Below are 55,439 nucleotides of genomic sequence, written 5' to 3'. Positions count from 1 at the left end.
CGACTCGGAAGCAGCCGTATCTTCGGGAGCTTGGGGGGGTCGATGCGGACCTTGACCAGCGGCTCCGGGCGGCGCTTACGGGTCCCGCGCGAAAGGAAGTGCTTCGTCATGCGCCGCACCTCGCCCTCGCCACGTGCAGTTCGGGAGTGAGTACCTGCTTCGTCTTCGGCAGCACGATCCGGCCGTCGAAGTCGCAGAGGTAGAAGTTGAACCACGAGCCGTAGGACGCCGTCCCCGTCAGCTCGCCCAGCTTGTTCGGCAGCCGCTTCAGCACGCCCTCCACGGTGTTCTCGTTCTTGTTCAGCGTTCCGGTGAGATCGGTCAGCTCGGAGATGTCGTCCTTCAGGGGCGGGCGTGCGTCCTTGAGCAGCCCCGAGGTGGCGTCCGTCAGGTCGCCGATGCCCACCAGCGACTGCCCGATGGGCTTGCGGTCGGCGGACAGCCCCGAGATCACCCGACGCAGCTGCTTGAGCAGCCCGGAGAAGCGGGCGCCGCGCTTGTCCAGCGTGTCCAGCACGGTGTTGAGGTTGTCGATCACCGAGCCGATCAGCTTGTCGCGGCCGGCCAGTGTCGTGGTGAGCGAAGCCGTGTGCACGAGCAGGCTGTTGACGGTGCCGCCCTCGCCCTGGAGGGTCCGGATGATCTCGGTGGCGAGCTGGTTGACGTCCTGCGGGCTGAGCGCGGCGAACAGTGGCTTGAAGCCGTTCAGCAGCGCGTTGAGGTCCAGCGCGGGCTGCGTGCGCGACAGCGGGATCGTGGCGCCGGGCTTCAGCCGGGTGCCGTCTCCCGCACCCTCGGTCAGGGCGACGTAACGCTGTCCGACCAGGTTCCGGTAGCGGATGACCGCACCGGTGCTGTTCAGCAGCGGACGGTCCACGCCGACGGTGAAGGTGACCTCGGCCAGCGTCCGGTCCTTGATCCGGATGCCCTCGACCTCGCCGACCCGCACCCCGGCCACCCGGATGTCGTCGCCCTTCTCCAGGCCCGTCACGTCGCTGAACACCGCGCGATACGTGTGTTCGGGGGTGAGGGAGATGTTGACGATGGTGGCGGCGAGCAGGGCCGTCGCCAGGATCGTCACCAGGGCGAAGAGGCTGAACTTGATCAGCGGGGCGGCGGCCTGCCGGGCTCCTGACGTCCGAGTGGCCCTAGTGGCCCGAGTGGTCCGAGTCGTCCGCGAGGTCTCCCTCGTCTCCGTGGCCTTCGTCGCCTTCGTAGCCTTCGTGGTCCTCATGCGACACTCACCGCCGTCCCGCGCGCCATCGGCCCGAACAGCAGCGTCGCGACAGGCGGTACCTCGTCGGCGGGCACGCCCATGACGGGCGCGACGAGCGAGCCGACGGCGCGCTGCTCGGTCCGGGTGGCGGAGACACCGCCGGCGGGTCCGGAGGAACTCCCCTTCTTCGAACCGTCGTTGAGGTGAACCCCGGGCGCGGGCACCTGCGGATGGGGCAGGTCGCGGCAGTCGGGTCCCGACCGATCCCCGTAGCGCGGATACTCACCGGGTTCGTACGCCCCCTGCTGGCGGACGACTTCGAGCGTGATGTGCATCTTGCCGCCCCGGAACGCCTGCTCGGAGGCCTGCTCTTCGCGCACCAGGCCGGCGAGCAGGCACGGGTACTCGGGCGAGTAGCGGGCGAAGAGTTCGAGCGTGGGGCGGGAGACCCGGCCCAGGGTGATCAGCCGGTCGCCGTTCGCGGCGAGGAAGTCGTCCGCGGTGCCCGCGGCTGTGGCCGTCGTGGTGAGCGCGGACGCGAGCCGGTCCCGCTGCTCGACCAGGGTGCGGCTGGTGGTGACGGTGTTGCGCAGGATCGCCATCAGGTCGGGAGCCGCGTCGCCGTACACCTCGGCGACGTCGGCAAGGCGTGCGAAGTCCTCGGTGAGGGACGGCAGGTGCGGATTCAGGCGGTGCAGATAGTCCTCCACGCGCGTGAGGTTGTCGCCGATCCGGTCGCCGCGCCCCTCGAGGGCGGTGGCGAACGCGGAGAGCGTGGCGTTGAGCTTTCCGGGCTGCACGGTCCGCAGCAGCGGCAGCAGGTCGTTCATCAGCTGCTGGAGCTCGATGCCGACGCGGGTGCGGTCCTGGGTGATGACGTCCCCGGCGCGGATGGGCCGGGCCGAGGAGCGCGCCGGCGCGACCAGGTCGACGTACTTCTCGCCGAACAGGGTCTTGGGCAGCAGGCGTGCGTGTACGTCGGACGGGATGGACGCGACGTACTCCGGCTTCAGCGCGATGTCGAGCGTCGCCTTCGTCCCGTCGGCGTGCACCGCGCGCACCTCGCCGACCAGCAGCCCGCGCAGCTTGACGTCGGCCCGCGGATCGAGCTGGTTGCCGAGGCTGTCGGCCTCCAGCTCGATCCGTACGGCCGGGGTGAACACCTGCTGGTACACGGCGACGGACAGGGACAGCAGCAGCGCGAGCACGGCGAGGAACACGACGCCGTACAACCGCAGTCTCAGCACCCTCACCCGGCTCACCCCGCAATCCGCACGGTCGTGCTGGCGCCCCAGATCGCCAGCGACAGGAAGAAGTCCAGGACGTTGATCGCGATGATCGAGGTGCGCACGGCGCGGCCCACGGCGACGCCGACGCCCGCCGGGCCGCCGCTCGCGTAGTAGCCGTAGAAGCAGTGCACCAGGATGATCAGGACGGCGAAGACGAGCACCTTCCCGAAGGACCACAGCACGTCGACCGGCGGCAGGTACTGCTGGAAGTAGTGGTCGTAGGTGCCCGCCGACTGCCCGTAGTAGCCGGTGGTGATGGTCCGGGCGGCGAAGTACGAGGACAGCAGCCCGACCACGTACAGCGGGATCACCGCGACGAATCCGGCGATCATCCGGGTGGTCACCAGGAACGGCAGCGAGGGGACGCCCATGACTTCGAGGGCGTCGGTCTCCTCGCTGATCCGCATCGCGCCGAGCTGGGCGGTGAAGCCCGCGCCGACGGTCGCGGAGAGCGCGAGGCCTGCCACCAGGGGTGCGATCTCACGGGTGTTGAAGTACGCCGACAGGAACGCCACGAAGTTGGAGGTGCCGAGCTGGTTGAGCGCGGCGTAGCCCTGGAGGCCCACCTCCGTGCCGGTGAAGAACGACAGGAAGGCGATGACACCGACCGTGCCGCCCACGACGGCGAGGGCGCCGCGGCCGAAGCTCACCTCGGCGAGCAGCCGCAGGATCTCCTTCTTGTAGCGGCGCAGGGTGCGGCCCGTCCACGCCAGCGATCGGCCGTAGAAGGACAGCTGGCTGCCCAGTTCCTCCAGGCGATTCAGCAGCGCCATGACTCAGCCCCTCTGCGGAACGACTTGGAAGTACACGGCGGTCATCACGAAGTTCGTCACGAACAGCAACATGAAGGTGATCACCACCGACTGGTTCACCGCGTCGCCCACACCCTTCGGGCCGCCCTTCGCGGTCAGTCCCTTGTACGAGGCGACGATCGCGGCGATCGCGCCGAACACCAGCGCCTTGATCTCGGCCGCCCACAGGTCGGAGAGCTGGGCGAGCGTGGTGAAGGAGGCGAGGTAGGCGCCCGGAGTGCCGTTCTGCAGGACGACGTTGAAGAAGTAGCCGCCCGCGACGCCGACGACCGACACCAGGCCGTTGAGCAGCACCGCCACCACCATCGACGCCAGGACCCGCGGGACGACAAGGCGGTGGATGGGGTCGATGCCCAGCACCTGCATCGCGTCGATCTCCTCGCGGATCTTCCGCGCCCCGAGGTCCGCGCAGATCGCGGTGCCGCCGGCGCCCGCGATCAGCAGCGCGGTGACGATCGGCGAGGCCTCCCGCAGCACCGCGAGGACCGAGGCGGCCCCGGAGAAGGACTGGGCGCCGAGCTGCCGGGTCAGGCTGCCGATCTGCAGCGCGATGACCGCGCCGAAGGGAATGGAGACCAGGGCCGTCGGCAGGATTGTGACGCTCGCGACGAACCAGGCCTGCTGGATGAACTCCCGTGCCTGGAACGGCCTTCGGGGTATGGTCCGGACGACGTCCAGCGCCATCGCGAAGAGGTTCCCCGAGTGCCTGAGCGCTCCGGTCGGTGACAGCCTCATACGCCGGTCACCGCCGTCCGGTGCAGCTCGGCCTCGCGTCTCGCGATCGCCTCCCAGCGGGGCGGGCGGATGATGTCGGGGCCTGGCAGCAGGCGCGGCGTCATGTCGTTGCCGACGTGGCGGGCTTTCCGGTCCGCTTCGCCGAGTCGCGCCAGTTCCTGCTCGACCTGTGCGGCGTCCTTCTCCTCGGCCATGCCGATGGGCCCCTCCATCCGGCCGTTCAGAAACTGCCGTACGACGGGCTCGTCGCTCGTCAGCAGCTCCTCACGGGGCCCGAACATGACCAGCTCACGGCGGAACAGCAGCCCGATGTTGTCCGGCACCTGGCGGGCCGAGGCGATGTCGTGCGTGACGATCAGGAAGGTCGCGTCGATCTGCGCGTTGAGGTCGACGATGAGTTGGTTGAGATACGCCACGCGTACCGGGTCGAGGCCCGAGTCCGGCTCGTCGAAGAGGATGATCTCCGGATCGAGGACCAGCGCCCGCGCCAGCCCGGCCCGTTTGCGCATCCCGCCGGAGATCTCGCCGGGCAGCTTTCCCTCGGAGCCGATCAGCCCGACCATGTCCATCTTCTCCAGCACGATGCGCCGGATCTGGCTCTCGGACTTGCGGGTGTGCTCGCGCAGCGGGAAGGCGATGTTGTCGTACAGGCTCATCGAGCCGAACAGCGCGCCGTCCTGGAACAGCACGCCGAAGAGCTTGCGCACCTCATAGAGCTCGTGCTCGCGCAGCCTGGTGATGTCGCGTCCCGCGACCTTCACGGAACCCCGGTCCGGCTTCAGCAGTCCGACGAGCGTCTTGAGGAACACCGACTTGCCCGTGCCCGAGGGGCCGAGCATGACCGATACCTCCCCGGCGGGCAGCGTCAGCGAGACGTCCTGCCAGATGACCTGGTGACCGAAGGACTTGGTCAGCCCTTCCACACAGATCTCGACACCCATCCGGTCCACCCTTCGACCCGTGGAGCAGCTTCGACATCTGCTCTACGGGGAGGGGCGGGGCGTCCGTCGCGGCGGACCCGGATTTTTTTCGGGGGTTCTACGGCAGCGCGGTCGGGGTCGGCACGTCGACGGGAACGTCCGGTGCGGCCGGAGGCGTCGTCGGGAGCGTGGACGCGTCCGGCAGACCGGGGAGGCTGGGCACGCTCGGCAGGTCGGAGACCCCCGGGACCTCGGGAACGGCCGGCACCGGTGACAGCGAGGCCTCCGGCAGGGGCGGCACCGACAGGGGCAGCAGCGACCGGTCGTGGCCACCGGGCGGCGCCGTCGGCGTCGCTCCGTGAGAGGTGGAGGCGGCCGACAGATCACGGGCGTTCGGGCCGGCTGCCCGGCCGGAGCCGTCGGGCCGGACGGTCTGCGTGGTCTTCTGGGCCATACGGGACACGGACGGATGCGGAGTCGTGCCCTTCCCGCCCCCGTCGTGGACGTACGGCAGCACGAACCCCGCCACCACCAGGGTCGCGGCCGTCGAGGTCACCGCCACGGCCTGCGCGTGTCCGCCCGCGCGCAGCTTGCCGCGCCCCCACAGGAGCAGGGCGAGGCCCAGGGTTCCGGCCAGCGAGTCGCGCAGCGTGCGCCGGGCCCGGGCGAGCAGCGACTCGACGGTCCGGTAGCTCAGTCCCATGTGCACGGCGACCTGGCCGACGTCGAGGTCCTCGGACTTCAGGCGGAGCGCCTCGGCCTGGCGTGCGGGCAGCTCCCCGCTGCGCACGGCCAGCCACCTGGCCTCGGCCCTGTCGCACACCGCCTCATCGACGGGTATCGGACCCGGCGCGGCGAGCGTGGGGCTGCGGTGTACCTCGGCCTCACGGTTGACCTGGCGGTACCGGTCGACGCACAGCCGCATGGTCACGGTCGTCAGCCAGGCGCCGAGACGTTCGTCGTCCAGGTCGGGGCGCTCCGCGGCGCGCAGCATCGCCTCATGCACCGCGTCCTCGGCGTCCTCCGGGCTCATCGACCTGCGCCGGGCCACCTTGAGCAGTTGCTCGCGGTGGCTCCACATGCGCTGCCAACGGTCGTGGGCCGCCTGTATCTCCGCAGGCATGTCCGGCATGTCCGTCGCCATGAGGGCCCCTTTGCGCTCACCCGCCGGTCCTGTGGCGTCCGGCGGGTGGCGACATTACCGCCCGGTAGCCGCGGTTGTGGAGGGGGCGGAGGTCATCGATTCCCCGCTGTTACTGGTCAGCGGACCGCCGCTGGGCAGCAGGTCGTCGCCGGGCAGTTCGATGTCCGCGCCAGGAGAGGGGAGTTGGGGCTTCTCCGTCTCCTTGGCTCCGCCCGCCGGACGGGATGCGCCGGGGGTCGGCGAGGCAGCTGCGGACGGTGCCGGGGAGGGGGCGGCGCTCGGCCGGGCGGACGGTGTGGGCGACGGCTTCGGCGTGGACGGCGGCCGCGACGGCTCCGGGTGCGCCGAGGACTTCGCGGAGCTGTCCGGCACCACCCGGTGTCCTTCCAGGTAGTACGCGTACCAAGCCCTGACCGTGCGCAGATACGCCTCCGAGTGGTTGTAGCCGAGGACCGCCCGGTCCAGCTGGGCCGGGTCGGAGAGGTCCGTCCCCCACTCTCGGCTTCGATCGAGCGGGAGGTGCCCCCGGTCCGCGCACAGATAGCGTCCGGCCGCGAGTGCCGCGTCGAAGACGTTGCCCGGGTCGGCCCGCCCGTCGCCGTTGCCGTCCGTGCCCCAGCGGGCCCAGGTCGACGGGATGAACTGCATCGGTCCGACCGCCCGGTCGTAGGCCGTGTCCCCGTCGTACGCGCCGTCGTCGGTGTCCCGCACGACGGCGAAGGCGCCGCCGTCCAGCCGCGGCCCGAGGATCGGCGCCACGGTCGTACCGTCCGCCGTCACCCGACCGCCCTGCGCCTGCCCGGACTCCACCTGGCCGATCGCGGCCAACAACTGCCACCGCAGCCGGCAGCCGGGCGCGGTGCGCGCGAGCTCCGCCTCGGCGTGCCGGTAGGCGGCGAACACGCTCGCCGGCAGCGCGGCGTACGCCACCGATGCCCCGCGCTCGCGTTCCCGGGTCCGCAGCGGCGGGAGGTCGGTGCGGTACGGGGTGTCGCCCGACACGCTCGGGCCGTGCTCGGTGGGCGCCTCCCGCTGAGGTGCGGATGCCCGTGCCGGGACCGCCCCCGGCGCCTGTGACGCGGTCAGCGCGGCTATCGCCGCCGCCGCGACCGCCGCACCCCTGACGCCTCTGCCGCTGTTCCCTGCCACGTTGCGCTCCCCTCCCTGTGGACTGGTGTCGTCTGCTCTACGGGGCAGGGCGGCAGGTCCGTCGCGCGAAGCGGGGCGATTTCGGGGAAGGGGGCCCGCACGCGCGTCCGTCAAGGTGGACCTTGCGAAGGCCGGCCGCGCGGCCCGCGAAGGAGCCGCCCGACACACGAGCCGGGCGCGGCGGGGTACTGGGCGAGGCGTACAGCCCGACTCGTCCGCCGTCCGCCGTCCGCCGTCGGCCGTCCGCCGTCGGCCGTCCGGCGCCTGCCGTCCGGCGACTCCCGTGGAGGCTCCGACCAGGTCAATGTCCCGGTCGGGGCCTCTTCTTCTCCCTCGTCTCCCTCATCCCCCCGTCAGGTCCCCCTTAGGTCCCCCTAGTCACGCCTGCCCGTCATGGGACAGGAAGACGCGGGACAGCAGGCCCTGGAGGGCCGCCCGCTCCTCGATGCTCAGGGCGTCGAGGGCTTCGTGAGTGGCGTGCATTCCGGCGCGGATGCTGTCCACGGCAGCCGCGCCCTCTTCCGAGAGGACGACGTTCTTGACCCGGCGGTCGGTGGGGCTGGGTTCGCGGTGGACGAGGCCGCGGGCTTCCAGACGGTCGATGATGCCGGTCATGTTCGAGGCGTCGCAGCGGAGCGTGCCTGCCAGGGCTCGCATGGGCGCCGGGCCCGCGCGCAGCACGTTCAGCGCCTTGGCCTGGCTGTAGGTGAGGCCGTACACGCCGGCGGCGGTCGTGAGGTCACCGTAGAGGCTGACCATGGACGCCCACAGGGTGTCGAGGAGTGTGGCGTTGGAGACACCGAGGTGTCCGCCGTCGGACGCCTCGGCGGAGCGGCTCGATCCAGATGTCGCGGACATGGGGCCAGCGTAACGCGAAACTTGACTACCTCAATCTTCGATGCTTACCTCTAAAGAGTTACTTGAGGATCTCAACCTTCGAGGCCTACAGCTTTGTGAACCTCAAGTTTCCGTCTCCCGGCGTCACGCCACCCCTCGTGACCGCCCATCCATCCGCCCGACCTACGGAAGAAACCGTGACACCCACAGATCACGTGGCCCCAAGACGCCCCGGTGGCGACCTCTCGCTCGTCCTGGTCCTCGGCATCGCCGCCATGATCGTCTCGATGATGCAGACCCTCGTCGTGCCGATCCTGAGCATCATCCAGAGCGACCTCGGCACCTCCACCGCGAACGTCAGCTGGGTCACCACGGCGACCCTGCTGTCCGCCGCGGTCTTCACCCCGCTGCTCGGCCGCTTCGGCGACATGCACGGCAAGAAGCCCACGCTGGTCGGGGTTCTGCTGCTGATGATCGCCGGATCGGTGGTCGCGGCGACCACCACGTCCCTGCTGTGGCTGATCGTCGGCCGGGTTCTCCAGGGCGCCGCCACCGCGATCTTCCCGCTGGCCCTCTCGGTCCTGCGGGAGGAAATGCCGCCGGCCAAGCTGCACGGCGCCATGGCGATGGTGAGCGGAACGCTCGCCGTCGGCAGCGGGCTCGCCCTCGTGGCCGCGGGTCTGCTCACGCGGGGCTCGGACCCCGACTACCACCGGGTGTTCTGGCTCGCCGTGGCGCTCGCGGTCGTCGCCCTCGTCGGCGTCCTCGTACGCGTTCCCGCGACGAAGTCGAAGACCGGCGGCCGTACCGACTGGCTCGGCGCGGTGACACTCGCCGCGCTCCTCGTCCTCCTCCTGCTGCCGATCTCGCAGGGGCACGAGTGGGGCTGGTCCTCCGGACGCACCGTCGGACTGTTCGTCGCGGCCGTGGCCATGGCGGCCGTCTGGGTGCTGGTCGAGCGGAAGGTCCGCGAACCGATGGTGGACATGCGGATGTTCGCGCACCGGCCGGTGCTCTTCACGAACCTCGCCGGACTGTTCCTCGGCTTCGCGATGTTCTCGCAGTTCATCGGGGTCGCGTATCTGGTGCAGATGCCGAAGGAACTCACCGGGTACGGATTCGGGGCCTCCGTGCTGCGCGCCTCCGTCGAGTACCTGCTGCCCACCGCGGTCGTATCGCTGCTCGCCGCGCAGTTCGGCGGGATGCTGGTGGGCCGGGTCGGGGCACGGTTCACCCTCGCCACCGGCGCCGTGTTCGGCGTCCTCGGCTTCGTCTGGCTGACCGCGGCGCACGACTCCTCGGCGTCGGTCATCCTCGCGGGCCTGCTGATCGGTGTGGCCATCAGCCTCGGATACGCGGCCATGCCGGCTCTCATCGTGGCGAGCGTTCCGCACCACCAGACCGGCATCGCCAACGGCCTCAACTCCATCTCCCGCTCCGTCGGCAGCGCGATCGCCAGCGCGGTGATCACCTCGCTGCTGGCGTCCAAGACCATCGCGCACCTGCCGGCCGGCGTACCCGCGCTGCCCGCCGAGAGCCAGTTCACGCTGAGCTTCGGGATCGCCGGGGTCGCGTTCGTGCTGATCGTGGCGGTGGCGCTGGTCGGTCTGACCAAGGGGGCCGCCCAGGAGTACTCGTTCGAGAAGGCGGGGGCCGTGGAAGCGGAGGCGGCGACCCGAGTCTTTGAGGCGGAAAGCGTCGAGGCCTGACGCCGGGACTCCGCCTTGCGGATGGAAACCGATCGGTTTACTCTCATAGCAGGGATAAACCGATCGGTTTCTCGTTTCCACTTCCCAGGGAGCACCCCATGACATCCATCGAAGGTTCGGTCGCCCTCGTCACCGGCGGCAGCCGCGGTATCGGCCGGGCGCTGGTGCAGGCCCTGTACGAGCGCGGCGCGAAGAAGGTGTACGCCACCGCGCGCGACCCGAAGACGGTCACGCACCCCGACGCGGTGCCGCTGGCGCTGGAAGTGAGTGATCCCGCGTCCGTCGCCGCGGCGGCCGAGCAGGCGCAGGACGTCACCGTCCTGATCAACAACGCGGGTGCGTCCGTGAACGCGAACTTCCTGGACTCGCCCGTGGAGGACGTCCGCCGCGAGTTCGAGACCAACTTCTACGGCCCGCTCCTCGTCACGCGCGCCTTCGTCCCGATCATCGAGCGCAACGGCGGCGGCCACATCCTCAACGTCCACTCGGCGCTGTCGTGGGTCGGTCTCCTGAACTCCTACAGCGCGTCCAAGGCCGCCCTCTGGTCGCAGACCAACTCCCTGCGCCTCGACCTGAAGCCGCGCGGCATCGAGGTCACCGGTCTCCACGTCGGTTATGTCGACACGGACCTGGCCGCGCATGTCGACGCCCCGAAGTCCACTCCCGAGAGCGTGGCGGCCCAGGCGCTCGACGGCATCGAGTCCGGTGCCTTCGAGGTGCTGGCCGACGACGTCTCCCGGCAGGTCAAGGCCCAGCTGTCGCAGGACATCGGCGTGATGTACCCGCAACTGGTCGCATAACGATTCTCAGGCCGGTCAGGCCGGTCAGGCCGGTCAGACCGGCAGCAGGCGGGCGATCAGCTCGCCGAGCTGCCGGGCGTTGCGGCACTCGTGCATCTCGACGAGTTCGGCGTAGGCGGGCGCGGCCGAGTCGCCCGTACCCCACTGGGACCGCTGCTCGGGGTTCAACCAGTAGACGCGGCGGGCCCGTTCGCACAGGCGCCGGACGGCCGGCAGATTGGGGTCGCTCATGTTCGTACGGGCGTCGCCGAGGACGAACACGGTCGTGCGCGGGCCCACCGCGTCGGCGTACCGCTCGTCGAACTCGCCGAACGCGACACCGTAGTCGCTGCTGCCGTGCCAGCCCGTCAGCGTCGCCTCCGTCCGGATGCGGGCGCCCAGCCCCTCCGGGTCGGCCGCGCCGTGCACCAGCAGCCCGGTCACCTCGTCGATCCGGTTGACGAAGGCGAACACCCGCACCTTGCTGAACTGGTCGTGCAGCGCCTGCACCAGCAGCATCGTGAAGTCCGAGAATCCCGACACCGAACCCGACACATCGCACAGCAGCACCAGTTCGGGCCGCACGGGACGGCGCCTGCGCAGCACGGGGCGCATCGGCACCCCGCCCGTCGAGAGCGACCCGCGCAGGGTGCGCCGCAGGTCGATGGTGCCGCGGGCGGCCCGGCGGCGGCGTGCGGCGAGCCGGGTGGCCAGCTTGCGGGCGAGCGGCTGAACCACCCTGCGCAGCTCGGCGAGTTGAGCCCGGCCCGCGAACAGGAAGTCGACCCGGTCGGCGGTCGGGGCCACCGCCCGCCGCGCGATCTCGTCCCGCCCGCGCCGCTCGGCGACCCGCCGCCGCGCCTCGGTGGCGACCTGCGCGCGGAAGGCCTCGATACGCCGCCGAATCTCGTCCTCCAGCAGCCGGTCGGCGAACCCCGGCGCTCCGGCCCGCTGCGCGCGGACGCTGTCGCGGACCCGCGCCATCAGGGTCTGCGGGCGCAGCCGGTCGAGCGTCTGGTACGCCGACCAGCCGTCCGACCCCGGCGAGGCGCCGTACCCACCGAAGCCGTCCACCGCCTCGACCGCCAACCGGGCGATCAACGCCTGGTCGTCGGCCGCGAGGGCGGCGGCGAGCCGGCTCCGCAGCTCCTCCCGGCCGGCGGGCGCCTCACTCTCCTGCGGCGCCCCGACGCGACGCGGAAAGTACACGTCGAAGACCGGATCGAACACCCGCCGTTGCCCCGTGCCGTGGAGCAGCGTGGCGGCCAGCCCTTCGCGCAGCAGCTCCCGGTCCGCGAGGCCGAGCGCCTCCAACGCCTGTGCGGCGTCCACGGTTTCCCCGGTGCCGATCCGGACCCCGTGCGAGCGCAGCGCCGCGACGAGACCGGTCAGCCGCTCCGCCACACCGGCCGACGGCGAGCCGGCGTCCGCCGCGGGCGGCAACGCGCTCACACGGCGTCCAGGTCGAGCTTGGCGGTCGCCTTGAGGACGTCGTCCTGATGCTTGAGGAGCACGCCGAGGCTGTCGTGCACCACGCTCTCGTCGAGGCTCTCCGCCCCGAGCGCGAGCAGCGTGTGCGCCCAGTCGATGGTCTCGGCGACCGACGGGACCTTCCGCAGATCCATCTCGCGCAGCGCCCCGACCACCCGCACCACGGACTCCGTCAACGCCTCGTCGAGGCCCGGCACCTTCAGTCGTACGATACGACGCTCCAACTCCTCCTCCGGGAAGCCGATGTGGAGGAAGAGGCAGCGGCGGCGCAGTGCCTCGGACAGCTCACGGCTCGCGTTGGAGGTGAGGACCACGAACGGGCGGCGAGTCGCGGTGATCGTGCCCAGCTCCGGGACGGTGACCTGGAAGTCGCTGAGCACTTCGAGCAGCAGGCCCTCCACCTCGACGTCGGCCTTGTCGGTCTCGTCGATCAGCAGCACCTTGGGCTCGTCGCCGCGGATGGCGGTCAACAGCGGGCGCGCCAGCAGGAATTCCTCGCTGAAGATGTCGGTGCGCGCCTCGTCCCACGTCTCGTCGCGGCCCGCGCTGATGCGCAGCAGCTGCTTGGCGTGGTTCCACTCGTACAGCGCCCGGGACTCGTCGACGCCCTCGTAGCACTGCAACCGGACCAGCTGTGCCCCGGCGACCTCGGCGACGGCCTTGGCGAGTTCGGTCTTGCCGACCCCGGCGGGTCCCTCCACCAGGAGCGGCTTGCCGAGGCGGTCGGCCAGGAAGACCGTGGTGGCGACCGCGGGCGAGGCCAGATAGCCGGTCTCGGCGAGGCGGGCGGAGACATCGTCGACGGATGTGAAGAGCAACGGGGCCTCCGGCTCGGCGCGGGCGGGATCGGCTCACTATCTAAGCGCTTGTTCACCGCCCCTGTCACGTGTGACGGCGCCCACGCGCCATGAGGGGGCGGGGCGGCCCGCCGGCGGTCGAGCCAGGGTATACCGATCGGTTTCCTCGCGCCCTTTCGCGAGGTAACCTCACGGTATGGCCACTACAGACAAGGCGTCCCCGAGGGACCGGCTGCTGGACGCGGCGGCCGAGCTGACCTACCGCGACGGCGTCTCCATAGGCGTCGAGGCGCTGTGCCGGTCGGCCGGTGTCTCGAAGCGGTCGATGTACCAGCTCTTCGCCGGCAAGGACGACCTCCTCGCGGCAAGCCTGGAGCGACGGATTCCGCAGTACGAGGAGCAGCTCACCCCTGATCCGAGCGAGGCCGTCACGCCGCGCGAGCGCATCCTGGGCGTCTTCCAGCGGATGGAGAAGGCCTCGACGCTGCCCGAGTACCGCGGCTGCGCCTTCCTCTCCGCGCTGGTCGAGCTGAAGGACCCCGAGCACCCGGCGAGCGCGGTCGCCGGCGGTGCCAAGCAGCGCGTCCAAGAGATGTTCCGGGCCGAGGCCGAGCGCGGTGGCGCGTCCGACCCCGCTCTCCTCGCCCGGCAGCTGATGCTGGTCTTCGACGGTGCGAGCGCCCGCGCGGGCGCCGGCATCGAGACGCTCGACGGGCTGACCACGACGACCGCGACGGTCCTGCTGGACGCCGCGGGCGTCGAGTAGCGGAGCCGGACCGCTTCGTCAGTCGGCGGCTTCGTCAGCCGGTGGCGCCGGTGACCGTGAACCAGGTGGCCCGGGACTTCTTCCACTCGGGGTGGGTGAGGTCCTTCGCCTTCGTCCCGTCGCCGTACAGGTCGGCGGAGCCGTCGTCCGTGATCAGCTGGGCGCGGGCGCCCGGGGCCGTCAGGTCGGGGACGTCCACGACGGACTCCCAGCCGCCCGGGTCCGAGGTGGGCAGGTCGAGGCGCTTGACCGGGGCGTGGGCGGGGTTGCCGTCCCAGGAGTAGAGGGCGTACGGGTCGGTGTTGTCGTCGGCGGCCCAGGAACCGGCGACGATCAGGTACTGGTCCGCCGCGTTCTTGCGGATGTCGCGGACCGCGAGACCGCCGAGGTCGAGCTCGACCGGGGTGCCGAAGGCCGCCGGCGCGCCGTCACTCACCACCTTGTCGATGTTCGTGACCGGGACGAGGAGTGCCTTGCCGTCGGCCACCGCCGGGGCGAGGGGAGCGCGGAAGCCGATGTACGCCGTGCTCGTCGAGCCCGGGGCGAACTCGAGGCCCTCCACGTTGAAACCGTCGATCTGCTTGGGGACCTGGCCGTCGGCGGTGCCGGCCGCGAAGCCGTAGCGGTCGCCGTTCGCCTCGTCCCAGGCGACGAGGTCGTCACGGAGCTTCGTGTACGAGCTGCCGTACGAGAGGGCCGTGGCCGCGCCCGAACCCGTCACCTTGGTCGTGAAGACCGTGTTGCGGTCCGACTTGTACACGCCGTCCTTGTTGTTGCCCAGCGAGCCCGTCCAGTAGATGGTGTCACCGACACGGGCGGCGCCCTCGATGTCGATCTCCTTCGAGACACCTATTGCGGAGCTGAAGTCCCAGGTCCTGACGGGCGCGCCCGACGCAGAACGGTCGTACAGACGCAGGGTGTTGGACTCGTCGTCCGCGACGACCGCGTATCCGCCGCCCACGTCGAGGGCCGCGGACGCGTCGCTGGAGCCGGTGAAGTACCGGCTGTCCGCGCTGTGCTGGACGGCGGCGGACGCGGCGTAGTGCAGCGTCTTCGTGGCCGTCTGGCCGTCGACTCCCGTCACCTTCACGGTGAGGTCGGTGTAGCCCCGGCCGCGCGCGGCCACGGCGACCTGACGTGTGGTGCCGGTCCCGGTGACGGTGACGTCTCCGGTGGTCGCCACGGACGCCTTGCTGCTCTTGGTCACCGTGACCGCGAGGGCACCGGCGTCGGCACCGCTCTGCGCGACCGTCACCCGTACGACCGGATCCCCGCTCGCGCCCACCGCACCCGACAGGTACGCCGCCGACAGGGAGAGGCTCGGCGTGCCGTAACTCGCCGCCCGGGCCTGGCTTCCGCTGCCCAGCCCCAGGGCGGCGAGGGTGAGCACCCCGCCCACCACGGCGACTGTCCTGCGACCTGTGGGGAACACGTAGTCCTGCACTGGGACCCTTTCGTCGGCTCGATGTCGACGAGAAGGCTCAGCCGCCCGCGCCAACTCCAGGCGGCGCGCTCACAGCTACCAGGTGAACACCTTCGGGCAGACCAAGTATCAGGGCTGTTCAGGGAGTTGAGCCCTCCCCGAGAGGCCCGAGCGACCTCTCCGTGACGCCGGCCAGGTGGGAGACGAAGACTTCGCGCGCGTCCGGCGCCAGCGTGCGCAGGGCCACCAGGGCCGTGATGACGACGTCGCAGAGCTCCGACCGGACGTCCTCCCAGGTGTGACTCGTGCCCTTGCGCGGGTTCTGGCCCGTCGCGCCGATCACCGCCTGGGCGACCTCACCGACCTCCTCCGTCAGCTTCAGCATGCGCAGGAGCAGGCCCTCCTGGCCGTCGTGCGCCCGGTTGGCGTCCAGCCAGGCGTGCAGGCGGTCGATCGAGTCCCAGACGTCTTCATCAGTCATGGGACCAGTGTCCCCGGAGCCGGCCACGGGCCCGGCGGCCCCGGAGTCAGCGGCATGCGGCCGGGCTCCCAGAGACGGCTCGCCCGACGTCTACTCGTCGGTGAACGCCTGCTCGCCCGACGTCTACTCGTCGGTGAACGCCTGCTCGTCGAACAGCGACTCCTGCTCCCCCTCCGCCGCCCTGCGCACCCGCCTCTTCCGGGCCCCCACGACCACTGCCGTGACCGCCGCCGTCACGCCCAGCGCCGTCGGCACCATCCAGCCGCGGTTCACCGTGTGGCCCAGCAGATGGTCCAGGGAGATCCGGCCGGGGCCCGTCACCGCGAGGCCCGTCGCCGTCAGGGCCAGCGACGCCGCGTACTCGTAGCCGCCGCTCTGCGCAAAGAAGCCGTTCGGCGCGTGCACCGACGCCGCGCCCACCATCGCGCCGGCCGCCGCGGCACCGGCGGCGGGCGTCGCCAGACCCAGGGCCAGCAGCGTGCCGCCGCCCGCCTCGGCGAGGCCGGCCGCCGTCGCGCTCTGCTTCCCCGGCGTGTAGCCCATGGCCTCCATGGCCGCCCCGGTGCCTTCGAGACCGCCTCCGCCGAACCAGCCGAAGAGCTTCTGCGCCCCGTGTGCCGCGAGCACCCCGCCCGTCCCCAGACGGAGCAGCAGCAGTCCCAGATCGGTTCGGTCGAAACAGGTCACGGTGACTCCTCGAACAGGCAGCGGCAACGGATCCCCTCCCGGATCCCTTCCGGATCCCGTCCGGGTCACTTCGGGATCTCTCCCGGTCACTTCCGGATCTCTCACGGTCCCTTCCGGATCTCTCACGGTCCCTTCCGAATCCCTCCCGGGTTTCCACCGTCGCACCGTTCGGGCGAGCCCGACGCCCCCGGGCAGCCGTTCGGGTGGCGGCCCCCGGACACCGGTGTGAGTCTGGCTGACATGACGATTCAGGTAGCCAAGCTCAGCGACCCGGCCGTCCGGGCGTTCGTCACCGCCGTGAACGCGCACGACCGGAACGCCTTCCAGGCCGTCCTCGCGCCCGGCGCGACCATGTCCGACGACGGCTCCGACCGGGACCTCGACGACTGGACCGAGCGGGAGATCTTCTCCTCCCGCGGCCACATGGACGTCGACAACGAGTCGCAGGGCGGTCTCGCCCTCATCGCCCGCTACAGCAACGACACCTGGGGCGAGATGAAGACGAAGTGGACCTTCACCGTCGAGAACGGCAGGATCTCCCGCTTCGAGACCGGCCAGGCCTGAACATCGCCCCACCGCAAAGGGCTTGCCTTCGTGTGCGCTCCAACACCTAGCGTTCGCGGGCATGGAGAGCATCAAGAAGGAGAGCATCGAGAACAGGACGCTGGGGCGCAGCGGGCTCGACGTCAGCGCCCTCGGCTTCGGCTGCTGGGCCATCGGCGGTGAGTGGGCGACCCCGGACGGGCAGCCGCTGGGCTGGGGCAAGGTCGACGACGAGGAGTCCGTACGGGCGATTCGGCGCGCCCTCGACCTCGGCGTGACGTTCTTCGACACGGCCGACGCGTACGGCGCCGGGCACAGCGAGCGCGTCCTCGCGCGGGCCCTCGGCAAGCGGCGGGCCGACGTGGTCGTCGCCACCAAGTGGGGCAACGTGTTCGACGAGGAGCGCAGGCTGGCCGGCCACAGCGACGACTCCCCGGCGTACGCCCGCCGCGCGCTGACCGCCTCACTGCGGCGCCTCGACACCGACCACATCGACCTCTACCAGCTGCACATCTCCGACGCCGACCCGGAGCGTGCCGCACAACTCCGGGACACCTGCGAGGAGTTCGTACGAGAGGGACTGATCCGGGCGTACGCGTGGAGCACCGACGATCCCGAGCGGGCGGCCGTCTTCGCGGCGGGCGCGCACTGTGCCGCCGTACAGCATCGTCTCAATGTGCTTCAGGACGCGCCCGAACTCGTGCGGTTCTGTGAGGAGTCGGGGCTGGCGAGCATCAACCGGAGCCCGCTGGCGATGGGGCTGCTGACCGGGAAGCACACGGCGGGGCGGGCGCTCGAAACGGGGGACATCCGCAACGCACCGCCCGCCTGGCTGCCCGGCTTCACCGCGCAGGGCGGCGCCGACCCGGACTGGCTCGCCCGGGTCGACGCCCTCAAGGAGATCCTCACCAGCGGCGGCCGTACGCTCGCGCAGGGCGCCCTCGCCTGGCTGTGGGCGCGCAGCCCGAGCACCGTCCCCATCCCGGGATTCCGCTCGGTCGCCCAGGCCGAGGAGAACGCGGGCGCGATCGCCAAGGGGCCGCTCACCGCCCCGCAGTTGACCGAGGTCGACCACGTTCTGGGACGGTGAGCGGCCCCTTGGACCGCGCACCGGCAGCCGTAAGGCCACCGAGAGGTCAGTAGCCCTGACCGCCGTACGTCTGCTGCTGGGCGTACTGCTGCTGGCCGGGCTGCTGCGCGTACTGCTGCCCGTACTGCTGGGGCGCCGCGGCGGTGCGGCGCGCGCCGCTCTGCTCGGTCAGGGTGATCCGACCCGCCTTGATGGTCGCGAGGCGCGGCGCGCGACGGGCGATGGACGAGTCGTGGGTGACCATGACGAAGGTCAGCCCGTACTCGTGCCACAGCCCTTCGAGCAGGCCCATGATGTCGTCGCGGGTGCCCTCGTCGAGGTTGCCGGTCGGCTCGTCGGCGAGCAGCACCTTCGGCTTCTTGACCAGGGCTCGCGCGATGGCGACACGCTGCTGCTGGCCGCCGGACAGCTCGCTCGGCGCGTGGCCCAGACGGTCGCCGAGACCGACCGAGCTCAGGGCCTCGGCCGCCCTCTCGCGCCGTTCCGCCGGCTTCACGCCGAGCGGTACGAGGGCGGTCTCGACGTTCTCCTGCGCGGTCAGCGTCGGGATGAGGTTGAACGCCTGGAAGATGATGCCGATCTTCTCGGCACGCAGCCGGGTCAGCTTGGCCTCGCTGATGGAGGCGAGGTCCACGCCGTCCAGCTCGACGTTGCCCGAGGTCGGGCGGTCCAGTCCGCCGATCATCTGCAGCAGGGTGGACTTGCCGCCGCCGGTGGGGCCCTGGATGACGAGCTGGTCGCCGTCCTCGATGGCGAGGTCGACGCCGCGCAGCGCCTCCACCGTCTCCTTGCCCCGCGTGTAGCGCTTGGTGACGCCGGTGAGCTTGTACATGAGGTTCTCCGAAGATGAAGAAGAAGAGGGAGTAGAAGGGGGGGAGAGGAAGGGGGAAGGGGGTGGGGCGCCGCGGCCCGGGGGGAGTGGACGCGGCGCCCCAGCTCTGGGGCCGGCCCGAGGGGGCGTGTTACGAGACGCTGCGCAGCGCGTCCGCCGGACGCATCCGGGAGGCCCGCCAGCCGCCCATCGCACCGGCGATCAGACCGCCCGCGATGGCCAGACCCGCGGCGAGCGCGATGGTGGTCAGCGAGACCGGCGCGGAGAGCGCGATCTCCATGGTGTTCTTGGCCGCCGAGGCCGCCTGCCGACCGGGACCGCCGCCGCCGGGGCCGCCCATGCCGCCGCCCAGGCCACCGGTGGAGCCGAGCTCCGCCGTCAGCTTCGGGCTGATCGCCGTGACCGCGTACGCCGCGCCGAGGCCGAGGGCGATGCCGAGCGCGCCGCCCAGCAGACCGTTCACGATGGACTCGCCGACGACCTGGCGGGTGACCTTGCGGGACGGCCAGCCGAGCGCCTTGAGGGTGCCGAACTCGCGGACGCGGCGGGAGACGGCGGAGGAGGTGAGCAGCGCCGCCACCAGGAACGCGGCGACCAGCACCGCGATGGACAGCCACTTGCCGACGCTGGTCGCGAGGTTCGAGGCCGTCGACAGCGAGCCGGAGACGGTGTCCGCGAGGTCCGCGGAGGTGGTGACCGTCGTACCCGAGATGTTCTTCTGGATGGTCGCCTTGACCGTGTTGATCTGCTTGGAGTCGGTCGCCTTGACGTAGATCGTGGTGACCTTGTCCTTCGAGTCGCCGAGCGTCTGCGCCTGCTTCAGCGGCAGGTAGACGTCGGTGGTCGACTCGCTGCTGTCGGGTGTCGCGATACCGATGATCGTGTACTTGGTGCCGGAGATCTTGAAGGTCTTGCCGACCGTGTACTTGTTCTCCTTGGCGTACGACTTGCTGAGCACCGCGACCTTCGCGTTGGTCTGCGCCGTCGTGAAGGTCTTGCCCGAGGTGATCTTGGAGGTGGCGAGCGGGCCGAGGTCCTGGTTGGCGACGTCGACGCCCGCGACGGAGTACGAGTTCACGTCGAAGGAGGCGCCGCCGCCCTGCACCCGCGGCGCGGCCGTGCTGCCGCCGCCCTGTCCGCCGCCGGGGCCGCCCTGCTGCGAGCCGGACGTCGAGGACTGCGCCTTGCCCTGTGTGAAGGAGCCGTTGACCTTGGTGACGTTCAGGCTCAGCGAGCCGACCGCGCTCGCCACGCCCTTCTGCGCGGCGACCTCGGTGACCAGCGAGGACTTCAGGGACTGCCCGCCCTGCGTCATCACCCGGTCCGAGCTCTGTGTGTCGCTGCTGTCGTTGGACTTGGCGTCGAAGTTGAACTTCGGTCTGCCGGAGGAGCCGCTCGTAGGCGCTGCCTGGGCCTTGGTGACCGTCATGTCGGTGCCGAGCCCGTACAGCGACTTCAGGACCTTGTCCTGCGCCTGCGACATGCCGGCCGACACCGAGTTGACGGTGATGACCAGCGCGATACCGAGCGCCAGACCCATGGCGATCACCAGCGCCGCCTTCTTGCGCCGGCTCAGCTCACGCTTGAGATAGATGCCAAACATCCCGTTCCTCAAAGGTTCTTGGCGCCCGCTGTGGGCGCGGCCACAAGCTATGGAGAAACCTTTGAGCGGGGCTGAGTAAGGGATGTGTGAGGGCTGAGAATGTCCCGACCGAAATCAATATTCCGTAAGACAGCTGATTCCTAAGCTCTCTAGGGCGTATTGCCAGGAAACGCCTGTTGAGTGGTCCCCTGGTGAAGACAGCGGGCTCGTCCGGTACGCATCTCCCGGTGGGACGGTGGACGGTCGTACGGGGCGGGCCCGCGCCGTTTTACCGCGTCTTTGGACGTGGCTTTCCTCTCCTTTATCACCCCACTGTGCCGCGTCATCGGCGCGCTTTGTACGGTCCCGGGATGCGTCATTCTTCTCGGCTTTCCCGTCGTGCCGTTCTCGGCTTCGCCGTGGCCGCCCCGTTGGCCGTCGCTTCCCCCGCGTACGCCGCGACCACGATCGGCGGTGCGCGGCTCGGCCTCACCGGTGTTCAGGTGCGGGGCGCCGCGGGGCTGCCCAAGAGGCTCACCGCCCGGGCCTGGCTCGTCGCGGACCACGAGAGCGGCGAGGTGCTCGCCTCGTACAACGCGCACCGCCGCCTCCCGCCCGCGTCCACCCTGAAGATGCTGTTCGCGGACACCGTGCTGAAGAAGTTCGAGCGGACCGAGAAGCACAGGGTGACCGACGCCGACCTCGCCGGCATCCCCGCGGGCTCCAGCCTCGTCGGCGTCAAGCCCGGGATCACCTACACCGTCGAGCAGTTGTGGCAGGGCGTCTTCCTGCGCTCCGGCAACGACGCGGTGCACGTGCTCGCCCACATGAACGGCGGCGTCGCCGAGACCGTCGCCGAGATGCAGGCCAAGGCCGCGGACCTGCAGGCCCTGGACACGCACGTGGTCAGCCCCGACGGCTTCGACCACAAGGGCCAGCTGTCGTCCGCGTACGACCTCACGCTCTTCGCCCGGCACGGCCTCGCCGACGCCGACTTCCGCGCCTACTGCGCGACGAAGACGGCCGACTTCCCGGCCGGCGGCAAGAAGACCTTCCAGATCCAGAACACCGACCGCCTGCTCACGGGCGCCTGGGGCGTGCCGACGTACGACGGTCTGATCGGCGTGAAGAACGGCTACACCAGCAACGCCGGCAACACCTTCACCGGCGCGGCGACCCGCGACGGGCGGACCCTTCTCGTCACCGTGATGCACCCGAAGAGCGGCGGCAGCGGGGTCTACGAGGAGACGGCCCAGCTGCTCGACTGGGGCTTCGGGAGCGGGGCAGAGGCCGAGCCGGTGGGCACGCTGGTCGCTCCGCTCAGCGAGGGCGGCGCGAGCGCGCCGCCGACCCGGAAGGCGGCGAAGGGGGCCGCGGGCCCTTCGGCCGACGCGGCGGCGGGAGGCTCGTCGTGGGGGTTGCTCGGCGGGGCCGGGGGAGCGGCGGCACTGCTCGCGGGCGGGGCGCTGGCGCTGCGCAGGCGCCGGCGTGGGGCCGAGGCGGAGGGGGCTGCGGAGGATGAGGCGGGGGGCGCCCGCCACCGGCGCTGAGCGCGGGGGCAGCCGTTCCGCGGTCCGGTGCATACCTCGCGGTCCCGCGCGAGGTCCGCCCCCACCCGGTCCGCGGAACGGCTGCCACCTCCCCCCTCGGTGTGGACCTTGGTTGTACGGGCTGTACGGGTTGTGCGGGCTGTACGGGTTGTGCAGGGTGTCGTCGAACACGCACGGGTTACGCGGGTTGTGCGTGTTGCGCCGACCGCACCGGTCGTACCGAAGTCTTGTGCTCCAAGTGTGAAGCTCTGGTGGAGGAGATGTTGAGCATAAGCCCACCACCGGCTTGTATGGTCCGGAGGTTCAGCTTCCGCTTGTGCAAGTTGAGTGCTTGACGAGTCATTGGTGAGTCGTTGACCCGTCGTCGACGATGCGGCGGTGGCCGCCTCAGCCGCGTCCCACGTACGGCATCGTGGTCGCCAGCACCGTCGCGAACTGCACGTTCGCCTCCAGTGGCAGCTCCGCCATGTGCCGGACGGTGCGCGCCACATCGGCCACGTCCATCACCGGTTCGACCGCCAGTTCGCCGTTCGCCTGGAGGGTTCCGGTCTGCATCCGCTCGGTCATGTCGGTGGCCGCGTTGCCGATGTCGATCTGACCGCAGGCGATCCGGTACGGGCGCCCGTCCAGGGACAGTGACTTGGTCAGGCCGGTCAACGCGTGCTTGGTCGCGGTGTACGCGATCGACTGCGGCCGGGGGGTGTGCGCCGAGATCGAGCCGTTGTTGATGATCCGGCCGCCCTGCGGGTCCTGCTCCTTCATCTGCCGGTACGCCGCCTGCGCGCACAGGAACGCGCCGTTGAGGTTGGTGTCCACGACGTGCCGCCAGGCGTCGTACGGCAGCTCTTCGAGCGGGACACCGCCCGGCCCGAACGTGCCTGCGTTGTTGAAGAGCAGGTCGAGCCGCCCGAACCGGTCGCGTACGGCGTCGAACAGGGCGGCCACGTCGTCCGGTCGCGAGACGTCGGTGCGCACGCAGAGCGTCTCCGGGGCGTCGGCGGCCGTCTCCTCCAGGGTCTCGCTCCGGCGTCCGGCCAGCGCCACCGACCAGCCGGTGCGCAGGAGTTCGACGGCCACGGCCCGGCCGATGCCGGAACCTGCTCCGGTCACCACGGCGATCTTCGTGTGCGAGGTGTTCTTGGCGTTCATGGGGCCGCAGCGTACGGGAGGAGTCCGGGAGCGCCGGCGTGGTTCATGAGCTGCGGTTCGTTCGTGGTTGGGCGCGCCCACGCGGCGGAGCCGCACATGGCACGGACCCGCGCCCCTGACATGGCGCTGATCACCTGTGACGGGGCGCTGGTCACCCCTGGTGGGGCGCTGGTCACGCCTCGCTCGGATAGTGGACGCCGACACGGTCCCGGATCGTGTCGAGCGTGCGCATCACGGCGAGGGTGCCGTCGAGGGGGACGAGCGGCGACTCGGTCTCGGCGGCGCGCAGGGCGCGCATGACCTCGGCGGCCTCGTGCCGGAGGCTGTTGCGGGGGCCGTCCGCCGGGTCGGCCGTGAACACCTCGGGGTCGCGGCCGTCGCGGTGCAGCACGAAGCGGTCCGGATGGAAGAAACCGTCCGGGACATCGATGCGGCCTGCGGAGCCGGTGACCGAGGCGGCGACGGGAGTGCCGCCGTTGAGGGAGCAGTGCACCGAGGCGAGAGCGCCGCTCTCCCAAGTGAGCAGTGCTCCGGTCTGGAGATCGATGCCCTCGTCGGAGAGCACTGCTCTCGCGGCGATGTCCGAGGGCTCCCCGAGCAGCAGCTGCGCGAACGACACCGGATAGACGCCGAGATCGAGGAGCGCGCCGCCGCCCTGCGCCGGATCACGCAGCCGGTGCGACGGCGGGAACGGTCCCGAGATCCCGAAGTCGGCCTGCACCGTGCGGACTTCACCGATGACGCCGTCGTCGACGAGCGCCTTCAGCCGGCGGATCAGCGGATTGCAGTACATCCACATGGCCTCCATCAGGAAGCGGTCGTGGCGGCGGGCGAGCGCCACCAGTTCCTCGGCCTCGCGCGCGTTCAGCGTGAACGCCTTCTCGCACAGCACATGACGCCCGGCCTCCAGACACATCCCGGCCGCCGCCCGGTGCGCCGAGTGCGGAGTGGCGACGTACACGATGTCGACGTCCTCGTCCTCGGCCAGCGACGTCCAGTCCCCGTACGCCTTCGGTATCCCGAACCGCTCGGCGAAGGCCTTCGCCGAGGCGTCCGTCCGCGACGCCACCGCCACGACCTCGGCGTCCGGCAGGTCCACCAGATCCGCGGTGAAGGCCGCGGCGATCCCGCCGGTCGCCAGAATCCCCCACCGCACGCGTTCGCGCTCGCCCGTCATCCCCGCCGCCCCTTGCTCTGCGCTCTGTGACCCCGAACACTCCGTTCGAACTGAGAGCATAGGTGGCGGATCACTCGGAGAGGGAGGGGCACATGCCCGAGCGTGGCCGCACCGCGCGGGACCGGACAGGCACGGACGGCCCGGAGGGGCACATACCGCACGCGGCGCTCGCCGACGCCGCGCCGCCGGTGGTCGCCGTACCGCCGGTCGCCGTACCGGAGGCGACAGCCGATGCGCCGGACCCCGGCGCCCTGCGGCGCACCGGACTCCTCGTCACCCTGATCCTCGGCGGCCTCACCGCCACGCCCCCGCTGGCGATGGACATGTACCTCCCGTCGCTGCCGGAGGTCACCCAGGCGTTGCACGCCCCGGCCGCGACCGTGCAGCTCACGCTCACCGCGTGCCTCGCGGGCATGGCGCTCGGACAGCTCGTCGTCGGCCCGATGAGCGACAGATGGGGCCGCAAGCGCCCGCTCCTCACCGGTCTCGCCGTCTACGTCCTGGCCACCGTGCTGTGCGCCGTCGCCCCGAACGTCGAACTCCTCGTCGCCTTCCGGCTCGCGCAGGGTCTCGCGGGCGCCGCCGGCATCGTGATCGCCCGCGCGGTCGTCCGCGATCTGTACGACGGCGTGGCGATGGCCCGCTTCTTCTCCACCCTCATGCTGATCTCCGGAGTCGCCCCGATCGTCGCCCCGCTGATCGGCGGGCAGATCCTGCGCGTCACCGACTGGCGGGGCGTGTTCGTGGTCCTCACGGCGGTCGGCATCGCGCTGACGGCGGTCGTGTGGTTCCGGCTCCCCGAGACCCTCGCGCCCGCCGAACGGCACAGCGGGGGCGTCGGCGAGGCGCTGCGCGCCATGCGGGGACTGCTCGCCGACCGGGTCTTCGCCGGATACATGCTCGCGGGCGGCTTCGCCTTCGCCGCGCTGTTCGCGTACATCTCGGCGTCGCCGTTCGTGATCCAGGAGATCTACGGCGCCTCCCCGCAGACGTTCAGTCTGCTCTTCGGCCTCAACTCCGTCGGCCTGGTGATCCTCGGCCAGATCAACGGCAAGATCCTGGTCGGCCGGGTCAGCCTCGACAGGGTCCTGGCCCTCGGGCTCGCGCTCATCGCCCTCGCCGCGACCGCGCTGCTGCTGATGTCCTCCGGCGTCTTCGGCGAGGCCGGGCTCGTGCCGGTGGCCGCCGCCCTGTTCGTGCTGATGTCCGCGATGGGCCTCGCCATGCCCAACACCCAGGCGCTCGCCCTGATGCGCGTCCGGCACGCCGCCGGCTCCGCCTCCGCGCTGCTCGGCACCTCCTCCTTCCTCATCGGCGCGATCGCCTCACCCCTGGTCGGTATCGCCGGGGAGCACACCGCCGTCCCGATGGCCGTCGTCCAACTGGCGGCGGTACTGGTGGCCATCGCCTGCTTCGTGGGACTCTGCCGCCCCTGGCAGACGGGACGCACACCGGACGGAAAGGCGGCGGACAGCTGAGCGCACCGAGACTGCGCACCGACACACCGGAACGGGCCGGGCTCGACCCCGAGGAACTGCGTCATCTCGTACGGGACGTCCGCGCCCTCACCCGCGGGCCGGAGCCCTGGGCGGCGGGCGTGGTACTCGTCGCAGGGCGTGGCCCGGTCATCGCCGTCGAGAAGGCGGCGGGGTGGGCGGTGCGCTATGCGGCGTACGACGAGGAGTCCGGCACGCGGGTCGAACTCCCGCCTGCCGCACGGGTGCCGACGACCGTCCACACGCCCTTCGACCTGGCGTCCCTCACCAAGCTGTTCACGGCGGTCGCCGCGGTGCAGCAGCTGGAGCGCGGCACGCTGGGCATCGACGCGCGGGTGGGCGCGTATCTGCCGGAGTTCCGCGCGGCCGCCGCCCACGACATCACCGTACGACAGCTGCTCACCCACACCTCCGGGCTGCGGCCCGAACTCCCGCTGTACGACTGCCCGGACGACGCGGCGCGGCTGGCGCTGCTGCGGGCGCAGGCCCCGACGTCCGAACCCGGCGCGTACCTGTACTCCGACCTGAACCTGCTCCTCCTCCAGTACGTCCTGGAGCGCATCACCGGGCGCGCGCTCGACGTCCTCGTCCGCGACGGGATCACGCGGCCGCTCGGCATGACGGCCACCGGCTTCGGGCCCTGCCCGGGCGCCGCGGCGACCGAGGACCAGCGGCGGCCGTGGGCCAAGGCGGACCGGGGCATGCTGCGGGGCGTGGTGCACGACGAGAACGCGTGGGCGCTCGGAGGGGTGGCCGGTCATGCGGGGCTCTTCTCCACGGGGCGCGACCTCGCGGTCTTCTGCCGCACCCTGCTGGCCGGCGGCTCCTACGGCCCCGCCCGCATCCTCGGGCCCGACTTCGTCGAGCTGATGCTGACGCCGCCCGGACTGGGCTTCGCCCTCGACCAGCCGTGGTTCATGGGAGGGCTCGCGGGGCGAGGTGCGGCGGGGCATACGGGCTTCACGGGGACGTCCCTGGTGCTGGATCCGGCGACGGACACGTTCCTGGTGCTGCTGGCGAACACGGTGCATCCGCGGCGCCGCCCGGCGGACAGCGGGCCGCGGGCGGGGGCGGGCACGCGGGTGGCCCGGGCCGTACGGGGGGCTTGAGGTCCCGTACCTGGGGCTCCGCCCCAGACCCCGTTCGCCAGTTCCCCGCGCCCCTGTCAAGGGGCGCGGGGAACTGCGCAATCTTTTGGCGGGGGTCTGGGGGCGCAGCCTCCAGGGGACGATGGGGGTCGTCCCCCCTGCTCGAGCGAAGCCGAGAGCTTGGGGGAGGGCAGGGGCGGCGGGGGCGAAAACTCCGCTCGGGGCCCCGCCCCCGCCACCGTAGAATCAGCGGGTGAACGCCCCCTTGACCCCCGCCGAGACCCTGCGCGCCGCCCTCGCCGGGCTGGTCGACGGCCTGCCGCCGAAGGCCGCCGCGCAGGCGGTCGACCGGCTGATCGCCACCTACCGGGGGGCGACCCCGACGCACGTTCCCATCCTCCGCGACCGCTCGGACGTGGTCGCCTACGCCGCCTACCGCATGCCCGCGACCTTCGAGGCGGTACGCACGGCACTCGACGCGTTCGCGGACGCGGTGCCGGGGTGGGCGCCGGACGGCCACGTGGACGTCGGCGGCGGCACGGGCGCCGCCACCTGGGCGGTGAACGCGACCTGGGAGGGCACCCGCCCGGTGACGGTGCTCGACTGGGCCGAGCCGGCCCTCGCCCTCGGCCGCGAGATCGCCGCGACCAACCCGGAGTTGAAGAGCGCCGAGTGGCACCGCTCTCGTATCGGAGCAGCGCTCACCATCGAGAGCACTGATCTCGTCACCGTGTCGTACGTGCTGGGCGAGCTCACCGCCGCCGACCGGGCCTCCGTCGTCGACGCCGCCGCCACCGCGGCCCAGGCCGTCGTGATCATCGAGCCGGGCACCCCCGACGGCTACGCCCGCGTGATCGAGGCGCGCGACCGCCTGATCCGCGCCGGGTTCCAGGTCGCCGCGCCCTGCCCGCACAGCGCGGCCTGTCCGATCGTCCCCGGCGAGGACTGGTGCCACTTCTCCGCCCGGGTCGCCCGTTCCTCCCTGCACCGTCAGGTCAAGGGCGGCTCCCTGCCGTACGAGGACGAAAAGTTCAGCTACGTGGCCGCCACCCGCTTCCCGCCCACCCCCGCGCCCTCCCGTGTCGTACGCAAGCCGCAGATCCGCAAGGGACAGGTGCTGCTCGACCTCTGCGAGCCCGACGAGTCGCTGCGCCGGGAGACGGTGAGCAAGCGGCACGGACCGCTGTACAAGGCGGCCCGTGACGCGGAGTGGGGCGACGCCTGGCCGCCGGCCACGCGGGACTAGGGCTTCTCAAGGCGCCTGGCCGCTCGGTGACTTCGGCCCACGCGGTTCGATAGAGATGCTCGATCGGACGATAAGGAGGTGGGCTTGGACAGGCGTGGGGCGGCGACGTCAGGATGCTTGGCATGATCCCCGTCTTCACGGACGACGAGCCGCCGTGGGCCGGAAGCGGGGACGGTTCCAAGGAGTCCCCGTGCCGATTCCGTGCGCTCCGCCGCCCGTGTACGCCCCGTCCAGCACCCCAGCGATCACGCCTCCTCATGGCCTCTGACGCGCCCGGGATTCCCGCAGCACCACCTGGGATACCTGAAGCACCACCCGGGATTCCCGCAGCACCACCTGGGATACCTGAAGCACCACCCGGGATTCCCGCACCGCCACCCGGGATTCCCTCGGCACCACCTGGGATACCCGCAGCACGACCTGAGATACCCGCAGCCGTGGATGTCCCGGGGCGTCCCGCGAAGCGGTCTCCGATGCGCCGGTGGAGAGCCGACGAGCCGCGGCCGTCCCGGCGCACGGTGGTGTCGGCGTCCGTGACCACGTCGGTCGGATTGGCCGTGTTGGTGGCCGTGGGCGCGCTCACGCACGAGACGGTCCTCGTGCCGCCGCTCGCGGCCACGACGGCGATCGTCACCGCGACCCCCGACTCGCCTCTCGCCCAGCCCCGCCATGTCGTCGGCGGTCACATGCTGTCCTGCCTGGTCTGTTTCACGGTGCTCGGGCTCGGCTGGCACGGCCCATGGGCCGCCGCCGTGGCCTGCGGCATCGCCTGTGGACTGGTGCTCGTGCTCAAAGCGGCCCATCCGCCGGCCATGGCGACGGCCGTCATGATCATGCTCACCGACCCGCCCGCCCACCGCTTCGTGCCCCTGCTGGCCGCCGGCGCACTGCTGCTCGTCGTGGTGCAGACGCTCTCCGCCCGCCTCCAGCGAGAGGTGTATCCGACCGCGTGGTGGTGAGCGCCGGCGGTAGCCGGCGGGCGGCTGCTCCCGCTGATCAGCCGTGGTCCCGCAGCTCCTGGGTGCAGCACTTCACGCTGCCGCCGCCCTTGAGGAGTTCGCTCAGGTCGATGCCGAGGGGCTCGAAGCCGCGTTGCCGGAGGGGGTGGAAGAGGCCCGTCGCCGCTTGCGGGAGCAGCACGTGCAGGCCGTCCGAGACCGCGTTGAGGCCGAGCGCGGCGGCATCGTCGTCGGTGGCGATCAGGGCGTCGGGGAACAGGCGACGCAGCACCTCGCGGCTGCCGGGGGAGAAGGCGGACGGGTAGTACATGACCTCGTCCGCCGCGTCGTCCAGGACGGCGAGGGCCGTGTCGAGGTGGTAGTAGCGCGGCTCGACGAGGTCCAGCCCGATCACCGGGCGGCCGAAGAACTCCTGCGCCTCGCCGTGCGAGAGGGGGCTCGCGCGAAAGCCGCGCCCCGCGAGCAGATACGACGCGGTGACCGCGAAGTCGCCCTCTCCCTCGTTGATGTGGACCGGCTCGCGTACGTGCGCGAACCCGTGCGCGCGGAACCACTCCAGGTGCGCCGCCGCCTCCGGTTCGCGCTCGCGGAACGCGAACCGGGCGCCGAGCACCCTGCCGTCCACGACGGTCGCGCCGTTCGCCGCGTAGACCATGTCCGGCAGGCCGGGGCGGGGGATGAGCTCCTCGACCGTGTGGCCGAGGGCGCGGTAGCGGTCGCGGAGGTCTTCCCACTGGGCGACGGCGAGCGGTACGTCGACGGGCTTGGTGGGGTCCATCCAGGGGTTGATGGCGTAGGTGACCTCGAAGTGTGCGGGTGGGCACATGAGGTAGCGGCGGGGGGTGGCGTGGCGGGGAGTGGGCAAGGAAGGCTCCTTACGCAACCGCGGGGGTGGGTGTGGCTGTTGAGGCCCATGGTGCGGCGTGCGGTGCCCTCCGGGCGGGAGGCGAACGGGTGGTTGTGCGCGGGCTGCCGCCCCCGGCCCCTGGACACGGGCGCGGGGAACTGCGCGAACGGGGTCCGGGACGGAGCCCCAGGTACCGGACGGAGCCCAGGTACGGGACGGGTAGGGGCGGCGAGGGCGAACACACTCCCCGTCTGAGGCGAGACGCGCCGTATCGTCGCCCTGATAAGTTCAGCCCATGGCCCCACAGCCCAAGCCCACCCCCGACTCCACTCGCCGCAGTGAGAAGTCGCGTCGCGCGATCTACGCCGCCGCCCTCGCCCTCGTCGGCGAGATCGGCTACCCCAGGACGACGATCGAGGGCATCGCCGCCCGCGCGGGCGTCGGCAAGCAGACGATCTACCGCTGGTGGTCGTCGAAGGCGGACGTACTCCTCGACGCCTTCATGGACCTCGGCGAGCAGGCCGCGCAAGCGGCGGGACACGACGGACACGGCGAGCAGGACGGGCAGGGCGGCCACGACGGGCCGGCGCGGCAGGACGGGCAGATGGGGCAGGAGTCGTATGCGATTCCTGACACGGGGGATCTGGAGGCCGACCTCAAGCTGGTGCTGCGCGCCACCGTGGACCAGCTGCGGGACCCCCGGTTCGAGGCCCCCGCCCGGGCCCTGGCCGCCGAGGGCCTGGTCAACGAGCGGCTCGGCGCGGAGTTCGTGGCCAAGCTCCTCGAACCCCAACTCCAGCTGTATGTGCGGCGACTGCGTTCGGCGCAGGACAAGGGCGATGTACGCCCGGACCTCGACCTCCGTATCGCCCTGGAACTGTTCGTCTCCCCGCTCGCCCAGCGATGGCTCCAGCGCACCGCCCCGATCTCGTACGCCTACACGGACACCCTCGTCGACTACGCCCTCCACGGCCTCGCCCCGCGCTGAGCGGCGCGAGACGCGGAGGACGCGGAGGACGCGGAAGGTGCGGCAGGCGCGGCAGGCGCGGCAGGCGCGGCAGGCGCGGAAGACGCGGAAGACGCGGACGCCAGCCGTCCCGGGGCGTCCGTGACGATTCCGTCGCAGCCCAGCGCGAGCGCCCGGTCGCGTCGGCCGGGAGTGTTCACGGTGTGCGCCCACACGCGAGGGACACCGGAGCGCACCGCCCGTACGAGATCGATCTCGCGCGCCTTGTGGTCGACGTCGAGAATGTCGACGAACGACGCCCAGCGCTCCGGACGGTCGGTGCGCAGCTGGGCCGCCGAGCGCCACAACTGACTGATCAGGCCCAGGCGGTGGGCGCGCCGGGCGACCGCCGGGTCGTTGGAGTTCACGACCACCGAGCGGGTCAGACGGCGGGCGCGGATCATCGCGGCGAGCGTGTCCAGGCTCCCGGGGTCCTTGGCCTCCAGTGTCAGCACGATCCGCCCGCCGAAGCGGTCCAGTACCTCGGCGACGGTCGGTGGCCGCTCGGAACGCCAGGTCCCGGGGACCGCGTCCGAGGGGCGCAGCCGCACCCGCCGCCAGTCCCGCAGGGTCAGCGCCCGCACCGGGCCGCGCGCGTCGGTCGTACGGTTCAGGGTCGCGTCGTGCAGGACCACCACGGTCCCGTCGCGCAGTATCCGGGTGTCGAGGTCGAGCACCTGCGCCGTTCCGCGCTCGTACGCCGCCGTCAGGCCCGACATGCTGTTCTCCGGGACTTCGCGAGCCCCGCCGCGGTGGGCGACCTGGACGATCCGGGGGAGTCCGTCCACCGTCAGCGGCGCCGCCCCCCACTCCAGCGGGGAGGGTCCGCCGCCGGGCCCGGCGAGCGCGAGGGAGACGAGACCGGCGGCCAGACCCATGAACACCGTCCGTGTGACCATGGCGACCACCGTAGGGGGCCAAAGCGACGCAAAGCTGGCAATGACACCCGATCCGGGGCGGGGACGCGTCGCCCCGCCCACCCCGGATGTGGGCTCTGGCCACCCGGAGCGCAGGATGGTGGGACGATGGGCAGGCAAGACGTGGGCACTACGGCTAGGCGAGGGGATAGATGAGCGCAGAGTTCGGCAACCGCTCCGGCGCGCAGGGCAGGATCTCCCAATGGCTGCGCGGACGCCGGCCCAAGGGTCCTGTGGACAACGGGGACAGCGGGCGTGAGGCCCTGCTGCTCGCCGCCGCCGCCGCGGGGCTGCCGCTCGCGCAGGCCGCCCACCCCTCCGGCTACCGGTGTTCCTGTGACCGCGTCGGCTGTCCCACTCCCGCCCGTCACCCCGTCTCCTTCGCCTGGCAGACGCAGTCCACCACCGACCGCGCGCAGATCGAGCGATGGGCCCGGCATCAGCCGAAGGCCAACTTCATCACCGCGACCGGCATGGTGCACGACGTTCTCGATGTGCCGCTGGACGCCGGGCGCGAGGCGCTGGAGCGGCTGCTGGCCTCCGGCATCGAGGTCGGGCCCGTCGCGGAGTCGGGCGGTGACCGGATGCTCTTCTTCACGGCGACGCGGGGTACGCCCGAGGACGAGGACGAGTGGTGGCCGTGCGAGCTGGACTGCCATCCCGAGACGATGGACGAGCACCCGGGGCTGCGGTGGCACTGTCGTGGGTCGTACGTCCTTGTCCCGCCGGCGCGGCTGCCGGGCGACCTGACGGTCGAGTGGGTACGGGGACCTGAGCACGCCCTGCCGGATCCGCTCACCTTGCTCGAGATCCTGACCGACGCGTGTGCCCGCTACGCGGGGGAGAACGAGTCGGAGCAGCTGGCGGCTTGGCCCCACCGGGGCTGAACCCTGGCGGGGACTGAACCCTGATCGCAGTCGAGGGCTGAACCCTGATCGCACGGCACCCGGCGTCGCAAGCGGCCCGGGTCCGCTCGTGGCGGTGGTGGCTGTCCGGCGGCCGTGGCCGTCGCGCGGCCCCCGCTACTCGCCCTTCGCCCCCGTCAGCCCCTCGATCCTCCCCAGGATGGACACGCCCTTGCCCGGCGAGGCCTTCGCCGGGTCCAGTGCTGCCTGGTTGGAGATGAACTCCAGGGTGAGGGACTGTTTGATCTCGCCGGTGGTCAGGGCCTGGACGTCGGCGCTGGGCGCCGGGATCTCGGTGCCCGTCGCGGCGGTCTGCTTCTCGTAGCGGTGGGTGGTGAAGAAGACCAGGGCTCCGCCGTCCGAGGTGCGCAGGCCCACCGGGGCGTAGTCGCCCGAGGTGAGCGGCTCGTCGATGTACTGGCGGGCGAGGCCGGGCTTGCTGGCGAACTTCTTGCGCTGGGCCCGCCACTGCGAGGTGTGCGTGCCCGCGGCGAAGGTGCCGCCGCCGGCCTTCAGATAGGTCGAGTACGACTGGCTCAGCTTCTCCGGCTCGACCGCCAGGGCCGCGTCGTCCGCCGTGACCGGCTGGGCCCAGCCGTGCTCGTCCGTCGCGAACTTCGGTACGTCGGCGGCGGCGAGGACGGTCAGATACGAGACCTGCCACATGTCGTTCGCGCTGCCGCGGGTGAAGACGAGCAGCCAACGGCTGCTGGGCAGGCCCTTGTTGGCCGCGGTGTCGGCCACGAACCAGCGCGGCCAGGCGGCCTTCTCGGGTATCACGAACTTGGCGTCACTGAACTTCAGCGGCGAAGGTGCCGGATTGCCAGCCGGGTGGTTCTTCTGCCCGGCCTTGAGCTTGGCGCCGTCGATGTCGGCGAGCGGCCCGGTGACCCGGTCCGCGTCCAGCGAACTGTCGTACGCCTTGTCCGCCTTGTTGTACGCGGTGGTGAAGTCCGTGAGCGCGCGGGCGGCCTCGGCCCGTGTCGCCGCCGGTACGACCTCCCGCTCGCCGTGCACCACCACGCAACCGCTCGCCGTCAAGGACAGAACGGTCACCGCCCCCGTTGCCAGGGCGAATTGGTTCAGACGGTTCGGACTACGAAGCCTTCGTCGGCTGCGACCCACGCGATCCCTGCTCATCAGGTACCTTCACCTTCCCCTTCCCGGAGGCGAACCCTACCGGGGCGAGGAAGATCGTGAGCGTCGGGACCAGGTACAGCGCCCACACCGTGATCTGGAGGACGGTCGGGTCGGGCTGGAAGTTGAAGACACCCTTCAGGAGGGTGCCGTACCAACTCGTCGGCGGGATCGTGCCGCTGATGTCGAAGGCGAGGCTCGTCAGGCCCGGGACGAAGTCGGCCTCCTGGAGGTCGTGGACGCCGTACGCGAGCACACCCGCCGCGACCACGACCAGCATGCCGCCGGTCCAGGTGAAGAACTTGGCCAGGTTGATCTTCAGGGCGCCACGGTAGAAGAGCCAGCCGAGGAAGACCGCGGTGGCCAGGCCCAGGGCGACACCGATCAGCGGGCGCGGCGTGCCGTCGCTGGCCGCGTGCACCGACGCCCACACGAACAGCGCGGTCTCCAGGCCCTCCCGGCCGACCGCCAGGAACGCGGTCGCCACCAGCGCGCCCGTGCCCATCGCGAGGGCCGCGTCCAGCTTGCCGTGCAGCTCCGACTTCAGATGCCGGGCGGTGCGCCGCATCCAGAAGACCATCCACGTCACCAGGCCCACCGCGAAGATCGACAGCGAACCGCCGAGTGCCTCCTGGGCCTTGAACGTCATTTCCTGGGAACCGAATTCGAGCACGCAGCCGAAGCCCAGCGCGAGCGTGACCGCGACGCCGATGCCGATCCAGATGGGACGCAGGGCGTCCCGCCGCCCGGTCTTCACCAGATAGGCGATGAGAATGCAGACGACGAGGCTGGCTTCCAGACCCTCGCGCAGGCCGATCAGATAGTTGCCGAACACGGCTACGCCTCCTTGGAGAACAGCGCCCGGCCCCACCAGTCGTCCTTGTCCCGGACGCCGGGCGGGACGGCGAAGATCGCCGAACTCACGTGCTGGATGTACTCGTTGAGCGCGTCGGAGCGGGAGAGGTTCCGCTGCACCGGGATGAAGCCCTTGCGGACGTCACGCTGGTACGCGAGGAAGAACAGGCCCGCCTCCAGACGGCCGAGACCGTCCGTGCCGTCCGTGAAGGAGTAGCCGCGGCGCAGGATCGTCGCCCCGTCGTTGGCGTGGGGGTGCGCGAGCCGCACGTGCGCGTCCGGCTTCATCGCCTTCAGGAACGGCTCGTCGCGCTCCTTGGCCTTGCCGACCGGAGCGCCCTCGCCCTTGTCGCGGCCGAAGACGTCCTCCTGCTCCTGGAGCGAGGTGCGGTCCCAGGTCTCGATGTTCATACGGATGCGCCGGGCGACGAGGTACGAGCCGCCGGTCATCCAGCCGGGACCGTCGCCGTCGCCGACCCACACGAACTTCTTCAGCCGGTCCGTCTCGGTGCCCGCGATGTTGCGGGTGCCGTCCTTGAACCCCATCAGGTTGCGCGGGGTCTGCGCGTCCGGCGTCGTCGAGGACGTCTTGCCGAAGCCCAGCTGCGACCAGCGGATCGCGACCTTGCCGAAGCCGATGCGGGCGAGGTTGCGGATGGCGTGCACCGCGACCTGCGGGTCGTCCGCGCACGCCTGGACGCACAGGTCGCCGTCGCTGCGCGCCCTCTCCAGGTTGTCGCCCGGGAACTTCGGCAGGTCCACCAGCGCCTCGGGCCGCTGGTCCCGCAGCCCGAACTTCTCGAAGAAGGAGGGCCCGAAGCCGATCGTCAGCGTCAGCCGGGACGGCTTGAGGCCCAGCGCCTCACCGGTGTCGTCCGGCGGCGCCTCGGCCAGTCCGCCGTACGCGCCCTCGCCGACCGCGTGCCCGGCGGTCATCCGCCGTGCGGCCTCGGTCCAGTCCTTCAGCAGCTGGACGAACTCGGCGCGGTCGTCCGTCTTCACGTCGAACGCGGCGAAGTGCAGCCGGTCCTGCACCGCGGTCGCGATGCCCGCCTGGTGCGTGCCGTGGAAGGCGACCGCGGCGCCGCTCTCGGCGGCGGCCGGGTCGACGTCGTCGCCGGTGCGGGTCATCGCCACCGCGCCGCCGGCCACCGCGGCACCGAGCGCGAGGCCCGCGCCGCCCCAGCCGATCAGCGAGCGCCGGGAAGGGGCGGGGCTGCCCGCCACCTCAGGAGTGGCTTCCGTGGCTTCCGTGGTGTCCGTCATGGCGCGGCTCCTACTTCACGACGGCGGCGGCGAGCTTGGACAGGGGCTCCGCGAGCGCGTTGACCGCGTCCGAGAGCTCCTTGCGGTCGTCCTTGCCGACCTTGTCGTACGAGGTGAAGTCGTACGAGCTCTTGTCCGTGCGGTAGGTGTCCAGCAGCGTGTTCAGCGCCGCGAACTGCTTGTCCAGCTCCGTCGTCAGCGCCGCGTCGTTCTCCTTGGCGACCGGCTTGAGCAGCTCGTACGCCTTCTGTGCGCCCTCGACATTGCCCTTGAAGTCGCTCAGGTCGGTGTGCGAGTAGCGGTCCTCCTCGCCGGTGACCTTGCCGGTGGCGACCTCGTCGAGCAGCTCCTTGGCGCCGTTGGCCATGGAGGTCGGGGTGATCTCGGCCTTGCCGACCCGCTTCTGCCAGTCGGTCAGGTCGGTGACGAGCCGGCCGGCGAGCTCCTTCTCGCGGTCGCCGATCTTCTTGTCCTGCCAGAGGGACTTCTCCAGGCGGTGCCAGCCGGTCCAGTCCGTGGCCGGATCCTGACCCTCCTCCAGGCCGTCCTCGCGGACGTCGACCTTCGGGTCGATGTCACCGAAGGACTCCGCGACGGGCTCGGTGCGCTCCCAGCCGAGGCGCGAGTCGGCGAACTCCTTCTTCGCGGTCTCGATGTCCCCGGCCTTGACGGCCTTGGCGAAGGCCTCCGCCTTGGGCAGCGTCGCGTCGGCCTGCTCCTGCGCGTACGCGCGGTAGGCGGCGACGGCCTTGTCGAGGCGCGGGTCACGCCGGGCGGCGGCCTTGCCGCCGGTGACCGTGAGCTTCTGGCGTACGCCGTGGCCCTTCATGCCCGGACGGCAGGCGATCTCGTACGAGCCCGCCTTCACCTCGGCGGTCAGCGTGTACTTGGTGCCCGGCCCGATGTTCTCCTTCTCGGAGACGATCCGGTCGTCCGGGAAGACGATCTCGACCTCGGTCGCCTTGGAACCCTTGTTCTCGATCTTCAGCGTGACCTGGCCGGCCGGGACCGTCTTGGCGGAGGTGTCGCACGTGGAGTCGGCGGCGGTCACCTGGATCGCGTCGCCGCCCTTGGCGTCGCTCTTCTCGGTGCAGCCCGTGACGGCGGTCAGAGCGGCCGCGGTGGCGGCTGCGGTGACAACTGAGAGTCGGACGGCTCGCATTCAGGCTCCAAGAGAAGTTCGGACAGGCGGCACGGAGTACTCCGTGCAGGATTGGTGAGGCTGGCCTAACTTACCTGAGGCTTACCTGACTCATACCCACCCCTTCCGTGATTCAGCTCACTCCGCTCGCGAGGGCCGGGAAAGCGCCGGTTCGTACGAGCGCGGGCGCACGCGCTCCTGGCCGCTGCCGGGCGGTCCCGCGGCCTGGGACCCGCTCGCGGCGCGCGTGATGTTTGAATGCCGGAGTGACTGACTACGACGTGCTGCGGGTCTTCTGCGGACCCGGTGGCGGGTACGGCAATGAGCTCGGGGTCGTGCGTGAGGGCTCGGTGATGCCCGAACGCGAGGAACGGCAGGCGTTCGCCGCGAAGCTCGGGTTCAGCGAGACCGTGTTCGTGGACGACCCCGAGCGTGGGGTCATCGACATCTACACGCCCAGCGTGCGGCTTCCGTTCGCCGGGTACCCGTGTGTGGGCGCGGCCTGGCTCCTCGACGTGCCCGAACTCGTCACGCCCGCCGGGGTGGTGGGCACCCGGCTGGACGGTGAGTTCAGCTGGATCGAGGCTCGTCCGGAGTGGCCGCAACCGCGCACGCTGCGCCGGTACGCCACGGCCGCCGAGGTCGACGCGCTGATCGTGCCCGAGCCCGGGGAGTGGATCTACGCCTGGGCGTGGGAGGACGAGGCGGCGGGTCGGATCCGGGCCCGTGGCTTCCCCGGGCGAGGGGACGGTGTGGAGGAGGACGAGGCGACGGGTGCGGCGGCCCTGCAGCTGACCGCTCGCCTCGGGCGGGCGCTCAATATCGTCCAGGGGGCGGGGTCCCAGATTCTCACGGCGCCGCAGCCGGGGGGATGGGTGGAGTTGGGGGGACGGGTACGGCTGGAGCGGTGAGGAGGCGCGCCCCGTAAGGGTCGCGGAAAGCCCCGGGCCGGGGCGGAGCCCCGAGGCGGCCAGGCGGTCAGCGGTCGGGCGGTCTTGGGCCAGACGGTCACGCGGTCAGCGGTCAGCGGTCAGCGGTCAGCGGTCAGCGGTCAGGCGGTCAGGGGCCAGGCGGTCAGCGGTCGGGCGGTCAGGGGCCAGACGGTCACGCGGTCAGCGCTCAGGCGGTCAGGGGGAACTCTTCCCCCAGTGCGCGGAAGACCGCCGTGTTCAGGGCGAACGCCCGCTTGCACTCGGTGATGATCCGCTGCTTCTCCAGATCGTCGGCCCGCACCCTGTCCAGCAGTGCGCGGTAACCCCGCTTGAACGCGGCCGGGTTGGTGATGTCCTCGAAGACGTAGAAACGGACGCCGTCGCCCTTGCGGGCGAAGCCCCAGGTCCGCTCGGCCTTGCCGCGGATGATCTGGCCGCCGGAGAGGTCGCCCAGGTAGCGGGTGTAATGGTGCGCCACATAGCCTCCGGGCCAGTGCCGGGCGCACTCGGTCACCCGGGCGGCGTAGGCACGGGTCGCGGGCAGCGCGGTGAGCGTCGCGCGCCAGTCGGATCCCCGGAGATGGGCCAGGTCGCGCTCCAGGGCGGCGCGGCGCGGCAACTCGGGCCGCATGAAGGGCCCGGCCACCGGATCGGCCGCCAGCCGCTCGGCGTCCGCCTCCAGCGCCTCGTACACGAACCACAGTTGCTCGGTGTAACGCGCGTACGCGTCGACGCCCAGCCGGCCGCCGAGCAGGTCGCTCATGAACGTCGAGGTCTCCGCCTCCGTGTGCTGCTCGTGCGAGGCGGTGCGGATGAGTGCCGAGAAGGCGGTGCCCGCCGTGTCCGTCGCGTTCATGAGGCCTCCGGAGCCGAAGGGGGAGGGACGAGAGACCGGTCTCAGCTTCTTGACTAAGGCTTACCTAAGTCAAGCATTTCCCGACATCCTGTCGGTAAAACGGTACCCCGATTTCCGATCAAGCCCACATGAGTGAGCCCCCACGGGAAAGACGGCACAGGAAAGCCCGCCCTGCCGGGGCAGAGCGGGCCATAGGGGAGGAGGGGAGGAGCCGGTGCTACGGCAGGGTCAGGATCTCCGCCCCGCTGTCCGTCACCACCAGCGTGTGCTCGAACTGAGCCGTACGCTTCCGGTCCTTCGTCACGACGGTCCACCCGTCGTCCCACATGTCGTACTCATGCGTGCCGAGCGTGAGCATCGGTTCGATGGTGAAGGTCATCCCGGGCTGGATGACGGTGGTCGCGTGCGGACTGTCGTAGTGCGGAATGATCAGTCCGGAGTGGAAGGAGGAGTTGATCCCGTGACCGGTGAAGTCCCGCACCACCCCGTACCCGAACCGCTTCGCGTACGACTCGATCACGCGCCCGATGATGTTGATCTGGCGGCCGGGCTTGACCGCCTTGACGGCACGGGCGAGGGACTCCCGGGTCCGCTCGACCAGCAGCCTCGACTCCTCGTCGACGTCACCGACCAGGTACGTCGCGTTGTTGTCACCGTGCACCCCGCCGATGTACGCCGTCACGTCGAGGTTGATGATGTCGCCGTCCCGCAGGACGGTGGAGTCCGGGATGCCGTGGCAGATGACCTCGTTGACGGAGGTGCACAGCGACTTGGGGAAGCCGCGGTAGCCGAGGGTCGAGGGGTAGGCGCCGTGGTCGCACATGTAGGCGTGCGCCACCCGGTCCAGCTCGTCCGTCGTCACACCCGGCGCGATGAGCTTCGCGGCCTCCGCCATCGCCTGCGCGGCGATCCGCCCGGCGATCCGCATCGCCTCGATCGTCTCGGGCGTCTGCACTTCCGGTCCGGTGTACGGCGTGGGGGCGGGCTTGCCCACGTACTCGGGACGCCGGATGTTTCCCGGGACGGGACGGGTGGGAGAGAGCTCCCCTGGTACGAGCAGCGACTGGCCAGACATGCCAGCGAGTCTAACCAGCGGGCATGGGGGACCATGTCCGTGGCGAAAGGAGCCGTTCATGGCCCTCTTCAAGAAGCGCACCGTCGGCAAGCCCGGCGAGTGGTACTACTGCCTGGAGCACAAGAAGGTCGAGGAGGGCCCCGAGTGCCCGGCCAAGGACCGCTTCGGGCCGTACGGCACCCGTGAGGAGGCCGAGCACGCGATGGAGATCGCGCGGGAGCGCAACCTCGAATGGGAGACGGACCCGAAGTGGCATGACGCCCCGGGGCCGGCGACGGGAGCCGACGAGGACTGAGCCCGGGCCGGTCCGCACGCCGGGCACACCCTCACCCGCTGTCACGCGACAGCGCCGACCCGCTGTCACGCGACAGCGCCGACCCGCTGTCACGCGACAGCCTCCCGTGCCGCCCGCAACCGCGCCGCGTGCTCACTCGTCCGCACGTCGTACGTCATCAGCTTCGGCAGACAGAGGGCGAGCAGCCCCACCGCTCCGACGCAGATGACACCGCCCGACCAGATCGACGTCCGCACACTCGTCCACGCGGCCATGCCCCCGGAGCGGACCTGGCCGAGCGTGGGCCCGACGGAGTAGGACAGCAGCTCGATCCCGGCGAGCCGCCCGCGCAGCTCGTCGGGGATCGTCTGGTCCCAGATGGCCCCGCGGAAGATCCCGCTGACCATGTCGCAGCAGCCCCCGAGGGTGAGGAAGAGCAACACCAGCCACACGTTGTGCACGATGCCCGCGGCCGCCATGGCGAGCCCCCAGCAGGCCGCGGCCAGGGCGACCATCCGCCCGTGCCGGTGGATCCGCGAGGTCCACCCGCTGGTGAGGCTGACGAGCAGCGATCCGGCCGGGATCGAGGCGTACATCAGGCCCAGTGACCACTCCGCGTCGAGCTCGTCCGCGAGGAACGGCAGCAGCGCGAGCGGCATCGCGAAGAACATCGCCGCGAGGTCGATCGCGTAGGTCCCCAGCAGTTCCTTGCGGCTCCACGCGTACCGCGCGCCCTCCGCGATGGCCCGCAGCGACGGCTTCGCGGCCTCGTGCGCGGCGGGCGACGCGGCGATCCGCACGCTCAGCGCAAGCGACACGGCGAAGGTCACCAGATCCACGGCGTAGGCGTACCCGAGCCCGGCGTACGCCACGACGACACCCGCGAGCGCGGGCCCCGCGACGCCGCCCACCGTCCAGCGCAGCGAGTTGAGGGAGGCGGCGGCCGGCAGGTGCGCGTGCGCCACGATCCGCGGGGTGAGGGAGTCCAGCGCGGGCCGCTGGATGGCGCCCAGCGCGGCGGAAAGTCCCGCGACGGCGTACAGCGGCCACACCGCCGGCCGTGGCAGCAGCGCGTTGACGAGCAGCCCGGCGCACAGCACCCCCTGCCCGGCCTCCGTGTAGACGATCAGCTTCCGCTTGTCCAGAGCGTCGGCGAGCGCCCCGCCGTACAACCCGAACACCACCAGCGGCACCAGCTCCACCGCCCCGATCGCCCCCACCGCCACCGCCGACCCGGTCAACGCCTTCATCTGCACCGGCAGCGCCACGAAGGTCAGAAAACTCCCGAAGTTCGTGATCAGCCCCGCCACCCACAACCGCCGAAAGTCGGCGGAGGCCCGCCAGGGAGCGAGATCCGGGAGCACGGAACGGAGCCGGGAGGAGCGGACGGTCGCGGAGGGGAGGGCATCGTCGGTCACGACGGGTCATGCTCGGCGTGGCCCTGGAGGAGGGCAACAGGTTTTCGGGCGGACGGGCAGCCCAAGGGTGTCCGCCGCGGGCGGGAAGGAGGCCGAGACGGGCGGATGGGCGGATGGGCGGGATGCCTTTGCGAGAGTGTCCGCCGCGGGCGGGAGGGGAGGCCGAGTGGGGAGGGGAGGCCGAGTCGGGTGGGAGGCCGGGTCGGGTGGCCCGCCGGAGAGCGACCGCGAAGCGGCGAAGACGACGCCAGCAGGAGGGCAGGAGGGCAGGAGGGCAGGAGGGCAGGAGGGCAGGAGGGCAGGAGGCGAGGACGGTCCCCGCTACCACCGGGCCGACGGCGGCGCCGTCAACTGATCCGCGAGCCGCGACAACCGGTCCCGAAGGCGGCGCCGCCCCCGCGGCGCGGGCAACGCGTTCTCCCCGGCCGCCGCACTGACAAGATGCTGCACGGTGTCGAGGTCCAGCTCAGGGTCGGCCGGCAGGGCGAGCGACTCATGAGCCAGCGCCGGCAGCTCGGCATCCCCCGCGGAGAGCGCCAGCACGGTCGCCCCGGCCCGCCGCGCGTCATGCACCCGCTCCAGCAGCGGAGCCCCCGCCGCCCCCGGCGACACCACCAGCAGCGTCTCCCCCCGCCGAGCCGCCTCGATACGCCCCAGCCCGACCGCCAGGTGGGCCGGATCCGAGTCGCGCGCCCCGTGCCGCACCAGCGTCGGCGACAGCTCCGGCGTCCCCGACCACGCCGCCTCGTCCACCAGATGCGCGGCCAGATGCCAGGGCTCGTACTCCGCACTGCCCACCAGCAGCAACCCGCCCCCGTACGAGACCACGGACCCCCGCAACGCTCCCGCGAACCGCCGCGTGGCCCCCAACCACTCGGTCCCGGCGAGCACTTCACGCAGCAGTGCGACCCGTACGGCATCCATACGTACGCATTCTGCCGCAACCGGCCACTCGTGACCCGGAGTTCATCGCGAATTCGCCCGAGCTGGGCAGAGGCACGCATCACCCGCCCCCCAGGGCGCTTCGCCACGCGGGATCAAGGAGCCCACCCATGACCGAGACCAGCACCCCGTTCCGAGCCGGCCGCGAAGGCTACGCCAGTTTCCGTATCCCCGCGGTCGTCAGCACGTCCACGGGCACGCTCCTCGCCTTCTGCGAGGGCAGAGTCGCCTCCGCGAGCGACGCCGGCAACATCGACATCGTGCTGAAGCGGTCCACGGACGCCGGCCGCACCTGGGGCCCGCTCCAGGCCGTCGCCAAGAACGGCGACAACCTCGCCGGCAATCCGGCGCCCGTCGTCCTGGACACCGGCCGCGTCCTGCTCGTACACGTCCGCAGCGCGGCCGGCGCGAGCGAGGACGCCCTGCTGCGCGGCAAGGTGAAGGCGGCCGACGGCCGGCGCGTGTGGGTGCAGCACAGCGACGACGACGGGGTCACCTGGTCGAGCCCGAAGGAGATCACCGGGCAGGTGAAGAAGGCGAGTTGGCGGTGGTACGCCACCACACCGGGGCACGCGATCCAGCTCAGCACCGGCCGGGTCGTCGTCCCCGGCAACCACACCCTGCCGCCCACCGGCACGGACAACGGCACCGAGGCGAAGTACAACAGCGGCCACTGCCTGCTCAGCGACGACCGCGGCGAGAAGTGGTACCTCGGCTATCTCGACGAGAACACCAACGGCTATGTCAACGTGAACGAGACGACCGCCGCCGAACTCCCGGACGGACGTGTCTACTTCAACACCCGCAACGACTCCCCGTCCCCCGGCAATCGCGCCGACGCCCACTCCCGCGACGGCGGCAGGACCCTGGAGAAGCCCTTCCGCCCGCAGGCCGGGCTCGTCACCCCCGTGGTCCAGGGCAGCCTCCTCCAGCTCCGCGACCCCGACCTGCTCCTGTACTCGGGCCCCGCCGACCCCGCCTTCCGCGCCCTGATGACCGTGCGCGCCTCCACCGACGGCGGCACCACCTGGCGGCCCGCGCACACCGTGGACGGGCTGCCCGCCGCGTACTCCGATCTCGTACGGGTCGACGCCACGACCGTCGGCCTCCTCTACGAAACGGGCGACTTCGGCGCGTACGAGACGATCACCTTCCGGCGGATCCCGTTGTCCGCGCTCACCTGACCCGCACGCGCGCGATCCGCGCACGTAAAGTCGGCCCATGACCTCTACTGACAGTGCCTCCACCGAACCCGCCCCGAAGGCCCCTGCCAAGGACCCCTGGGACCTTCCAGAGGTGTCCGGGCTCGTCGTCGGCGTGCTCGGCGGCACCGGACCGCAGGGCAAGGGACTCGCCTACCGGCTCGCCAGGGCCGGCCAGAAGGTGATCATCGGCTCCCGCGCCGCCGAGCGCGCCGAGAGCGCCGCCGAGGAGCTCGGGCACGGCGTCGAGGGCGCCGACAACGCCGAGTGCGCGCGCCGCAGCGACATCGTGATCGTCGCGGTGCCGTGGGAGGGTCACGGCAAGACCCTCGAATCCCTGCGCGAGGAGCTGGCCGGCAAGCTCGTCGTCGACTGCGTCAACCCGCTCGGCTTCGACAAGAAGGGCGCGTACGCGCTGAAGCCGGAGGAGGGCAGCGCCGCCGAGCAGGCCGCCGCCCTGCTGCCCGACTCGCGCGTCACCGCCGCCTTCCACCATCTCTCGGCCGTCCTCCTCCAGGACCCGGAGATCGAGGAGATCGACACCGACGTGATGGTCCTCGGCGAGGAGCGCGCCGACGTGGAGATCGTCCAGGCCCTCGCCGGCCGCATCCCCGGCATGCGCGGCGTCTTCTCCGGCCGCCTGCGCAACGCCCACCAGGTCGAGGCCCTGGTCGCCAACCTGATCTCCGTGAACCGCCGCTACAAGGCGCACGCGGGCCTGCGGGTGACGGACGTGTAGGCCGCATCGGCCGCGCGTGTCGCGTGGGGGACACTGGTGCCCAGCAGTGTCCCCCGACAGGAGCCGGTTCCATGCCCCGCATTTCCCCATCCGACCCGTCCCGGCGACTCGCCCTCTACACCCTCGCCGTCTGTGTCCTCTCCGTCGCCGCGGCCGTGGTCTCCTTCGCCCAGGGCAGCTGGCTGGGGATCGTGTGGGTGCTGCTGGCGGGGCTGTCGTCCAACATGACGTGGTACTACGCGCGGCGCGGCAAGGCGCGCGGTGGGTCCGGGTCCGTCACCGGGTGACCACGCAGTAGGGGTCGGTGCCGCGCCAGAAGCGGTACAGGTCCTGGCCGCAGAAGGTCTGATAGTCCGTGATCCCCAGTCCGTTCAGGATCGAGTGGATCGCGTCGAAGAACGTGGTGTTCACCGACGGGATCCACAGCACCGCGAACACCGCGAGCAGGCCGAACGGCGCGAACGGCTCCACCTGGCGGCGGATGTCGTACGACAGCCATGGCTCGATCACGCCATAGCCGTCCAGGCCCGGGACCGGCAGGAAGTTCAGGATCGCGGCCGTGACCTGGAGCAGCGCGAGGAAGGCCAGCGCGAAGCGGAACGAGCCCGGGACCCCGTCCAGGGCGTGCAGCCAGAACGGCGCGGTGCACACGACGGCGAAGAGGACGTTCGTGAGCGGCCCGGCGGCCGAGATCAGGCTGTGCTTCCAGCGGCCCTGGATCCGGTTCCGCTCGATGAAGACCGCGCCGCCCGGCAGACCGATCCCGCCCATGATCACGAAGATCACCGGCAGCACGATGCTCAGCAGCGCGTGCGTGTACTTCAGCGGGTTCAGGGTCAGATAGCCCTTCGCGCCGATCGAGATGTCCCCGCTGTGCAGGGCGGTGCGGGCGTGCGCGTACTCGTGCAGGCAGAGCGAGACGATCCACGCGGCGGTCACGAAGAGGAACACGGCCACACCGGGCTCCTCGGCGAACCCGGTCCAGGTCGCCCAGCCGGTCACCGCCATGACGGCCACGATCCCGAGAAAGACGGGGCTGATCCTCCGGTCGCTGCGGCGGGAGGCTGCGGTGGTCATGGGGTGGGCTCCAGGAGGTGGGCGGCGGTGTGCTGGTCGACCGTACCGGTGGTCTGGGGAGAACGTCCCGCGGGCGGCAAGAGGTTCCTGGCAGTCGTCACGCCGGAATGGAGTCGCCCGAGGTGTGCCCGGGACGATCGCCGAGGCGGTGTAGCGCCAACCAGATCGAGGAGCGGCCGCCGGGCCGGGCGCCGGTGGGCGGTGAGTTCGTAGGAACGGGCGGTGAGTTCGTAGGAACGGGCGGTGAGTTCGTAGGAACGGTAAGAAAGGACAGCTCAGCAGATCTGCTCGGCGATATATCGCTCGGCGAAACCCGGGGGCGGGGCCGGGCTCCTACCGGAGACAATGGACCCCGTGCGCTATCGCATCCTCGGCACCACCCAGGCACTCCGCTCCGACGGCACCCCCGCCCCGGTCGGCGGGGCGCGGCTGCGCGCCCTGTTGACCGTGCTCGCGCTGCGGCCCGGACGGACCGTACCCGTGGTCGTCCTGGTCGACGAGGTCTGGCACGGCGACCCGCCCGCCGACGCGTCCGGCGCGCTACAGGCACTGGTCGGCCGGTTGCGCAGGGCGCTCGGGCCGGACGCGGTGGAGTCGGTGGACGGCGGATACCGGCTCGCCGCGGTGGCCGACGACGTCGACCTGCACCGTTTCGAGCGGCTCGCGGGAGAGGGCACGCGCGCGCTCGCCGACGGCGATCCGGCGAAGGCCGCGGCGGTCCTCGACGACGCGCTCGCCCTGTGGCACGGCCCGGCCCTCTCCGACCTCCCGGACCGTACGGCCGAGGCGGCCCGCTGGGAGACCCGCCGCCTCGACGTCCGGCGCGCCCGCCTCACGGCGGCGCTGGCCCTCGGGCAGGCCGAACAGGTCCTGCCCGAGCTCACCGCCCTCTGCGACCTCCATCCCCTGGACGAGCCCCTCCACGCCCTCCGCCTCCGCGCCCTGCGCGCCGCCGGCCGCCCCGCCGAGGCCCTCGCCGCGTACGAGTCCGTACGCGAGCTCCTGTCCGACCGCCTGGGCTCGGACCCCGGTCCCGAACTCCGCGCCCTGCATGGGGAGTTGCTGACCCCGGGCGAGGGCGCCTCCGGCCCGGACAGCGCGCAGCCTGCCGCCCGATCCCGCGCCGTAGACGCCTTCCCCGGCGCCGGCGGCACGCCCCACGCCGGAGGGGAGCCCTCCCGCGTCGGAGGCGGCACCCTCCGGGCCGGAGGTGAGGCCCCCCGCGCTGCAGGCGAGACCCCCCGTACCGAAGACGACACCCCCCGAACCGAAGACGACACCCCACGCGCCGCAGGCACCCTCGCCCCCACCGCAGGTGCTTTCACCCCCACCGAAGCCGCCCTCGCCCCCACCGCAGGTGCTTTCACCCCCACCGAAGCCGCCCTCGCCGAAGCCGCCCCCACCGAAAACCACCTAACCCCCGCCGAACAGCCCGCCCCCCTCTCCGTAACCCGCCCCGCGCACCCGTACCCGCACCCGCACCCGTCCCCGCCCCCCGGCAATCTCCGAGCCCGACTCACCTCCTTCGTGGGCCGGGAAGCGGACATCGATGCCATCCGTGGCGATCTCGCGGCGGCGCGGCTGGTGACGTTGCTCGGGCCCGGCGGGGCCGGGAAGACGCGGTTGTCGCAGGAGGCGGCGGAGGCCGTGGCGTACGCGGCGCGGGACGGGGTGTGGCTGGCCGAGCTGGCACCGGTGGACGACCCGAAGGCGGTGCCCGAGGCCGTGCTCACGGCCGTCGGAGCGCGGGAGACCGTGCTACGGGGTGCCGGCGCGGAGGAGATGCGGGCCGGCACCGAGCGGCACGACGACCCGGTCACCCGGCTCGCCGAGCACTGCGCCAAGCGGCGCATGCTGCTCATCCTCGACAACTGCGAGCACGTCGTGGACGCCGCCGCGCATCTCGTCGAGGAGTTGCTGGAGCGCTGTCCGGGACTGACCGTACTCGCCACCAGTCGCGAACCCCTCGGCGTACCGGGGGAGTTGCTGCGTCCGGTGGAGCCGCTCCCGGAGCCCGTCGCGCTGCGGCTGCTCGCCGACCGAGGGGCCGCGGCCCGCCCCGGCTTCCGCGTCGACGCCGACGCCGAGACCGCGGCGGCGGCCGCCGAGATCTGCCGGCGTCTCGACGGTCTGCCGCTCGCCATCGAACTCGCCGCCGCCCGGCTGCGGATGCTCACCGCGCGTCAGATCGCGGACCGGCTCGACGACCGCTTCCGGCTGCTGACCTCGGGCAGCCGCACCGTCCTGCCCCGGCAGCAGACCCTGCGCGCCGTCGTCGACTGGTCCTGGGACCTGCTCGACGAGGACGAGCGGTACGTGCTACGGCGGCTGTCCGTCTTCGCCGGCGGCTGCGACCTCGCCGCCGCCGAGGGGGTCTGCGGGCCGGCCGCCCTGGAGGCGCTCGGCTCGCTCGTCGACAAGTCCCTTGTCGTCGCGGCGCCTTCGAGCGAAGGGGAGATGCGCTACCGGCTCCTGGAGACCGTCGCCGAGTACGCCGGCGAGCGCCTCGACGAATCGGGCGACCGCCGCCCCGCCGAGCGCGCCCATCTCACGTACTACCGCGAACTCGCCCGCACCACCGACCCCGCCCTGCGCGGCCCCGGACAGGGCGCGGCGATCGCCCTGCTCGAACGCGAGTATGAGAACGTGCGCACCGCCCTGCGGCACGCCGTCGCCGAGCGCGACGAGCAGGAGGCGATCTGCCTCGTGCTGTCCCTGTGCTGGTACTGGCAGATCCGCGACCAGCGCATCGAGGCCCGTGCCTGGTCCCACGAGGTCATGGCCCTCGGCCCCGACCCCTTCGCGCCGCCGCCGCGCCCGGCCGTCCCGCTGCACGAGAGCTGCACGGCCGAACCGCCGCCGATGCGCCCGGAGGTCCTCGACGAGGCCCGGCGCGGTGTCCACCTCGTCCATCTCGCCTGCATGGACATGGACTTGGATGCCTGGCAGACCCCGCAGGCGCAGGGGAAGCTGCGCGCCATCAGGGAGACGTACGCGCCCGGCCTCCCGCAGACCTGTCGCAGTCCCGGCAATCTCTGGTTCTACGCCGTGGTGCTCAGCGCCGACCTGGACCTGGTGCAGAAGGCCATCGACGGGACGGTGCGCGCCTGCCGCGCGTTCGGCTTCGAGTGGGAACTCGCCGTCGCCCTCCAGATGCGCGCCAACATCCGCGCCAACCGCGCCGACATGGCGGGCGACGCGACCCAGGACGCCGACGAGGCCCTGGAGATCTTCACCCGGATCGGGGACGCCTGGGGCGCGGCCGAGTCGCTCTCCGCGCGCGGCGAGGCCCATGAGCGCAAGGGCGACTACCGGGCCGCCGCCGCGGACTACGCGGCGGCGGGTGCGTACGCCGAACGGCTGGGCGCGCGCTCCCAGTTGGCCGTGCTCAACGTCCGGCTCGGCACCGTGTACATCGAGCTGGGGGAGCCCGAGAAGGGCGAGCGGATGCTGCGCGAGGTGCTGGCGATGGGCCACGGCGCCGTCAACGAGGCCATGCCCGCGGGCCGGCTCTTCCTCGCGCTGTGGCTCGGCCGCAGTGACCGGGTTCCCGAGGCCCGCGAGCAACTGCGGCTGCTCCGCGAGGACTTCGCGGCCAGCACCTTCGTGGTCTTCGACGGTTTCGTGGTCGGCGTGGAGGCCTGGCTGGACGCGGTCGACGGGCACTACGCGAGCGCCCTGGACAAGGCCCGGAAGGCGATGGAGCGGGCCATGGATCCGCTGACGCAGCTGATGACGCCGAACATGACGTCCACGCATCTGACCACCGCGGCCATCGCCCTGACCGGCCTGGACGGCGGCAGCCGCGCCCGCGACGCGGCCCGGCTCCTGGGCGCCGCCGACTCCTTGCTGCCGCCCGGTCACTTCCCGGCTCCGACGGAGACCGAGGTGCGCCGTGGGGCGGAGGCGGGGGTGCGGGCCGTCCTCGACGACGCGGCGTACGAGGCGGCGTACGCCGAGGGCGACGGGCTCTCCGCGGAGGAGGCCGCCGCCCTCATCTGACGCGGACCGGGGGCTGTGCACACCGGGGGCTGTGCACACCGAGGGCTGTGCACACCGGCGGCTGTACTCACCGGGGTCCCTGCACACCGGGGGACATGCACGGGCGTGGGAAGGTCAGTTCTTGGTACGGAACTTGTGGATCGCGATCGGCGCCATGACCACCGTGAGGACCGCCGTCCAGGCGAGGGTCACCCACAGGTCGTGCGTGACCGGACCGCCCACCATCAGACCGCGCGCGGAGTCGGCGAGCGAGGACAGCGGGTTGTAGTCGGTGAAGTTCTGCAACCAGCCGGGCATGGTCTGGGTCGGCGAGAAGATCGACGAACCGAACTGGAGGGGCATCAGCACCAGGAAGCCCATCGCCTGCACGGACTGGGCGTTCTTCATCGTCACACCGAGGACCAGGAAGATCCACATCAGGGCCGAGCCGAAGAGGACCGCGAGCCCCACAGCGGCGAACAGGCCCGGCCAGTTGGTGATGTCGAAGCCGACCAGCACGCCGACGATCATGAGGATCGTCGTCGCGACGAGCATCCGCATCAGCTCCACCACGATCTTGGCGAAGAGCACCGAGCCCTGGCCGATCGGCAGGGTGCGGAAGCGGTCCATCACACCGGTCTGGAAGTCCTGGTTGAAGCCGGTGCCGACGGCCGTGGCGATGTTCATGGCCGTCATCGCCATCAGACCGGGCACCACGTACTGCACGTACTGGTCCTGGCCGCCGCCGAGCGACTGCCCGATGGAGCCGCCGAAGACGTACACGAACAGCAGGGTGAAGACGATCGGCATCAGGACCGCGTCGAACATCGACTCCGGGTCCTGCCGGATCCACAGCAGATTGCGGCGGACCAGGGCGCCGATGTGGCGCGCGTGCGCGCGGGGCGAGATACGGGTGTCGCCCTGTGCGGCGAGGGGGGCTTCGACAACGGCGGTACTCATGCGGAGACCTCCTCGTAGGCGCGGGCGGCGGGGGTGGCGTCCTGCGGGGCACTGGCCTTGTGGCCGGTGAGGGACAGGAACACCTCGTCCAGGCTGGGCAGTTCGGTGTTGATGGAGCCGATCGTGATGCCGCGCGCGGTGACCGCGCCGACCACGGCGGTGAGCTGTTCGTCGCTGAGGATCGGAACCAGGACGGTGCCGGTCTCGGTGTCCACGGCCGAGGCGGCGAGGCCGGTCAGGCCCAGCTCGTCGAGCATCGCGGCCAGCGGGCGCAGCTCCAGCGGGTCCAGCGGGCGGACCCGCAGCGTACGGCCGCCGACCCGGGCCTTCAGCTCGTCGATCCGGCCGTTCGCGATGACCTTGCCGCGGTCGATGACCGTCAGCTCGGAGGCCAGTTGCTCGGCCTCCTCCATGTACTGGGTGGTGAGCAGCACGGTGGCGCCGTCGGCGACCATCCGCTTGACCTCGTGCCACACCTCGTTGCGGGTGCGCGGGTCGAGGCCCGTCGTCGGCTCGTCGAGGTACAGCACGGCCGGGTTGCCGATCATGGAGGCGGCCAGGTCGAGCCGGCGGCGCATACCGCCGGAGTACGTCGATGCCGGGCGCTTGGCCGCCTCGGTGAGCGAGAACCGCTCGAGTAGTTCGTCGGCACGCCGGCGGGCGTCCTTGCGGGGCAGGTCGAGCAGCCGCCCGATCATGTAGAGGTTCTCCCAGCCCGGGAGCTTCTCGTCGACCGAGGCGTACTGGCCGGTGAGGCCTATCACGCGGCGCAGTTGCCGCGGCTGCTTCAGCACGTCGTAACCGGCGACCGTGGCCTGCCCGGCGTCGGGGGTGATGAGGGTGGACAGGCAGCGGACGAGGGTGGTCTTGCCGGCGCCGTTGGGACCCAGCACACCCAGGACGGTGCCCTCGTGCACGTCCAGGTCCACACCGTCCAGCGCCTTGGTCTCGCCGTAGTGCTTGACCAGCCCCCGTACGGTGACGGCAGTGCGGCCGGCACCCTCTCGTCGGGACTTCTCGTCGATTCGCGTCATGCCCATCAAGGTGCCAGCCGCCACCGACAAACCACCGACAGGCCGCCGACACCGCACCGGGATCCGCCGACACCTCACCGACACCCGCCCGTACGCCGCCGACTGCGCGGTGTCCGCGCGGCTCAGCCGAGCCGGCCGATCGGCAGTGCCGGGTCGGCCGACCACTCCTCCAGGGAGCCGTCGTAGAGCGTGATGTCCTCGCGGCCCAGCAGGGTGAGCGCGAGGGCGGCACCGGCGGCGGAGATGCCGCCGCCGCAGTACAGGACCACGGGCGAGGCGCTCTGGTCGAGGACGGCGCCCACCCGCGCGGCCAGCTCCTCGGACGGCAGGAACCGCCCGGCCTCGTCGAGCAGTTCCCGCCCGGGAAGGCTGCGGCTTCCCGGAATGTGGCCGGACTGCTGCCGAAGATGCTGGTGGTGACCCTGACGACGTTCTTCCCGCTCGCCGCGAACCTGGCCGCCGGGTTCGCCGCCGCCGACCGCGACGCGATGCGCCTGCTGCGCTCCCTGGGCACCGGCCGGATCCGCGCCTTCCGGCTCGTCCGGGTGCCCAGCGCGCTGCCCCACTTCTTCACCGGCCTGCGCGTGAGCATCATCTACGCCGTGGTGGGCGCCGTCTTCGCGGAGTACGCCGGCGCCGAGAAGGGCCTCGGCATCTACCTGCAGGCGCTTACGGCGTCACCCGCTCCGCCACGAACACGGCGCTGGCGTACGCGTACTTCGTGGACCACGCGCGGTGGTTCGCGGGGGAGGACGGGGCGCTGCTGCTGAAGCGGATACGCGAGCGGGTGTAGAACGGCGACAACCCGCCGACGGGGGAAGATCGGCGGGTTGCCTTGGTGCCGCAGTGGCTCGAACGGTGCCGCGAGCGCGTCAGTGGACGGAGTGCTCCTCCAGCGGGAACGTTCCGCCGACGACGTCCTCGGCGAACGCCTTCGCCGCGCTGCCCATGACCTCGCGCAGGTCGGCGTACTTCTTCACGAACTTCGGTACCTTGCCGCCGGTCAGGCCGAGCATGTCGGTCCAGACGAGGACCTGCGCGTCGGTCTCCGGACCGGCGCCGATGCCCACCGTCGGGATCTGCAGGGTGCGCGTGACCTCGGCGGCCAGCTCCGCCGGGACCAGCTCCAGGACCACGGCGAAAGCGCCCGCGTCCTGCACCGACTTGGCGTCCCGCAGCAGCTGGTGCGCGGCCTCCTCGCCACGGCCCTGCACGCGGTAGCCCATGGCGTTCACGGACTGCGGGGTCAGGCCGATGTGCGCCATGACCGGGATGCCGGACTCGACCAGCAGCTCGATCTGGCGGTGCGAGCGCTCGCCGCCCTCCAGCTTCACCGCGCCGACCCCGGCCTCCTTGACGAGACGGGTGGCCGAGCGGAGCGCCTGGACCGGGCCTTCCTGGTACGAGCCGAAGGGCAGGTCGCCCACGATCAGGGCACGGCTGGTGCCCCGGACGACCGCGGCCGAGAGCATGGTCATCTCGTCGAGGGTGACGGGCACGGTCGTGTCGTACCCCAGGTGGCAGTTGCCCGCCGAGTCGCCGACCAGCATGACCGGGATGCCGGCCTCGTCGAAGACGGAGGCGGTCATGGCGTCGTACGCGGTGAGCATGGGCCACTTCTCGCCGCGCTCCTTGGCGGCGGTGAGGTCGCGCACCGTGATGCGGCGGGTGCTCTTGCCCCCGTACAGCGCCTTGCTGCTGTCGGTGGACGGGCGCACACCCTGCGCGGACTGCTTCGGGGCAGCCGAGAGCTGCGTCATCGCAACGGCTCCTTCTGTCATCTCGAGGCGCCCTGACGGCGTCCCCGGATCCCCTCCATGGTGGCACCTCGTGCCACGCTCGGCTAGACCGGGGCGAGTGACCCCGATCGCGCGTGCGGGGCATGGGCCGGGACCGCGTACGGGCATGGGCCGGGACCGCGTGCGGGGCATGGGCCGGGACCGCGTACGGGCATGGGCCGGGACCGCGTACGGGCATGGGCCGGGACCGCGTGCGGCGCCGGCCAGGGGCCCAGAGGTGGCAGGTCCGGGAGCCAGAGGTGGCGGGCCCGCGAGCCAGAGGTGGCAGGGCCGGCCGGGGTCCCCGCCGAGGTCCCGGTCCCATGGTCCTAGGTCTCTTCGTAAGTTCTGCGTAAAGCCTTTCCGATACGAGACGGTGCCGTATCGAATCTCGCTAGGGTGTTTCGCATGACGACTTCCGCTCCTCCTGCCGATCGACGTGTGCCCGAGGCGGTGCACCGGCGCCGCTGGGCGATCCTCGGCGCGCTGATGCTCAGCCTGCTGATCGTGGTGCTCGACAACTCCATCCTGAACGTCGCGATCAAGACGATCTCGACACCCGCGCCCACCGGCCTGGGGGCCACCCAGAGCGAGCTGGAGTGGGCCATCAACGCCTACACGCTCGTCTTCGCGGGCCTGCTCTTCACCGCGGGCCTGCTCGGCGACCGGCTCGGCCGCAAGAAGGTGCTGCTCGCCGGTCTCGCCGTCTTCGGGATCGGATCGGCGCTGGCCGCGGAGTCCGGCTCACCGGTCCAACTCATCGTGTTCCGCGCGCTGATGGGCCTCGGCGCCGCCTTCGTGATGCCCGCGACCCTCGCCGTCCTGATGAACGTCTTCGAGCGCGACGAGCAGCCCAAGGCCATCGGCATCTGGGCCGGCGGCGTCGGCCTCGCCATCGCGATCGGCCCGATCACCGGCGGCATCCTGCTCGACCACTTCTGGTGGGGCTCGGTCTTCCTGATCAACGTGCCGATCGTGATTCTCGCGCTCGTCCTGATGGTCTGGCTGGTCCCGGACTCGCGTGACCCGAACCCCGGCCGTGTCGACGCGATGGGTGTCGTCCTGTCGGTCATCGGGCTCGTGCTGCTCGTCTACGGCATCATCAAGGGCGGTCAGCTGGCCGACTTCACGGACCCGACGGTGCTCGTCACCATCGTGGCCGGACTCGCCGTACTCGCCGGATTCGTCGTGTACGAGAAGCGCAGCGACCACCCGTCCATCGACGTCACGTACTTCAAGAACAAGGTCTTCTCGGCCGCGATCGCCGCCATCGCGCTCGTCTTCTTCGCGCTGATGGGCGTGACGTTCTTCTCCGTCTTCTACACACAGAGCGTGCGCGGCTACTCACCGCTGCAGACCGGTCTGTTGATGCTGCCGCTGGCCGCCGCGCAGATCATCTTCGCGCCGCGCGCCCGGCTCGTCGTCGACCGCTTCGGCAACCGGGCCACCTGCACGGCGGGGCTGCTGATCATCGCGGCGATGCTGGCCGCGTTCGCCGCCCTGGAGGCGGACACGCCGATCTGGCTGCTCGAAGTCATCTTCTTCCTGATGGGCACGGGTATGGCGCACATCATGACCCCGACCAGTGTCGTGATAATGCAGGCCCTGCCACGCGAGAAGGCGGGCTCCGCCTCCGCGCTCAGCAACACCTTCCGCCAGGTCGGCGGCGCCCTCGGGATCGCGGTCCTCGGCTCCGTGCTCTCCACGTCCTACCGCAACGGCATCGAGGGCAGCCTCGGCCTCGTCCCGGCCGGCCTGCGCCACACGGCGGGCGAGTCCATCGAGGCCACCCTCGGCGTCGCCGCCAAGCTCGGCCCCCAGGGCAACGCCCTCGTCGCCCCCGCCAACGAGGCCTTCCTGCACGCCATGCACGTCACCGCCCTGTGCGGTGCGGGTGTCGCGATCGTCGGCGCGGTGGTCGTGGCCGTGTTCCTGCCGGGCCGGACGCCGACGGCGCCGGAGGGCGAGGCGGAGGACGAGTTGGTGCCGGCCGCAGAGCACTGACAGCGGGTACGGAGCGGCGGGGCCCCCGCGCCCGGTGGGCCCGCCGCCGGGACCCCGGGGGTTTTTCAGAGGGCACCGACCGGGTAACAAGGTAAAGGAGGTTGAACTGTTGGGGCCGCGCGGCCGAGCGCGGGCACCGTGGCACA

General features: G+C 71.4%; 52 protein-coding genes. 20 read left to right on the top strand and 32 right to left on the bottom strand.

What is annotated here, in order from left to right; genetic code table 11:
- Window positions 1–106: 106 nt before the first annotated feature.
- The 8 genes from ACFVXA_RS26335 to ACFVXA_RS26300 form a co-directional block, all read right to left on the bottom strand.
- The gene (locus tag ACFVXA_RS26335) at window positions 107–1,234 is read right to left on the bottom strand and encodes an MCE family protein (protein ID WP_390026922.1); all 1,128 of its coding nucleotides are present in this window, start codon (window positions 1,232–1,234) and stop codon (window positions 107–109) included.
- On the bottom strand, window positions 1,231–2,469 hold the full coding sequence (locus tag ACFVXA_RS26330; RefSeq protein WP_362029057.1) for an MCE family protein: 1,239 nt from the start codon (window positions 2,467–2,469) through the stop codon (window positions 1,231–1,233). Before ACFVXA_RS26330 ends, ACFVXA_RS26335 begins: the two co-directional genes overlap by 4 nt.
- A 5-nt stretch (window positions 2,470–2,474) precedes the next feature.
- Entirely contained in the window at window positions 2,475–3,278 is an 804-nt protein-coding gene (locus ACFVXA_RS26325; protein ID WP_390026920.1) for an MlaE family ABC transporter permease, read from the bottom strand.
- Window positions 3,279–3,281: 3 nt separating this feature from the next.
- Window positions 3,282–4,052, bottom strand: coding sequence for an ABC transporter permease (locus ACFVXA_RS26320; protein ID WP_099941049.1), 771 nt, complete (start codon window positions 4,050–4,052; stop codon window positions 3,282–3,284).
- Complete coding sequence (locus tag ACFVXA_RS26315; RefSeq protein ID WP_383747548.1) at window positions 4,049–4,993, bottom strand: ABC transporter ATP-binding protein; 945 nt, start codon at window positions 4,991–4,993, stop codon at window positions 4,049–4,051. The genes ACFVXA_RS26320 and ACFVXA_RS26315 overlap by 4 nt, the downstream gene beginning before the upstream one ends.
- Before the next feature lie 97 nt (window positions 4,994–5,090).
- Window positions 5,091–6,116, bottom strand: a complete 1,026-nt coding sequence (locus ACFVXA_RS26310) for a sigma-70 family RNA polymerase sigma factor (RefSeq protein WP_383747550.1) — start codon at window positions 6,114–6,116, stop codon at window positions 5,091–5,093.
- Between the two features lie 54 nt (window positions 6,117–6,170).
- Window positions 6,171–7,265 (bottom strand): lytic transglycosylase domain-containing protein, encoded by a 1,095-nt coding sequence (locus ACFVXA_RS26305; protein ID WP_390026918.1) that lies wholly within the window; start codon window positions 7,263–7,265, stop codon window positions 6,171–6,173.
- Window positions 7,266–7,643: 378 nt separating this feature from the next.
- Window positions 7,644–8,123, bottom strand: coding sequence for a MarR family winged helix-turn-helix transcriptional regulator (locus ACFVXA_RS26300; RefSeq protein ID WP_390026916.1), 480 nt, complete (start codon window positions 8,121–8,123; stop codon window positions 7,644–7,646).
- Between the two features lie 176 nt (window positions 8,124–8,299).
- Here ACFVXA_RS26300 and ACFVXA_RS26295 point away from each other — a divergent pair, with 176 nt between their 5' ends.
- Window positions 8,300–9,811: an MFS transporter gene (locus tag ACFVXA_RS26295; protein ID WP_390026914.1), complete on the top strand. Its 1,512-nt coding sequence runs from the start codon at window positions 8,300–8,302 to the stop codon at window positions 9,809–9,811.
- A 98-nt stretch (window positions 9,812–9,909) separates the two neighbouring features.
- Window positions 9,910–10,611, top strand: coding sequence for an SDR family oxidoreductase (locus ACFVXA_RS26290; RefSeq protein ID WP_362029073.1), 702 nt, complete (start codon window positions 9,910–9,912; stop codon window positions 10,609–10,611).
- Window positions 10,612–10,644: 33 nt separating this feature from the next.
- Here ACFVXA_RS26290 and ACFVXA_RS26285 read toward each other — a convergent pair whose 3' ends face one another.
- Window positions 10,645–12,033: a VWA domain-containing protein gene (locus tag ACFVXA_RS26285; protein ID WP_384023162.1), complete on the bottom strand. Its 1,389-nt coding sequence runs from the start codon at window positions 12,031–12,033 to the stop codon at window positions 10,645–10,647.
- 5 nt (window positions 12,034–12,038) lie between these two features.
- The gene (locus ACFVXA_RS26280) at window positions 12,039–12,899 is read right to left on the bottom strand and encodes a MoxR family ATPase (RefSeq protein ID WP_362029075.1); all 861 of its coding nucleotides are present in this window, start codon (window positions 12,897–12,899) and stop codon (window positions 12,039–12,041) included.
- Window positions 12,900–13,074: 175 nt separating this feature from the next.
- On the opposite strand from ACFVXA_RS26280, the gene ACFVXA_RS26275 reads away from it, so the two are divergent.
- Window positions 13,075–13,644, top strand: coding sequence for a TetR/AcrR family transcriptional regulator (locus tag ACFVXA_RS26275; protein ID WP_362029078.1), 570 nt, complete (start codon window positions 13,075–13,077; stop codon window positions 13,642–13,644).
- Window positions 13,645–13,678: 34 nt separating this feature from the next.
- On the opposite strand, the gene ACFVXA_RS26270 is transcribed toward ACFVXA_RS26275, so the two are convergent.
- From ACFVXA_RS26270 to ACFVXA_RS26260, 3 genes are all read right to left on the bottom strand, one after another.
- Window positions 13,679–15,076, bottom strand: a complete 1,398-nt coding sequence (locus ACFVXA_RS26270; protein ID WP_390026912.1) for a hypothetical protein — start codon at window positions 15,074–15,076, stop codon at window positions 13,679–13,681.
- Between the two features lie 130 nt (window positions 15,077–15,206).
- Window positions 15,207–15,548 (bottom strand): MazG-like family protein, encoded by a 342-nt coding sequence (locus tag ACFVXA_RS26265; protein WP_362029083.1) that lies wholly within the window; start codon window positions 15,546–15,548, stop codon window positions 15,207–15,209.
- 123 nt (window positions 15,549–15,671) lie between these two features.
- Window positions 15,672–16,235 carry a DoxX family membrane protein gene (locus ACFVXA_RS26260; RefSeq protein ID WP_389464953.1) on the bottom strand — a complete coding sequence of 188 codons (564 nt, stop codon included), beginning with the start codon at window positions 16,233–16,235 and terminating at the stop codon, window positions 15,672–15,674.
- 240 nt (window positions 16,236–16,475) lie between these two features.
- On the opposite strand from ACFVXA_RS26260, the gene ACFVXA_RS26255 reads away from it, so the two are divergent.
- Together ACFVXA_RS26255 and ACFVXA_RS26250 are read left to right on the top strand one after the other, a co-directional pair.
- Complete coding sequence (locus ACFVXA_RS26255; RefSeq protein WP_362029088.1) at window positions 16,476–16,799, top strand: nuclear transport factor 2 family protein; 324 nt, start codon at window positions 16,476–16,478, stop codon at window positions 16,797–16,799.
- A gap of 61 nt (window positions 16,800–16,860) precedes the next feature.
- Window positions 16,861–17,868: an aldo/keto reductase gene (locus ACFVXA_RS26250; protein WP_390026910.1), complete on the top strand. Its 1,008-nt coding sequence runs from the start codon at window positions 16,861–16,863 to the stop codon at window positions 17,866–17,868.
- A gap of 46 nt (window positions 17,869–17,914) precedes the next feature.
- Here ACFVXA_RS26250 and ACFVXA_RS26245 read toward each other — a convergent pair whose 3' ends face one another.
- Window positions 17,915–18,700 (bottom strand): ABC transporter ATP-binding protein, encoded by a 786-nt coding sequence (locus ACFVXA_RS26245; RefSeq protein ID WP_383909049.1) that lies wholly within the window; start codon window positions 18,698–18,700, stop codon window positions 17,915–17,917.
- A gap of 130 nt (window positions 18,701–18,830) precedes the next feature.
- Window positions 18,831–20,303: an ABC transporter permease gene (locus ACFVXA_RS26240; RefSeq protein ID WP_390026907.1), complete on the bottom strand. Its 1,473-nt coding sequence runs from the start codon at window positions 20,301–20,303 to the stop codon at window positions 18,831–18,833.
- Window positions 20,304–20,653: 350 nt separating this feature from the next.
- Between ACFVXA_RS26240 and ACFVXA_RS26235 the strand changes: the two genes are divergently transcribed.
- On the top strand, window positions 20,654–21,832 hold the full coding sequence (locus tag ACFVXA_RS26235; protein ID WP_390026905.1) for a D-alanyl-D-alanine carboxypeptidase family protein: 1,179 nt from the start codon (window positions 20,654–20,656) through the stop codon (window positions 21,830–21,832).
- A gap of 387 nt (window positions 21,833–22,219) precedes the next feature.
- Here the strand turns inward: ACFVXA_RS26235 and ACFVXA_RS26230 are convergent, their stop codons facing one another.
- Complete coding sequence (locus tag ACFVXA_RS26230; RefSeq protein ID WP_383747568.1) at window positions 22,220–22,981, bottom strand: SDR family oxidoreductase; 762 nt, start codon at window positions 22,979–22,981, stop codon at window positions 22,220–22,222.
- 172 nt (window positions 22,982–23,153) lie between these two features.
- On the bottom strand, window positions 23,154–24,158 hold the full coding sequence (locus ACFVXA_RS26225) for a Gfo/Idh/MocA family protein (protein WP_389464942.1): 1,005 nt from the start codon (window positions 24,156–24,158) through the stop codon (window positions 23,154–23,156).
- 92 nt (window positions 24,159–24,250) lie between these two features.
- Between ACFVXA_RS26225 and ACFVXA_RS26220 the strand changes: the two genes are divergently transcribed.
- The 4 genes from ACFVXA_RS26220 (at window position 24,251) to ACFVXA_RS26205 (ending at window position 28,947) form a co-directional block, all read left to right on the top strand.
- Entirely contained in the window at window positions 24,251–25,636 is a 1,386-nt protein-coding gene (locus ACFVXA_RS26220) for a multidrug effflux MFS transporter (protein ID WP_383747572.1), read from the top strand.
- Window positions 25,591–26,763 (top strand): serine hydrolase domain-containing protein, encoded by a 1,173-nt coding sequence (locus ACFVXA_RS26215; protein ID WP_390026998.1) that lies wholly within the window; start codon window positions 25,591–25,593, stop codon window positions 26,761–26,763. Before ACFVXA_RS26220 ends, ACFVXA_RS26215 begins: the two co-directional genes overlap by 46 nt.
- A gap of 232 nt (window positions 26,764–26,995) precedes the next feature.
- Window positions 26,996–27,988, top strand: coding sequence for a small ribosomal subunit Rsm22 family protein (locus ACFVXA_RS26210; RefSeq protein WP_384025673.1), 993 nt, complete (start codon window positions 26,996–26,998; stop codon window positions 27,986–27,988).
- Between the two features lie 533 nt (window positions 27,989–28,521).
- Window positions 28,522–28,947, top strand: coding sequence for an HPP family protein (locus ACFVXA_RS26205; protein ID WP_362026055.1), 426 nt, complete (start codon window positions 28,522–28,524; stop codon window positions 28,945–28,947).
- A 37-nt stretch (window positions 28,948–28,984) separates the two neighbouring features.
- On the opposite strand, the gene ddaH is transcribed toward ACFVXA_RS26205, so the two are convergent.
- The gene (gene ddaH, locus ACFVXA_RS26200; protein WP_362026058.1) at window positions 28,985–29,812 is read right to left on the bottom strand and encodes a dimethylargininase; all 828 of its coding nucleotides are present in this window, start codon (window positions 29,810–29,812) and stop codon (window positions 28,985–28,987) included.
- Window positions 29,813–30,089: 277 nt separating this feature from the next.
- On the opposite strand from ddaH, the gene ACFVXA_RS26195 reads away from it, so the two are divergent.
- On the top strand, window positions 30,090–30,782 hold the full coding sequence (locus ACFVXA_RS26195) for a TetR/AcrR family transcriptional regulator (protein ID WP_390026903.1): 693 nt from the start codon (window positions 30,090–30,092) through the stop codon (window positions 30,780–30,782).
- On the opposite strand, the gene ACFVXA_RS26190 is transcribed toward ACFVXA_RS26195, so the two are convergent.
- Window positions 30,752–31,699, bottom strand: a complete 948-nt coding sequence (locus ACFVXA_RS26190; RefSeq protein ID WP_390026901.1) for a glycerophosphodiester phosphodiesterase — start codon at window positions 31,697–31,699, stop codon at window positions 30,752–30,754. The genes ACFVXA_RS26195 and ACFVXA_RS26190 overlap by 31 nt on opposite strands.
- Window positions 31,700–31,869: 170 nt before the next feature.
- Between ACFVXA_RS26190 and ACFVXA_RS26185 the strand changes: the two genes are divergently transcribed.
- The gene (locus ACFVXA_RS26185) at window positions 31,870–32,604 is read left to right on the top strand and encodes a bifunctional DNA primase/polymerase (RefSeq protein ID WP_362026066.1); all 735 of its coding nucleotides are present in this window, start codon (window positions 31,870–31,872) and stop codon (window positions 32,602–32,604) included.
- Window positions 32,605–32,739: 135 nt separating this feature from the next.
- Here the strand turns inward: ACFVXA_RS26185 and ACFVXA_RS26180 are convergent, their stop codons facing one another.
- From ACFVXA_RS26180 to efeO, 4 genes are read right to left on the bottom strand one after another with little or no spacing between them, the layout of a single operon-like run.
- A complete protein-coding gene (locus ACFVXA_RS26180; protein ID WP_390026898.1) occupies window positions 32,740–33,762 on the bottom strand; it encodes a hypothetical protein in 1,023 nt (340 codons plus the stop codon).
- Window positions 33,719–34,594 (bottom strand): iron uptake transporter permease EfeU, encoded by an 876-nt coding sequence (gene efeU / locus ACFVXA_RS26175; protein WP_362026071.1) that lies wholly within the window; start codon window positions 34,592–34,594, stop codon window positions 33,719–33,721. The genes ACFVXA_RS26180 and efeU overlap by 44 nt, the downstream gene beginning before the upstream one ends.
- Window positions 34,595–34,596: 2 nt before the next feature.
- On the bottom strand, window positions 34,597–35,880 hold the full coding sequence (gene efeB / locus ACFVXA_RS26170; RefSeq protein ID WP_383908679.1) for an iron uptake transporter deferrochelatase/peroxidase subunit: 1,284 nt from the start codon (window positions 35,878–35,880) through the stop codon (window positions 34,597–34,599).
- A gap of 10 nt (window positions 35,881–35,890) precedes the next feature.
- The gene (efeO, locus tag ACFVXA_RS26165) at window positions 35,891–37,042 is read right to left on the bottom strand and encodes an iron uptake system protein EfeO (RefSeq protein WP_362026077.1); all 1,152 of its coding nucleotides are present in this window, start codon (window positions 37,040–37,042) and stop codon (window positions 35,891–35,893) included.
- A 245-nt stretch (window positions 37,043–37,287) separates the two neighbouring features.
- Between efeO and ACFVXA_RS26160 the strand changes: the two genes are divergently transcribed.
- Window positions 37,288–37,932 carry a PhzF family phenazine biosynthesis protein gene (locus ACFVXA_RS26160; RefSeq protein ID WP_383747452.1) on the top strand — a complete coding sequence of 215 codons (645 nt, stop codon included), beginning with the start codon at window positions 37,288–37,290 and terminating at the stop codon, window positions 37,930–37,932.
- A 208-nt stretch (window positions 37,933–38,140) separates the two neighbouring features.
- Here ACFVXA_RS26160 and ACFVXA_RS26155 read toward each other — a convergent pair whose 3' ends face one another.
- Both ACFVXA_RS26155 and map read right to left on the bottom strand, forming a co-directional pair.
- The gene (locus ACFVXA_RS26155) at window positions 38,141–38,809 is read right to left on the bottom strand and encodes a heme oxygenase (biliverdin-producing) (RefSeq protein ID WP_383747450.1); all 669 of its coding nucleotides are present in this window, start codon (window positions 38,807–38,809) and stop codon (window positions 38,141–38,143) included.
- Between the two features lie 217 nt (window positions 38,810–39,026).
- Complete coding sequence (map, locus tag ACFVXA_RS26150; RefSeq protein WP_383747448.1) at window positions 39,027–39,884, bottom strand: type I methionyl aminopeptidase; 858 nt, start codon at window positions 39,882–39,884, stop codon at window positions 39,027–39,029.
- 58 nt (window positions 39,885–39,942) lie between these two features.
- On the opposite strand from map, the gene ACFVXA_RS26145 reads away from it, so the two are divergent.
- Window positions 39,943–40,179 (top strand): hypothetical protein, encoded by a 237-nt coding sequence (locus tag ACFVXA_RS26145; RefSeq protein WP_362026088.1) that lies wholly within the window; start codon window positions 39,943–39,945, stop codon window positions 40,177–40,179.
- Between the two features lie 89 nt (window positions 40,180–40,268).
- On the opposite strand, the gene ACFVXA_RS26140 is transcribed toward ACFVXA_RS26145, so the two are convergent.
- Both ACFVXA_RS26140 and ACFVXA_RS26135 read right to left on the bottom strand, forming a co-directional pair.
- Window positions 40,269–41,576 (bottom strand): MFS transporter, encoded by a 1,308-nt coding sequence (locus tag ACFVXA_RS26140; RefSeq protein WP_384025653.1) that lies wholly within the window; start codon window positions 41,574–41,576, stop codon window positions 40,269–40,271.
- Between the two features lie 321 nt (window positions 41,577–41,897).
- A complete protein-coding gene (locus tag ACFVXA_RS26135) occupies window positions 41,898–42,500 on the bottom strand; it encodes a hypothetical protein (protein ID WP_384025650.1) in 603 nt (200 codons plus the stop codon).
- A 128-nt stretch (window positions 42,501–42,628) separates the two neighbouring features.
- On the opposite strand from ACFVXA_RS26135, the gene ACFVXA_RS26130 reads away from it, so the two are divergent.
- The 3 genes from ACFVXA_RS26130 (at window position 42,629) to ACFVXA_RS26120 (ending at window position 44,746) form a co-directional block, all read left to right on the top strand.
- Complete coding sequence (locus tag ACFVXA_RS26130; protein ID WP_362026097.1) at window positions 42,629–43,702, top strand: sialidase family protein; 1,074 nt, start codon at window positions 42,629–42,631, stop codon at window positions 43,700–43,702.
- Between the two features lie 37 nt (window positions 43,703–43,739).
- Entirely contained in the window at window positions 43,740–44,459 is a 720-nt protein-coding gene (npdG, locus tag ACFVXA_RS26125; protein WP_362026100.1) for an NADPH-dependent F420 reductase, read from the top strand.
- A gap of 71 nt (window positions 44,460–44,530) precedes the next feature.
- On the top strand, window positions 44,531–44,746 hold the full coding sequence (locus tag ACFVXA_RS26120) for a hypothetical protein (RefSeq protein ID WP_362026102.1): 216 nt from the start codon (window positions 44,531–44,533) through the stop codon (window positions 44,744–44,746).
- On the opposite strand, the gene ACFVXA_RS26115 is transcribed toward ACFVXA_RS26120, so the two are convergent.
- A complete protein-coding gene (locus ACFVXA_RS26115) occupies window positions 44,736–45,536 on the bottom strand; it encodes a site-2 protease family protein (protein WP_384401086.1) in 801 nt (266 codons plus the stop codon). The two genes, ACFVXA_RS26120 and ACFVXA_RS26115, sit on opposite strands and share 11 nt — an antisense overlap.
- 345 nt (window positions 45,537–45,881) lie before the next feature.
- On the opposite strand from ACFVXA_RS26115, the gene ACFVXA_RS26110 reads away from it, so the two are divergent.
- Window positions 45,882–49,538: a BTAD domain-containing putative transcriptional regulator gene (locus ACFVXA_RS26110; protein WP_390026895.1), complete on the top strand. Its 3,657-nt coding sequence runs from the start codon at window positions 45,882–45,884 to the stop codon at window positions 49,536–49,538.
- A gap of 114 nt (window positions 49,539–49,652) precedes the next feature.
- On the opposite strand, the gene ACFVXA_RS26105 is transcribed toward ACFVXA_RS26110, so the two are convergent.
- The 3 genes from ACFVXA_RS26105 to ACFVXA_RS26095 form a co-directional block, all read right to left on the bottom strand.
- Entirely contained in the window at window positions 49,653–50,477 is an 825-nt protein-coding gene (locus ACFVXA_RS26105; protein ID WP_383908694.1) for an ABC transporter permease, read from the bottom strand.
- On the bottom strand, window positions 50,474–51,511 hold the full coding sequence (locus tag ACFVXA_RS26100) for an ATP-binding cassette domain-containing protein (protein WP_362026337.1): 1,038 nt from the start codon (window positions 51,509–51,511) through the stop codon (window positions 50,474–50,476). The genes ACFVXA_RS26105 and ACFVXA_RS26100 overlap by 4 nt, the downstream gene beginning before the upstream one ends.
- Window positions 51,512–51,633: 122 nt before the next feature.
- Window positions 51,634–51,864: a rhodanese-like domain-containing protein gene (locus ACFVXA_RS26095; RefSeq protein WP_390026995.1), complete on the bottom strand. Its 231-nt coding sequence runs from the start codon at window positions 51,862–51,864 to the stop codon at window positions 51,634–51,636.
- Between the two features lie 33 nt (window positions 51,865–51,897).
- On the opposite strand from ACFVXA_RS26095, the gene ACFVXA_RS26090 reads away from it, so the two are divergent.
- Complete coding sequence (locus tag ACFVXA_RS26090) at window positions 51,898–52,281, top strand: ABC transporter permease (RefSeq protein WP_390026893.1); 384 nt, start codon at window positions 51,898–51,900, stop codon at window positions 52,279–52,281.
- A gap of 102 nt (window positions 52,282–52,383) precedes the next feature.
- Here the strand turns inward: ACFVXA_RS26090 and panB are convergent, their stop codons facing one another.
- Window positions 52,384–53,271 carry a 3-methyl-2-oxobutanoate hydroxymethyltransferase gene (panB, locus tag ACFVXA_RS26085; RefSeq protein ID WP_383747433.1) on the bottom strand — a complete coding sequence of 296 codons (888 nt, stop codon included), beginning with the start codon at window positions 53,269–53,271 and terminating at the stop codon, window positions 52,384–52,386.
- Between the two features lie 426 nt (window positions 53,272–53,697).
- On the opposite strand from panB, the gene ACFVXA_RS26080 reads away from it, so the two are divergent.
- On the top strand, window positions 53,698–55,293 hold the full coding sequence (locus tag ACFVXA_RS26080) for an MFS transporter (protein WP_362026115.1): 1,596 nt from the start codon (window positions 53,698–53,700) through the stop codon (window positions 55,291–55,293).
- Window positions 55,294–55,439: the final 146 nt, after the last annotated feature.

The sequence above is a fragment of the Streptomyces sp. NPDC058246 genome, assembly GCF_042881985.1.
Classification (GTDB): domain Bacteria; phylum Actinomycetota; class Actinomycetes; order Streptomycetales; family Streptomycetaceae; genus Streptomyces.
The sequence above is the reverse complement of the archived record's forward strand: the minus strand, read 5'-3'. Positions and strand labels throughout refer to the sequence as shown.

What these genes read in the sequence shown, in the direction of transcription:
- ACFVXA_RS26335 (WP_390026922.1), bottom strand. Translation starts at nt 1,234, where the DNA reads ATGAGGACCACGAAGGCTACGAAGGCGACGAAGGCCACGGAGACGAGG.
- ACFVXA_RS26325 (WP_390026920.1), bottom strand. Translation starts at nt 3,278, where the DNA reads ATGGCGCTGCTGAATCGCCTGGAGGAACTGGGCAGCCAGCTGTCCTTC.
- ACFVXA_RS26320 (WP_099941049.1), bottom strand. Translation starts at nt 4,052, where the DNA reads ATGAGGCTGTCACCGACCGGAGCGCTCAGGCACTCGGGGAACCTCTTC.
- ACFVXA_RS26315 (WP_383747548.1), bottom strand. Translation starts at nt 4,993, where the DNA reads ATGGGTGTCGAGATCTGTGTGGAAGGGCTGACCAAGTCCTTCGGTCAC.
- ACFVXA_RS26310 (WP_383747550.1), bottom strand. Translation starts at nt 6,116, where the DNA reads ATGGCGACGGACATGCCGGACATGCCTGCGGAGATACAGGCGGCCCAC.
- ACFVXA_RS26300 (WP_390026916.1), bottom strand. Translation starts at nt 8,123, where the DNA reads ATGTCCGCGACATCTGGATCGAGCCGCTCCGCCGAGGCGTCCGACGGC.
- ACFVXA_RS26290 (WP_362029073.1), top strand. Translation starts at nt 9,910, where the DNA reads ATGACATCCATCGAAGGTTCGGTCGCCCTCGTCACCGGCGGCAGCCGC.
- ACFVXA_RS26275 (WP_362029078.1), top strand. Translation starts at nt 13,075, where the DNA reads ATGGCCACTACAGACAAGGCGTCCCCGAGGGACCGGCTGCTGGACGCG.
- ACFVXA_RS26265 (WP_362029083.1), bottom strand. Translation starts at nt 15,548, where the DNA reads ATGACTGATGAAGACGTCTGGGACTCGATCGACCGCCTGCACGCCTGG.
- ACFVXA_RS26255 (WP_362029088.1), top strand. Translation starts at nt 16,476, where the DNA reads ATGACGATTCAGGTAGCCAAGCTCAGCGACCCGGCCGTCCGGGCGTTC.
- ACFVXA_RS26250 (WP_390026910.1), top strand. Translation starts at nt 16,861, where the DNA reads ATGGAGAGCATCAAGAAGGAGAGCATCGAGAACAGGACGCTGGGGCGC.
- ACFVXA_RS26245 (WP_383909049.1), bottom strand. Translation starts at nt 18,700, where the DNA reads ATGTACAAGCTCACCGGCGTCACCAAGCGCTACACGCGGGGCAAGGAG.
- ACFVXA_RS26240 (WP_390026907.1), bottom strand. Translation starts at nt 20,303, where the DNA reads ATGTTTGGCATCTATCTCAAGCGTGAGCTGAGCCGGCGCAAGAAGGCG.
- ACFVXA_RS26235 (WP_390026905.1), top strand. Translation starts at nt 20,654, where the DNA reads ATGCGTCATTCTTCTCGGCTTTCCCGTCGTGCCGTTCTCGGCTTCGCC.
- ACFVXA_RS26230 (WP_383747568.1), bottom strand. Translation starts at nt 22,981, where the DNA reads ATGAACGCCAAGAACACCTCGCACACGAAGATCGCCGTGGTGACCGGA.
- ACFVXA_RS26225 (WP_389464942.1), bottom strand. Translation starts at nt 24,158, where the DNA reads ATGACGGGCGAGCGCGAACGCGTGCGGTGGGGGATTCTGGCGACCGGC.
- ACFVXA_RS26220 (WP_383747572.1), top strand. Translation starts at nt 24,251, where the DNA reads ATGCCCGAGCGTGGCCGCACCGCGCGGGACCGGACAGGCACGGACGGC.
- ACFVXA_RS26195 (WP_390026903.1), top strand. Translation starts at nt 30,090, where the DNA reads ATGGCCCCACAGCCCAAGCCCACCCCCGACTCCACTCGCCGCAGTGAG.
- ACFVXA_RS26190 (WP_390026901.1), bottom strand. Translation starts at nt 31,699, where the DNA reads ATGGTCACACGGACGGTGTTCATGGGTCTGGCCGCCGGTCTCGTCTCC.
- ACFVXA_RS26185 (WP_362026066.1), top strand. Translation starts at nt 31,870, where the DNA reads ATGAGCGCAGAGTTCGGCAACCGCTCCGGCGCGCAGGGCAGGATCTCC.
- ACFVXA_RS26180 (WP_390026898.1), bottom strand. Translation starts at nt 33,762, where the DNA reads ATGAGCAGGGATCGCGTGGGTCGCAGCCGACGAAGGCTTCGTAGTCCG.
- efeB (WP_383908679.1), bottom strand. Translation starts at nt 35,880, where the DNA reads ATGACGGACACCACGGAAGCCACGGAAGCCACTCCTGAGGTGGCGGGC.
- efeO (WP_362026077.1), bottom strand. Translation starts at nt 37,042, where the DNA reads ATGCGAGCCGTCCGACTCTCAGTTGTCACCGCAGCCGCCACCGCGGCC.
- ACFVXA_RS26155 (WP_383747450.1), bottom strand. Translation starts at nt 38,809, where the DNA reads ATGAACGCGACGGACACGGCGGGCACCGCCTTCTCGGCACTCATCCGC.
- map (WP_383747448.1), bottom strand. Translation starts at nt 39,884, where the DNA reads ATGTCTGGCCAGTCGCTGCTCGTACCAGGGGAGCTCTCTCCCACCCGT.
- ACFVXA_RS26145 (WP_362026088.1), top strand. Translation starts at nt 39,943, where the DNA reads ATGGCCCTCTTCAAGAAGCGCACCGTCGGCAAGCCCGGCGAGTGGTAC.
- ACFVXA_RS26135 (WP_384025650.1), bottom strand. Translation starts at nt 42,500, where the DNA reads ATGGATGCCGTACGGGTCGCACTGCTGCGTGAAGTGCTCGCCGGGACC.
- ACFVXA_RS26130 (WP_362026097.1), top strand. Translation starts at nt 42,629, where the DNA reads ATGACCGAGACCAGCACCCCGTTCCGAGCCGGCCGCGAAGGCTACGCC.
- npdG (WP_362026100.1), top strand. Translation starts at nt 43,740, where the DNA reads ATGACCTCTACTGACAGTGCCTCCACCGAACCCGCCCCGAAGGCCCCT.
- ACFVXA_RS26120 (WP_362026102.1), top strand. Translation starts at nt 44,531, where the DNA reads ATGCCCCGCATTTCCCCATCCGACCCGTCCCGGCGACTCGCCCTCTAC.
- ACFVXA_RS26115 (WP_384401086.1), bottom strand. Translation starts at nt 45,536, where the DNA reads ATGACCACCGCAGCCTCCCGCCGCAGCGACCGGAGGATCAGCCCCGTC.
- ACFVXA_RS26110 (WP_390026895.1), top strand. Translation starts at nt 45,882, where the DNA reads ATGGACCCCGTGCGCTATCGCATCCTCGGCACCACCCAGGCACTCCGC.
- ACFVXA_RS26105 (WP_383908694.1), bottom strand. Translation starts at nt 50,477, where the DNA reads ATGAGTACCGCCGTTGTCGAAGCCCCCCTCGCCGCACAGGGCGACACC.
- ACFVXA_RS26100 (WP_362026337.1), bottom strand. Translation starts at nt 51,511, where the DNA reads ATGACGCGAATCGACGAGAAGTCCCGACGAGAGGGTGCCGGCCGCACT.
- panB (WP_383747433.1), bottom strand. Translation starts at nt 53,271, where the DNA reads ATGACGCAGCTCTCGGCTGCCCCGAAGCAGTCCGCGCAGGGTGTGCGC.
- ACFVXA_RS26080 (WP_362026115.1), top strand. Translation starts at nt 53,698, where the DNA reads ATGACGACTTCCGCTCCTCCTGCCGATCGACGTGTGCCCGAGGCGGTG.